The following is a 55,859-nucleotide window of genomic DNA, read 5'->3' as shown; positions in this document are numbered from 1 at the left end:
GACTACATCTGCAAGCCCTACAGCCCGCGGGAGGTGGTGGCCCGCTGCAAGGCCGTGCTGCGCCGCAACCGGCGCACCCCGCCCCCCGAGCGGGCGCCGCTGCAGATCGACGAAGCCGGCTGGCGCGCCAGCTTTCACGGCATCGAGCTGGATCTCACCCCGGTCGAGTTCCGCCTGTTGCGCACCCTGTCGGCGGCGCCGGGGCGGGTCTTCTCCCGCGAGCAGCTCCTCGACGGCCTCTACGACGACCACCGGGTGGTGACGGACCGCACCGTGGACAGCCACATCAAGAACCTGCGCCGCAAGCTGGAGCAGATCGCCCCGGAGGCACCGCTGATCCGCTCGATTTACGGGGTGGGTTACCGCTTCGAAGGAGAGTGAGGCTGGAGGTTCGGGTGAGGTGCCAGGCGTGTCTCAGTCATCGATCTCGCGCTTGCCGTGGCGGGCCCGGCAGGCGGGGTCGGAGCACACGCCGTAAAGGGACAGGGCATGGTCCCGCAGCTGGAACCCCCGTCGCTCCGCCACCAGGTGCTGCAGGCGCTCGATCTCCGGATCGCAGAACTCCTCTACGCGGCCGCATAGCACGCACACGAGATGGTCATGGTGGTGGCCCTCGTTCAGTTCATACACGGCCTTGCCGGATTCGAAATGCAGGCGCGACAGCAGCCGGGCCTGCTCGAACTGGGTGAGGACGCGGTAGATGGTGGCCAGGCCGATCTCCTCACCGTCGGCCAGAAGGGTGCGGTAGACGTCCTCGGCGCTCAGGTGGTGCTGGGTGGCTTCCTGAAACAGGCGGAGGATGCGGATTCGCGGCCAGGTGGCCTTGAGACCGCTGGAGTGGATGTCGCTGGCGTTGTCTGAGGCGGGTCGGGTCATGGGGCCGCTCGATGGAGTGGAAGAATTGGGCGTGAGCGCCCAGTGGTTCCGAAGGAAGTGGAGCCGCGGGCGTGGACCGCTCGCCCCCTGAAGTGCAAGGCGGGGCGCCTGGCAGGCTGCATCCGATCAGGCACCCACGAAGCTTCCTGATAGTAATGATAATACTTATCATTAATTGACTCCAGCCCCGAGCCGGCTTTCAGACCTCATTGACCTCTTTCTCGCAGCCATGGCAGGACACGACGATCTCGATGTGCTCGTTCCCGATGGCGAGGCCGTTGTCGATCGCGAGCCTTGAGAGCGGGGCCGCAATGGCGCTGTCGTGCAGTGGAATGCGCTTGCCGCACTGTCGGCACACCAGGCAGGTGACCATTCCGGGGATATGGATGGGGGGCATGCCAGCCGCCGCCCAGGGCCTTGTAAAGATCGAGGCTGGCCTGAAGGCGGGCCTGCACGAGTTGCAGGGCCGTGTCCCGTGCTGCGAACTCGTTTCTTTGGGCATCCAGCAGGACGATGAGGCTGTCCGCTCCGGCCCGATAGCGTGCTTCGGAGAGGACGGTCGCGCGCCGGGCCGCAGCGAGCTCTTGCGCCTGGGCCAGACGCTGCCGTTCGATGCCGGCGAGCGCTGCGAGGCTGCGCTCCACGTCCCCCAGGGCAGCGATCACCGTTCTGCGGTAGCTCGCCAGCAGTGCCGCCTGATCGGCGACCGCGGCATCCCGTCCGGCGGCGAGGCGGCCCCCGTTGAACACCGGGGCAAGGAGGGTTCCGGCGAGCCCGTATAGCGGTGCGTCGAAGAGACGGGAGGGGTTCTCGAAAGCCGATGTCAGGCTTGCCGTGAGTGAGAGCCCGGGCTGTAGCGGCAGCCGACGCGTTGCCGATGCGTCGCCACAGGTCCAACTCGTAGCTGGTCTGGAGCCCCAGGGCGTGGAGGCTGCGGGATTCGCTTTCCCCATTGCTCAGGATGCTGCGGCTGCGTGATAGGCCCAGGCTGGCATCGACACTTGGCAACAAGGCGGAGCGGGTCTGCCGTGCCAGGGCTTCAGCCTGTTGCAGGCGGGCCACGGCTGCATCCATCTCGGGGTTGTCATGAAGGGTCAGGTGCACGACCCGAGTGAGTTCCGGGCTGCCAAATTGCGCCCACCAGCCTGCCGTCGGCCAATCCTGCGTGGTGGACGACGGGGCGTTGTGCCAGACGGATGAGGGTGGGGCGGGAGGCTGGATCGAAGAGGGCGGGGCAGTGGTACAGGCGCTGCAGGCCAGACTGAGCAATGCTGTCAGGACGGCGTGCGGCGGGAAGGTGAAAGTGGCTGGGCGGGACATGTGAGGGCTGGATGACGGTTCCGGGTTACATATCGGGAGCCGTTTCAGCACCACCGGAAGTGCACTTCCAGGGTGTCGCAGTGTTTTTCCCCCGGGGGCGGGGAGGCTGAATCCCAGTCAGATCCTGCCTTCCGGCCGGAATCGCAGTTGAGATTCACTCACAATCGACGTGCCTGAGCTTGATCCCGGCGACAAGTGATGCCAGCCTTGAAGCCTGAGTCATTTGGAGAAGCCCCATGAAAGGCGATAAAAAGATCATTGGTATCCTCAACACCCTCCTTGCAGGCGAGCTGACCGCGGTGGACCAGTACCTGATCCATGGAGAGATGTATTCGGACATGGGCTTTGGCCGCCTGGCCGAGAAGGCCCTGCACGAGTCCGAGCATGAACGTGAGCATGCCCGCGCCCTGATCCAGCGCATCCAGTTCCTGGAGGGCGTGGCGGTCGTGGACAAGCGCAACCCGCTGCATGTGGGCGATACGGTGCCGGCCATGCTCAAGTCCGACCTGAACCTGGAATACCACGTGGTGGGCGAGCTCAAAAAGGCCATTGCCGCCTGTGAGAAGGCCGGAGACTATGTGAGCCGCGACATGCTGCTGGTCCAGCTCGAAGACACCGAGATGGATCACGCCTACTACCTGGAAAAACAGCTGCGCCTGATCGATGCGGTCGGCCTGCCCAACTACCTCCAGAGCCAGATGGGCTCCGGGGCTGCTGCGGCTTGAGAGGGAGATAGACCATGAAGGGCGACAAGAAGGTCATCGGCATCCTCAACAAGGTGCTGTTCAACGAGCTGACTTCGATCAACCAGTATTTCCTGCATGCCAGGATGTTCCGCAACTGGGGTTTCGAGCGGCTCAACGACTACAACTACAAGCAGTCCATCCGCGTCATGAAGGAAGCGGACGAGATCATCGAGCGGGTGCTGTTCCTGGAGGGCCTGCCCAACCTGCAGAACCTGGGCAAGCTGATGATCGGCGAGAACGTGGCTGAATGCCTGCAGTACGACCTCCAGTACGAACGGGATGTGCAACGCCCCTTGTTGGTCGAGGCGGTGGCCCTGGCGGAAAGCGAGTCCGATTTTGTCAGCCGCGACCTGCTCCAGGAATTGCTGGAGGCTTGCGAAGAAGCCATCGACTGGCTGGAAACGCAGCGCTCGCTGATCGACGTGGTGACGCTGCCCAACTATCTGCAGTCGCAGATCGACGACTGAGCCCGCGGAGCAGGCAGGCCGGTTTCAGTCCGGCCGGCTGACCCAGATGTGGCGCGCCACACTGTGCTCCAGGGCCAGCTCCACTTCATCAGCGAGGATCACGGTCATCGGGCGCTGCTGCAGGACCCGGATCGGTCGGTTCTCGGCCAGGCCGTAGGCGGTGAGCTGCTCCCGCTGGTGAGGGGCAATCCCTTCGCCCAGGGCGGCCAGGCGTACCTCGGTGCCCGGGGCAATGAAGGCCAGCGGTACGAGGGCCAGGTGGGCAGGCAACGGGGCGGGCGGGGCGGATGTGTGGCTCATGCTCTCACCAGAGGGCGCGCAGGGCGATATTGAACAGCCCGCCCACCAGGAAGGCGAAAGGCACGATCAGCGCCACCATCGTGGCGGCCGTCTTTAGGCCCTGTTCCTTGACCATCATCATCAGGCTGGCGAAGCAGGGAATGAACAGGGTGATGGTGATCATTCCCACCACCGCTTGTATCGGACTGAGGCTGTCAGCCATGGCGAACAGGCCGGTGGCGCCGAAGTCGCGGCGCAGGAAGCCCATCACGAAGGCTGCACTGGCCTCCGGCGGCAGGCCCAGCCAGCCCGACACCAGCGGTTCGCCGGCGCGGATGATGGCCGGCAGCACGCCGAGCTTGTCCAGGCTGAACATCAGGAAGGTACCCACCAGGAACAGGGGGATCACCTCCACCAGATACCACTTGAGGCGTCCGGCGGTCTTTTTCAGCACATTGCCGAAGATGGGCAGGCGCATGGGCGGCAGCTCGGTGACCAGCGGGATGCGCCGTCCGGGGATCAGCCGCGAGGCCAGGAAGCCGGTGAGCATCAGGATGCCGACCATGGCCAGGGCCCACACCAGCACGGCCTTGAAGGACAGGCTGCCGAGCATGCCCAGCACCACGCCCAGCTGCGCCGAGCAGGGGATGGCCAGAGCCAGCAGGAAGGTGGTGATCAGGCGCTCCCGCGGGCTGTGCAGGATGCGCGTGGTGAGGGTGGCCATGGTGACGCAGCCCAGGCCCAGCACCATCGGCAGCACCGCCCGGCCGTTGAGGCCGATGAGGGCGAACAGGCGGTTGGCGATGACCGACAGGCGTGGCAGGTAGCCCGAATCCTCAAGCACGCCGAAGGCCAGGAAGAAGGTGGTGACAATGGGCAGGATCAGGGCCAGGGCGTAGGTCATGCCCATGGTCCATAGGCCGTACTGGCCGACCAGCAGCTCGGTCACCCAGCTGGCCGGGGCGACGGCCTCAATGAACTGGGTCACCGCAGGGTTGAGCACGCCTTCAAAGAGGTCTTCCTCCAGCAGGCCGACCAGCGTAGTGGCACCAAAGACACCAACAAACTCGTAGATCAGGTAAAGCACGGCCAGCAGGATGGGCAGGCCCCACACGGGGTGCACCACCGCCTGGCCGACCCGCTGGCTGAGTAGCGGGCTGCTTTTCACGCTGCGGCTGACCACGCTGGCGGCCAGCACATCGGCGGCCTCGGTGCGCTCCCTGGCCAGCAGGGTGGGCAGGTCGCCCTCCACCCGGGCCCGGGCTTCCTGGCGCAGGGCCAGGATGTGGGAGAAGTTCGGACCGGCCTTGTCGCGCATCCAGGCGGCCACCTCATCGTCGCCACCGAGAAAGAGGATGGCCAGACCGCGGGCGGCCAGCACGGGGTGGGGGCAGTGCTGGGTGATGGCGGCGGCGACCCGTTCGATGTCCGCGTCGATGGCCTTGTCGTAGTGCAGGATGCACCGCGGCGGCCGGGCGTCGGCCAGGTGCCGGGTGAGGGCGCCGATGCCTTTGCCGTCGGTGGCCACGGTGGCCTCGACGGGTACGCCGAGCGCTTTGGCCAGCGCCTCCATGTCGATGGTCACGCCCCGGGCGGCGGCCTCGTCGTGCATGTTGAGGGCCAGCACCAGGGGCACATTCAGCTCGGCCAGCAAGGCTGTCAGGGTGAGGGTGCGACGCAGGTTCTTGGCGTCGCCCACCTGCAGCAGGGCCCGGGTCGGTTCGTTGAGCAGGGCCCTTACGGTGGTGCGTTCATCGTCACTGCGGGAAGGCAGGGACAGCACGCCCGGCGTGTCCAGGAGGGCCGCGTCCCGGTCGAAGCGGGCGCTGGCCCGGGTGACTTCGACGGTGGTGCCCGGGTAATTCGACACATTGACGTAGGCGCCGGTCAGGCGATGGAACAGGACCGACTTGCCCACGTTGGGGTGGCCGACCAGCAGGAAGGTGCCGGGAATGCTGAGGGTTCCGCTCATGCTCTGCAGGGAAGGGGTGAAATCGTGGCTCGGGAGGCACGATCATACCTCAATTTGCAAACGAAAATCATTCGCGTTATTGCGTAATAGCAAACAGTGGACAGCATGGCCCTGCTGCAGGGCGTAGGTTTGACGCTCATCATGGAATTAAAGATAATGAGAACCATTATCAAAAATTAGCCAGCCATGCCCGTCTGCGGCTAGCCAGCGAGCCCGTTGCCTGGAGGCTCCCGTGAGTACCGTTACACAAACCGAAGCTGTCACCGAGCTTTACCGTGTGCACCATGGCTGGCTGAATGGCTGGCTGCGACGCAAGCTGGGCAACGCCAGTGATGCGGCCGATCTGGCCCAGGACGCCTTTGTGCGGGTGATTCGTGCGCGTAACGCCGATCTGATCGCCGAGCCGCGTCATTACCTGGTCACCATTGCCAAGGGGCTGGTCGTCGATCTGTTCCGGCGGCGCAGCCTGGAGAGCCAGTATCTTGAGCTGCTGGCGCAGCAGCCGGAGCAGGAATGGCCCTCTCCCGAGACGCGTGCGCTGGTGATCGAGGCCTTGATGGACATCGACCGGATGCTCGACGGGCTCGGCCCCCGGGTGAAGCAAGCCTTTCTGCTGGCCCAGTGCGATGGCTTGACCTACCCGGAGATCGCCGCCCGGCTTGAGATCTCCCTGCGTACGGTGAACAACTACATGGCCCGTGCCATGGAGCATTGTTGCCTCTACCAGCTGCAGCAGGTGCGCGAATGACGCCGCAGGCCCCGACCCTGGCCCGCGACGACAGGGAGGCCATCCGCGCCGCAGCCGAATGGTATGCGCGCCTGGGCTCCGGTGCCGCCGGGGATGGCGTGAACGAGGCCTGGCAAGGCTGGCTGGCCGCGTCAGAGCTGCATCGGCGGGCCTGGATGCAGGTGGAGCATGTCTGTGGGCAGTTCAGCCGTGTTCCCGGCCCCCTTGCCGGGCACGCCCTGCGTGGTGGTGGAAGTCATCGACGGGCTGTGCTGTGCAGTCTGCTCCTTGCCGGGGCCGCGATGCCCCTGGCCTGGCAGCTGGGGCACAGTACACCATGGCGGGCCTGGCAGGCCTCCCGCCAGACCCGGGTCGGCGAGCGCCGTCCCTTTACCCTGGATGACGGCAGCCTGCTGGTGATGGATACCGACAGTGCCCTCGACGTCGTCTTCGATGCCCGTCAGCGCCTGATCCATCTCCATCGGGGGCGTGTCCTGATTGCCACCGCCCGGGATGCCGGTGCGGCGGCAGGTGGGGTGGGGCGTCCATTCCGGGTCCGTACCGGGCATGGGCTGGTGGAGGCCCTGGGCACCCGCTTCACGGTGCGTACCCATGCCGATCTGAGTCAGGTGGCTGTGATCGAGGACAGGGTGCGGGTCATGCAGAACGGGACGGCGGGTGACGGAACCCTCGTTGGCGCCGGGCAGCGGCTGGATTTCGGATTGCCCGCCGGCGCCGGCGCCGGCCCTGAGCCCTCGGGGCCGGCCACGGCCGCGTGGGTGACGGGCAGCCTGGTTGCCGTCGACATGCCCCTCGGTGAGTGGGTTGCCGAACTCGGGCGCTACCGCAGAGGTGTCCTGCGCTGCGATCCGGCGGTTGCCGGGTTGCGGGTCTCGGGCGCGTTCCCCCTCGACGATACGGATCGTGCGCTGCAACTGCTGGCGGACACCTTTCCCGTCCGCCACGTCTGGCGCACCCGCTACTGGGTGTCTGTCGAAGCCGCCTGATTTTTTTCACCGGCAGGTGCACTGTTGCGGGGTCTGTTTCGGCCCCCGGGTAGAACCACCCAATCTACTCAAGTGAAACCCATGCCGAATCGCCTTCAAGCCCAACCCCGCGCGGCGTCCCGCGCCTCCCGCCGTGTCCCCGCCAGGGTACTGCGTGGCACCGTACTTGGCCTGATGGCCATCGGATTCGTTCCTGCTCCCCAGGCCTTTGCAGCAGAGGGCCAGGTGCCGGTGGTCAAAGGGCAGCCCCGGGAGTTCGACATTCCTGCAGGCTCCCTGAGCGCCGTGCTGGCGCGCTTCGCCGCCGACGCGGGTGTCGCCCTGTCCTTCGATGCCGCCGGTCTGCGCCAACGTCAATCCCCCGGGCTCAAGGGGCGCCATACCGTCCAGCAAGGCTTCGACAAGCTGCTTGCCGAGTCCGGCCTGCATGCTGTCAGCCAAGGGAGTGGCGACTACCGGCTTGAAGCGCTGCCCAGGCCAGTCACCGACGGCACCACCCTCCAGCCTGTCACCGTGCGGGCAAATGCGCTGGCCGATGCGGTGACCGAGGGCAGCGGCTCCTACACCAGCAGCGGTCCGATGCAGACGGCCACCCGGCTCCCCCTGTCGATCCGCGAAACGCCCCAGTCGGTGTCGGTGATCACCCGCCAGCAGATGGACGACCAGGGGCTGATCCAGCTCGCCGACGTGGTGCGCCAGACGGCGGGCCTGACCCTCAGCCAGGCCGGCAACCTGGGCTCCGACTCCAGCCCCATCTACTCCCGTGGCTTCGAGGTGGAGAACTACCTGGTGGATGGCATCGGCCACCTGAACAGCAACTACAGCAGCATCTACCAGAGCAATGACATGGTGCTGTACGACCGGGTTGAAGTGGTACGCGGGGCCACCGGGCTGATGAACGGTATCGGCCTGCCCAGTGCCACCATCAACCTGATCCGCAAGCGTCCCACCCGGGAGATGCAGGGCAGCGTGCGGGTCGAGGCCGGTTCGTGGGAGCATCGCCGCGCCGAGGCGGACGTTTCGCTGCCCATCGAAGAGGGTGGGCGCCTGCGCAGCCGCTTTGTCGCCGCGATGCAGGAAAACGGCTCCCACATCGATCGGCTGCAGGAGCGAAAGAAGATCCTGTATGGCGTCTTCGAGGCGGATCTGACGCCCACCACGCTGGCGGCCTTCGGGCTGACCTACCAGGAGCACGAGGCCACCGGCCACACCCGGGGCGGGCTGCCACTGTTTTACTCCGACGGTACGCGGACCCGCTGGAAACGCTCCGATTCGGCCGCCGCCGACTGGGCCTATTCCAGCCGCGAGAGCGTGGCCCTGTTCGCCTCCCTGGAGCATCGTCTCGATAACGAGTGGGTGCTCAAGGGTGTCTACTCCCACGACCGCACCCGCTTCGATGAGCAGCTCGGCTATGCGGCTGGCGGCTCCCCCGACAAGATCACCGGAGTGGGCATCAACCTCTATGGCGGGCGCTGGGCTGGTCAGCCCAACCAGAACAGCCTCGATCTGAGTGCCCGTGGCCCCTTCACTGCGTTCGGGCGCAAGCACGACGTGGCACTGGGGGCCACCGTGTCCCACACCCTGCAGGATTCCGAGTCCTATCACCTGTGGTACATCCTGCCGATTGGAGACATCCGCCGCTGGAATGGCAGTACCCCGGGCCGGCCCGACAACTCCGTCAAGGGCGATTTCAACTACAGCGAATACACCCGCAGCGCCTATGCCACTGCGCGCCTGCGCATCACCGACCCCCTGTCCCTGATCATCGGCGGGCGCACCACCAGCTGGGGCGACAAGAAGTTCAACAGCAACTACGCCACGGGGGTGAGTTCCACCGAGCGGCGCGAATGGGGTGACCGCTTTACACCCTACGCGGCACTGGTCCATGAGATTGACCGCCAATGGTCGGTCTATGGCAGCTTCACCAACATCTTCAAGCCCCAGAGCAACAAGACCGTCACCGGTGCGTCCCTGGATCCGCTGCTGGGCGATGCCTACGAACTGGGGATGAAGGGGGAGCTCCAGGGTGGCCGGCTCAATGTGGCCGCTGCGGTGTACAAGATCCAGCAGGACAATTTTGCCGTGGCACTGCCCGGTGTGCTGGCGCCGGACGGCTCCCAGGCTTACCGGGCGGCGTCCGGTACCCGCACGCGCGGCTTCGAGGTGGAGGCCAACGGCCAGATTGCCCGTAACTGGCAGGCCGCCTTCGGCTTCTCGCGCAACATGACCCAGGATCGCAATGGCGCCCTGCTCAACACCAACGTGCCCCAGAACACCCTGAAACTGTTCACCACCTACCGCATGCCCAGCGTCGGCAACGGCCTGCGTGTCGGCGGCGGGGTGCGCTGGCAGAACCGGACCTGGTCCGACTTCAGCTGGGTGCCGGGTTCGCCCCGGGTGATCCAGGGCAGCTACGCGCTGGTGGACCTGACGGCCCACTACACCATCGCGAAACAGCTCACTGCGTCGATCAATCTCTACAACCTGTTCGACAAGACCTACCAGACCACGTCCTCGTCGTCCTACTACGGTGAACCGCGCAGCCTGCGGGTCGGCCTGACCTACCTGTTCTGACCCGGGAGTGCCCATGAATTCCTCTTCTCCTGCCCCCCGGGCCGAGCCGGCCGTGCTGTCGCGGGTCTTGGCGGCGATCTTCGGAGGCTATCTGATGGCCTCCACGGCGGTCGTCCTGCTCAGCCACCTGCTGCCTTCATCGGTGCCGGAGGCGGTGCTCGGGGCGACCCTGTTCGGCTTCGCCTTCCATGTGGCCGCCGTGATCGGCGTATTTGCCGCCGCCAGCGCCCGGCGGGCCTGGGCCCTCCTGCTGGGTTCGAGTGCCTTGATGGGCGCGCTGGCGGGGCTTTTCGAACTGCTGGGAGCGCAGCCATGAAGGCCGGTTTCCGCCAGTCCATGGCCTGGCTGCACACCTGGGGAGGCCTGTGGTTCACCTGGATCCTGTTCGCCATTTTCCTGACCGGTACCCTGGGCGTGTTCGACGACGCCATCTCCCACTGGATGCGTGACAAGGGGCGGGCCGAGGCCGTGGCGCCACTCAGTGCCGAGGCGCGTGCACAGGCCGTGCGCACCGCCCAGGCCTTCCTGGCCGGCAAGGCGCCCCGAGCCGACTTCTGGAGCATCGGCCTGCCCGCCGAAGATGACCCGGCGCTGCGCGTGTCCTGGCGTGAGCATGACGACGGGCCGGTGCAGCGTCATCGCCTTGACCCGGCCAGCGGCGAGCTGATGCCGGCATCCCAGGTGCGCGAGACGGAGGGCGGGCATCACTTCGTGCACATGCACTTCGAGTTTCATGCGGGGACGGCGGGCATCTGGGTGGTCGGCATCGCCACCCTGGCCATGCTGGTGGCCCTGGTTTCGGGCATCGTCGTGCACAAGAAGATCTTCACCGACTTCTTCACCTTCCGGCCCGGCAAGGGCCAGCGCTCCTGGCTGGATGGGCACAACGCCCTGGGGGTGCTGACCTTGCCATTCCTGTTCATGATCACCTACACCGGCCTGACCATCTTCTGGGCAACCTACATGCCGGCCGGCATCCTGGCCCGCTATGACGGCGACCAGGAAGCCTTCTTCAGCGCCCTCACCGAAGGGCCGGCGCCGCGCCCCGAACTGCATGTGGCCGCTGATGTGGCCCCCATGGCGCCCTTGCTCGCCAAGGCCGAGCAGGCCCTGGCCCGGGAAGCGGCTTTCGTCACTGTCAGTCACCCTGGCGATCGCAGCGCGGCCGTGCGGGTGTTCGGGCGTTTTGATCCTGATGCCGACACTGATCGCCTGGTGGGCCGCAGCAGTGGCCGGGTGCAGTTTGATGCCGTCACCGGCGAGGTGCTGGACGTGCAGCGTCCCAACACCACCCGGGGCGGTCAGGTGCTGGCGGTTCAGCGCACCATGAACGCCCTGCACTTCGTGCGCTTCGGCGGCGACCCGATGAAGTGGCTGTATTTCATCAGCGGCATGGCCGGCTCGGCAATGCTGGCCACGGGCGCGATCCTCTTCATGGTCAAGCGCCGGCGCCACAGTGGCGACGCGTTCGGCACCGCCACGCCGCGGGTCCTGCAGATCATCGAGGCCCTCAACGTGGCCGGCATCGTCGGCCTGGGCCTGAGCTGCGTGGCCTATCTGTGGATCAACCGCCTGCTGCCCCTCGGGATCGAGGCGCGGGCCGCCTGGGAGATCCGCCTGTTCTTCGCCGTGTGGCTCCTCACCCTGGTCCATGCCAGCCTGCGCCCACCGATGCGGGCCTGGCGCGAGCAACTGGCAGCCGCCGCAGTGCTCTGCCTCGGGCTGCCCCTGGTGAACGCCCTGAGTACGGGAGACCACCTGCTTGCGGCCCTGTTGCGGGGCGATGGGGAGAGTGCCGGCGTCGAGCTGACGAGCCTCGCCTTCGGCGCCATGTTTGCCCTGGCGTGGATGCGTCTCGGCGCAAGGCTGCGTACCAACGCCGGTGCCGCTGGCCGGCAGGCCCCCGGTCACGCGGTGGAGGGGCTCTGACATGGTGAGCGGTGTTTCCATCGTGACGAGCCTGTTGCTGTGTCATGCCGCCCTGACCGGGCTGTGCCTGGCCATGGATCGGCATCACGCCCAGGCTCTCGGCCGCAGGCCTGGAGCCCCGCTATCCGGCACGCTGCGTGCTGCCGGCTGGGGGCTGCTCGGTCTGGCCCTGTGGTACTGCGGGCGCAGCTGGGGCTGGGCCATCGGGCCGGTGGCCTGGTTCGGGCTGCTTTCCGTGGCGGCGCTGATCCTGGTGTTCTCGCTGCCCTATGCGCCCCGCGCCCAGGCCCGGCTGGCCCTGTTCAGTCTGACGGGCGCCGTGGTGCTGATGTTGTCCTGACCTGGAACGATTTCCAAATGATCTTATTCAAGCATGCGGCACGGGTCGCGGCGGCTACGCTCGCCCTCCTGGCAGCGTCCGGCGCCCGGGCCGACTACGTGTGGATCGAGCCCGCCGGTGCGGGCGTGCGGATCCTCGCCGGCGAGATCGGGGCGCCCCGGCCGCTTTCCCTGTATGGCGCCAAGATCCTGGCCGCATCCGGCAAGCCGGTGGACGCACCCGCCCAGGGCGTGCGCTGGGATCTTCCCGTCGTCCCGCCCGGTGATCTGCGCTTCTCAGCCCGGGCTGAAACCGCCGCGGGCACCCTCGAGTTCCTTCACGCCCGCAGTGGCCGTCACGAAACCCGCGCCGGAAGCGATCTGGAACTGGTGCCCACCCAAAGTGGAGGCTCGACCTTCCGCCTGTTCTGGAAAGGCGAGGCCGTCAGCGCCTCCCAGGTCCGGGTGAGTACCGCCACCGGTTGGCACAAGACACTGCGCCCCGCCGGGGATGGCAGCGTGACCCTGGATACGCCCATCCCCGGGTTGTATGTGCTGGTGGTCTCCGCCCGGATGGACGGCGGGGCTGCCGTGGTGGATGGCAAGCGCTACAACGAGGTCCGGCATACCGCGACCCTGAGCTTCCGGGAGGGCGAATGACAGGCGCCAAGGTGCGCAGGCACCTGCCATCGCGCCGGCTGGTGGGCATGGTTGCCGTGCTTGCGGCGCTGGCGGCAGGCGTATGGTGGGCGTCGCGTCCGGAGGTGGGGTACGAGACCATGGGCGTGACTCGGGGCGACATCGAAGCCACGGTCACCGCCATCGGCACCCTCGAACCCCGCCGCTACGTGGATATCGGTGCCCAGGTGTCGGGGCGGATCACCCGCTTGCACGTACAGCCCGGCAGTGCGGTGGGCAAGGGCGATCTGCTGGTCGAGATCGACCCCAGCGTGCAACGGGCCACCGTCGAGGCGGGTCGGGCGGCGCTGGCCGGTCTGCACGCCCAGCTGGCCGAGCAGCAGGCCCAGCTGCAACTGGCGACCCGGCAGCAGGCACGCCAGCAGCAACTCGTCCGCGATGAGGCGACCCGCCAGGAGGATGTGGACAACGCAGATGCCAGCCTGGCGATGGCGCGGGCGCGGGTAGACAGCCTGAGGGCGCAGATCCGCCAGACCCAGGCCACCCTGCAGGCCGACGAAGCCCGCCTGGGCTACACCCGCATCGATGCCCCCATGGCCGGCACGGTGGTGAGCATCGAGGCCCGGGAGGGGCAGACCCTCAACGCCACTTACCAGACGCCCCACATCCTGCGCATCGCCGACCTGTCTGGCATGACCGTATGGACCGAGGTGTCGGAGGCGGACGTGCGTCAGGTCAAGCCCGGGCAGGCGGTCTATTTCACCACCCTGGGGGGGCACGGCGCCGCGCAGCCCCGGCGCTGGAGCGGCTCGGTGCGTCAGATCCTGCCGGCGCCACGTCCCGCCGCGGTGACGCAGGGGGCGTCGGCCCAGCCGGCGGCCAGCAAGGCGGTGGCCTACACCGTGCTGTTCGATGTGGACAACGCCGATGGCGAGCTGATGCCCCAGATGACCGCCCAGGTCAGCATCGTGACGGCCGCCGCCAGGGGCCGCCTGCATGCGCCCCTGGCCGCCCTGGAGCCGGTGCCTGGGGTGGCCGACCGATTCACGGCCCGGGTCCGCCTGCCCGGCGGCACGATCGAGCGGCGTGAAGTGGTGGCCGGCGTGCGCAATCGCCATCAGGTCGAGGTGCGCACAGGGCTTGCCGAAGGGGAGGCCCTGGTGCTTGCCGAGCGTCGGCGCGACGGTGGCGTGCGGAGATTCACCTGGTGAGCGCTGTGCCTATTCCCCTGATCACCCTGAGTGGCCTGTGCAAGACCTACGGCGGCGGCGAGCAGCCCCTGGTGGACGTGCTCCGCGGCATCTCGCTGGACATCCACGCCGGGGAGTTCGTCGCCATCGTCGGCGCCTCGGGCTCGGGCAAATCCACGCTGATGCACATCCTGGGCTGCCTGGACCGGCCCACCTCCGGCCGCTATCTCTTCTCCGGGCAGGACGTGGACGGCTTCGATGCCGATCGCCTGGCCTGGCTGCGCCGTGAGGCCTTCGGCTTCGTCTTCCAGGGTTACCACCTGATTCCCAGCGAGACCGCCCGGGAGAACGTCGAAGTCCCCGCCGTCTATGCTGGCATGAGTGAAGCTGAGCGGTCGGCGCGGGCCACCGCCCTGCTCGAACGCCTCGGCCTCGGCGAGCGCCTGGACAACCGTCCCCGGCAGTTGTCCGGCGGCCAGCAGCAGCGGGTGTCGATTGCCCGGGCCCTGGTCAATGGCGGGCGCATCATCCTGGCCGATGAGCCCACCGGCGCCCTCGACTCCCGCAGCGGCGCCGAGGTCATGACCCTGCTGGCCGAACTGGCGGAGGCCGGGCACACCGTCATCCTCATCACCCACGATCACCGGGTGGCGGCCCAGGCCCGCCGGGTGATCGAGATCCAGGATGGACGGATCGTTGCCGATTCGGGCGTACCGGCACCATCTGCCCGGGGCCATGCCCCGGCAGGGCTGCCCGACACGCCGCCGGGCAGGGCGGGCGCCGGGGTCTGGCGTGCCGAACTGCGCGAGGCCGCCCGCAGCGCCTGGCGTGGCATGCGCATGAACCGCGGGCGCACCGGGCTGACCCTGCTCGGTATCGTCATCGGTGTGGCATCGGTGATCGCCATGCTGGCCATCGGCGAAGGGGCACGGCAAAAGGTGGCCACCCAGATGGGCAGCATGGGCGCCACCATCATGTACATGGGCAGCCGGCCTCCGCCTGCCGGCGGCCCTGGCGGGGTCGTCACCGAGGAGGACCTCGCTGCCCTTGCGGCCCTGCCCGAGGTGGCCAGGGTGATGCCGGTGATCGGTGATCCGATCTCGGTCCGCCGTGGCAACGTGGAGCGCAATCTGTACGTCTTTGCCGGCACCGAAGCCATGCCTCGCATGCACCGCTGGCCCGTCGCCGTCGGGCGTTTCTTCAATGCCCAGGAAGACCGCGATCTGGCGCCCCTGGTGGTGCTTGGCCACAAGGCGCGGGAGAACTTCTTCCCCGATGGGGCCTACCCCACCGGCCAGCACTTGCTGATCGGTACAGCCCCCTTCGAGGTGATAGGCGTGATGGCCGAGCGCGGTGCCGAATCCGGCAGCCAGGACTACGACGACATGGTCTTCATCCCCTATCGCGCCGGTCGTGCCCGGGTCTATCGGGCCCAGACCCAGCCTGACTACACGGTCATCGAGGCGGCTGGGGCAGAGCAGGTGATGGCGGCCGAGCAGGCCATCCGCCGGCTCATGCTGGAGCGGCACGGGCGGGAGGACTTCGGCATCGGCAACGCCGCGGCCAAGCTGCAGGCGGAGATGGAGACCCGCGAGGCGATGACCATGATGCTGGGCCTGATCGCCGCCGTGTCCCTGGTGGTGGGTGGCATCGGCGTGATGAACGTGATGCTGATGACGGTGCGTGAGCGGACTCGCGAGATCGGGATCCGGATGGCCACGGGGGCTCGCCAGCGCGACATCCTGCGCCAGTTTCTGACCGAGTCGGTACTGCTGACGGTGGTGGGTGGGGCGCTGGGGGTGGCGGCGGGTTTGAGCGTCGGAGCACTCCTCATCCTCTGGCAGGTGCCAGTGATCTTTTCGGTGACTGCAATGCTCGGCGCGTTTGCCTGCGCAGTTGCCACCGGCTTGTTGTTCGGCTATCTCCCAGCCCGCCAGGCTGCTCGCCTGGACCCGGTGGTGGCGCTGGCGGGCGAGTAGCGCATGTTGGGTCGGGGGCAAGTGGCGCGCGCGCGGGCCTATCCGTGGAGGCAGACCTCAGTTCAGCCGGAAGCGCCCGATATCCTGTTCCAGGCGCACCGCCAGGTCCTTGAGTTGCTGGGCGGTGCGGGCCGAGGCCTGGGAGCTGGCGCTGTTGTTCTCGGCCATCTGGGCGATCCCTTCCACCTGTCGGGCGATTTCGGTGCTGGCGGCGCTCTGTTCGCCGAGGGCGTCGCTGATTTCGTTGATGGCATTGACGGTGCGCCCGGCGCCGGCACGGATGTGGGCGATGGCGGTGCCGGCCTGGCCGGCCCGGTCCACGCCCTCGCTGACCCGCTCGACCCCTTCTTCCATGGCCCGCACGGCATGCTGGGCGCCTTCCTGGATGCCACCGATCATGCCGGCGATCTCCTGGGTGGACTGGGTGGTGCGCTCGGCCAGCTTGCGTACCTCGTCGGCCACCACCGCAAAGCCACGCCCCTGCTCGCCGGCACGGGCGGCTTCGATGGCGGCGTTGAGGGCCAGCAGGTTGGTCTGGTCGGCGATCTCCTTGATGGTGCCGACGATGGCCGAGATCTGCGAGGACTGGTCGCCGAGCTTGCGGATGATGCCGGCGGAGCGCTTCACCACTTCGGAGATGCGGCCGATGTCATCCACGGTCTGGCGCACCACTTCGCTGCCTTCGGTGGATAGCTGCCCGGCGTGGGTGGCTTCGCTCTGGGCGTCGCGGGCGTTGGAGGCGATGTGGTTGATGCCGACGGTCATCTCTTCGACCGCCGCCGCCATGGCGCTGGCCGCGTCGCTCTGGTGGGCCGAGCCGCGGGCCACGTCGCTGGAGGAGCTGGCCAGGTGATCGGCCGCGGCAGACAGGTCGTCAGCCGTCTTGTGCGCCCCCTGGAGCAGCTGGGCAATGGATTCGCCCATGCGGTTGAAGGCGCTGGCGACGCGCTGCAGTTCATCCCGGGTGGCGAGCTCGACGTGCACGGTCAGGTCGCCGTCGGCCACCTTCTCGGCATTGCCGGCCAGGCTGGCCACGGCGCCGCCGATGGCCGAGGCGACGGCGGCGAGGAGGTAGGTCACCAGCAGGGCGATGCCGATGGCCGCCGTTGCTGACAGGGTGAAGGTGCGCATCAGGCGGGACTCGCGATCGGCGAGCAGGCCTTGGAGTTCGGGGATGAAATGCTCGAAGGCGCTCTCGTAGAGGGCGTCGATGGCCGCGGTGGAGCGCTGCACCCACTCAGCCGCCGGGGTCTCGTAGCGCCCGGGGATGATGTCGCTGCGGGCCACCCCGGTCAGCTAGGCCAGGTGGGGGCCGGTCCCGGATTCCAGGGCTGCGATGCTGGTGACGATCTCCGGGTGGCCCTCGCTGGCGCGGCGGAGCTTCTGGATGACTTTCCGGTACTCGGCTTCGGCCGTGGCCATCAGCACGGTCAGGTCTTCCCGTTCCTGATCGCTGCCGGTTTTCCTGCTGAGCAGCAGGTTGCCGGTGGCGCGCATTTTGCCGATCCGTTCGATGAGCTCGGGCAGGGCATCGAGGGTCGCGTCGATCATGTAGAAAGAACCGGCTTCGGTGTCCAGCAGCAGGCCGGATGCGCTGATCACCGCTTTCGCGTGGGCCAGCAGGGCTTCGATCACCTTGCGGTGGGCAATCCGGCTGGCGGCGGCATCCAGGCTTCCGCCGGAGATGACCAGATCCTTCCAGTCCTTGCGCACGGCGGTCCATCCGGTTGCGGTGCCGCTGAGGGTGGGGGAGGCAGCCAGGGCCGCGTCGGCCTTGTCCAGCCAGCGGTCGGCCTGGGCGGCGGTCTCGTCGGCCCGGGGCTTCAACTCGGGCTTGCCGGACAGCACGCTGACCATCTGGCCCCGGTGCTGCTGGATCATCTGCACCGCGTGCAGGGTGGGCACCAGGGTGGCGACACCGGCCTGCTCGTTGCGGGTGTGGCGGACTTCACCCCACAGGGCGGCCCCCAGGGAGCCGCCGAGGCCGGCCAGGGCGATGAGCACACAGAGGATGATGATGGTGAACTTGCCGCGGAAACTCAGGCGGTTGAGCAATGCCACGGCGGGGGCAAGGAGCGTGTGCATGGGGGTACCTGCTGGGGAGGGGGCGAGGGCGCTGCGGGCCGCTATCCGTGTCGGGTCTTGTCCCGCAATGGGCCGCAGCGGCGAAGCCGATTGTCGGCGCGTCTCCTGTGCGGGGTCGTTAACCGGCGATAAGAAGCTCGGCCGGTCGTGGGGGCTCAGGCGGCGGGGGGCGCGGCCCGGAGCAGGGCTTCGGCCTCGTGGTGGGGCAGGGGGCGGGAGAAGAAGAAGCCCTGGGTCAGGGGGCAGCCCATGTCGCGGAGCATGTCCACCTGGGCGACGCTCTCGGCGCCCTCGGCGATCACTTCCAGGTGCAGAGCCTTGCCCAGGTTGAGGATGGCCCGCACGATCTCGGCACCCTCGATGGTGTGGGCCATGGCGCCGATGAAGGACTGGTCGATCTTCAGGGTGTCGATGGGGAAGCGCTGCAGGTAGCTGAGGGACGAGTAGCCGGTGCCGAAGTCGTCCATGCTGATGCCGATGCCCATGGCCCGCAGCTGTGCCAGTCGTGTCAGGGCCAGCTGTGCGTTGACCATCAGCACGCTCTCGGTGATCTCGAGTTTGAGGCAGGCGGGGGCCAGCCCCGTTTCCTCGAGTACGTCAGCCACCTGGCCCACCAGGCCTTCATCGGAGAACTGGCGGGCGGACAGGTTGACGCTGATGCTGAGACTGGAAAGGCGCCCGTCGGCGTCCTGCCAGCAGCGCAGCTGGCGGCAGGCCTCGCGCAGGGCCCAGCGGCCGATGGGCAGGATCAGGCTGGTTTCTTCGGCGAGGGGGACGAACTCGGCCGGCGAGATGAGGCCGCGGCTTTCGTGGGGCCAGCGGATCAGGGCTTCGAAAGCGGCGATGCGGCCGCTGCTGAGCTCGATCACCGGCTGGTAGTGGAGCACGAAGCCGTTCCGGTCGATGGCCCGGCGCAGGCTGCTCTCCATGTCCAGGGCCGCCACCGCCCGGTGGTGCATGTCGGCGTCGAAGAGGGCGTAGCATGCCTTGCCGTCGGCCTTGGCCCGGTACATGGCGGTGTCGGCGTCGCGCAGCAGCTCGTCCGGGTGGTGGTATTCGGGGGCCGACAGGGCGATGCCGATGCTGCAGTTCATGAACAGCTCGTAGCCGTCGATCACGAAGGGGGTGGCGAAGTGGCGCTGGATGCGGTCGGCCACGCGGATGGCGTCGGTGGCGTCGTCGATGTCCTCCAGCAGCAGCACGAACTCGTCGCCCCCCAGCCGGGCCAGGGTGTCGTGGGGCCGGCAGCACAGGCCCAGGCGGCGCCCGCATTCGATCAGCAGCTTGTCGCCGGTGGTGTGGCCGAGGCTGTCGTTCACGTTCTTGAAGCGGTCCAGGTCGAGGAACAGCACCGCAAAGCGCCGCTCCGGCTGGCGCTGCATGTGCTCGATGGCCTGGTGCAGGCGGTGGGTCACCAGGTTGCGGTTGGACAGGCCGGTGAGGCCGTCGCGCAGGGAGTCGCGCAGCAGGCGCTCCTCGGCCAGCTTGCGGGCGTGGATGTCGGTCTGGGAGCCCGCCATGCGCAGGGGCTGGCCGTCCCGGTCGCGCACAGCCATGCCCCGGCACAGCATCCAGCGGTAGTCGCCGCCCCGGGTGCGGATGCGGTATTCGACATTGAGGGGCGCGCCGGAGAGGGTCTGTGGGTTGGCGAGCTGGGCGCGCACGGCGGCGATGTCGTCGGCGTGGATCAGGGCCAGCCAGGCCTCCGGGTCGTCGCCGATCTCGTCGTCGGCAAAGCCCAGCATGGACTTCCAGCGTGGCGAGAAGTAGGCCCGGCCGCGCTGCAGGTGCCAGTCCCACAGGCCGTCGTTGGCCCCGGCGGCGGCCAGGGCGTAGCGCTCCTCGCTTTCCCGCAGGGCCCGCTCGACCTCCTTGCGCTCCATGGCATAGCGCATGGCGCGCAGCAGCAGGTTGCTGTTCACCTCGCCCTTGATCAGGTAGTCCTGGGCACCGGTCTTGACCGCGTGCAGGGCCATCACCTCGTCGTCGGTGCCGGTGAGCACGATGATGGGCACCTGAGGGGCGTGGGCAAACATGGTGCAGAAGGTCTCGATGCCCAGGCTGTCGGGCAGCGACAGGTCCAGCAGCACCACGCCAATGTCGCCGCTGGAGAGCATGTCCAGCCCGGCCGACAGGCGGTCGGCCCGCCATAGCCGGAAGCTGTCCCCGTCCCCGTCGGCCAGCATCTCCTGGATCAGGCGGGCATCGCCGGGGTTGTCTTCGACGAGCAGCACATTGGAGTGCGCACTGCTCATGAGCGCGCGCCGCAGGGCAGGGTGACGACGCTCAGCCAGAAGGCGTCGATGAGCTTAACCGCCTGGATGAAGCATTCGAAATCCACCGGCTTGGTGATGAAGCAGGCGGCCTGCAGCAGGTAGGCGCGCTGGACGTCCTGCTCCGCCCGGGAGGTGGTGAGCACCACTACCGGGATGTGCATCAGGGCCGGGTCGGCCTTGATGGCCGCCAGCACCTCGCCGCCGTCCATGCGCGGCAGGTTGAGGTCGAGGAGAATCAGGTCGGGCAGTGGCTTGCCGGCGTGGATACCCTCCTGGCGCAGGTAGGCCAGGGCCTCGACGCCGTCCCGGGCGACATCAAGGGGGGTGTCCACACGGTTGTCCTTGAAGGCTTCGATGGTCAGGCGCACGTCCCCGGGGTTGTCCTCCACGAGGAGGATCCGGATGGGGCGTTGGCGGTCACGCATGGGGGGTCTCCTCCCGATCAGGCAGTGTGAAACTGAAGCTCGTCCCCTCGCCAGGGGTTGATTGCACGCCGATCTGCCCGCCGTGGCGCTCAACGATCTTCTTGCAGATGGCCAGGCCGATGCCGGTGCCCGGGTATTCGGCGGCGGTGTGCAGGCGCTGGAAGATCACGAAGATCCGCTCGGCGTAGCGGGCGTCGATGCCGATGCCGTCATCCTGCACCTCGATGCGCCAGGCCGCGTCCTCGCGCCGGGCGTCGATGTGCACGCGGGGCGCCGGGCCCTTGCGGAACTTGATGGCGTTGCCGATCAGGTTCTGCAGCAGCTGCTCCATCTGGGTGGCGTCGGCGTTGACTACCGGCAGCGTGCCGGTGCTGATCCGGGCGCCACTCTCGTCGATGGCGGCGCGCAAGTTGATGCGCACCTGGGCCACGCTGGTCGCCAGATCCACCGGCTGGAAGCCCTTGCCGCGGCTGCCCACCCGGGAGAAGGTGAGCAGGTCGTTGATGAGGCGCTGCATGCGCAGGGCCCCATCGACGATGAAGCCCATGAACTCGTCGGCGTCTCCGTCGAGGCGGTTGCGGTAGCGCTTGCCCAGGAGCTGGGTGTAGCTGGCCACCATGCGCAGGGGCTCCTGCAGGTCGTGGGAGGCGACGGAGGCAAACTGTTCCAGGTCTGCGTTGGAGCGGGCCAGCTCACGGGCCTGCTCGGCCAGCAGCTTCTCGGCGCGGCGGCGCTCATGGATTTCCTGCTGCAGCTGGGCGTTGCGCTCTTCGAGCTCGGCGGTGCGTTCGCGCACGCGCCTGTCCAGCTCGTCATGGGCGCCGCGCAGGATCAGCTCGGCGGCGCGCCTTTCAGTGATGTCGCGCAGGATCACCGTGAACACCAGCCCATCCGGCCCCCGGAACTTGGAGATCGAGGCTTCGGCCGGAAACTCGCTGCCATCGCGCCGGCGTCCGTAGATCTCGCCGCGCTGAGCCATCATCCGCGAGGCCTCCGGGGCCGCCGAAAAATCCCGCACCTGGCCGCCATGGCGGGCGACGAAGCGTTCGGGAATCAGCCGATCCAGGGGCTGGCCGATGATGTCGGCGGCGCTGTAGCCGAAGATGCGCTCGGCACCCCGGTTGAACAGGGTGATGACGTGGGATTCGTCGATGGAGATGATCGCGTCGTTGGCGCTGGCGAGAATCTCGTCGAAGCGCGGGTCGGCGACACGCATGCTCCGTGACCCGGCGGTGGTGCTGGGTGGGGCATGGGGTGAGGCGATGCGGGTCGTGCTCTTCGCGCTCACGGGACACTCCGGAGAGGGGGTGTTTCAAGTCTGGTCGCTTGGCGCGGTGACTTCAACCCTGTGCTGAGTAGGGTTTCCGCAGCCCTGGTGGCCGGCGTCAGCCTGGCCGCGACGCCAGGTGGCGCGTTGCTCCTGCTTGCCTCTGCTGTCGCTCTGAAACCGGGGCGAGCGCCAATGGCGGCGCGCTGTTGTGGGGTCGAATTCATTCGACCGTGGACTTCCGGCCACCGACTTGCCTGTGAATCAACGCGCGGAGGTCGTATGAATTCGAACCCACAGGATTGGGGGCACGGACTGTATTCCGGTGGCTGGAAATCAACACCTGGCAGGTCATTGGTGATGATTGCCCAGCAAAAGGCTTTTTTAGTTATTTCAATAGCTTGGATGAATTCATGGAATGCCGTCTATTTCATTCCGGCATGGAATGCATATCGGAACAATTTGGTTTGGTGCGCTGCATCGGGCCCACACACTGCACTCCGTCAGCGCTATCGGCGCATTCATGAAATGGAGCTTCCCCATGCAGGCCGTCATCGTCGGCGCGGATCGCATCGAGGGCATCCGCAGCGAGATCCTCAGGGTGGCCGACCAGTTCGGCATCAAGGACATCGACCACTGGACCGGTCGAAAGGCGTCCGAAAACCGCCGTCAGCTGTCGCGGCGCACCGGGCTGGTGGTGTTCATGTGCGACCGGGCCAATCACATGCTGATGCGCAATGTGCGCAAGCAGGCCGAGGATCTGGGTATTCCCATGGTGTTCTGCCGCCACTCGGCCACCGAAGTGCGGGAGCGCCTGGATGAACTGGGTTGCAGCCGCTGTGCCAGCAGCGGCCGGGCCGAACTGAGGCACAAGTCCTGAGCTGGTGCGGCTTCCCGGGCAGCAATTGCCCTTACGTCACCTGAAAAGCATTGCAGCGGGAGCCTGCAAAGCAACGAAAAATTGATTGGTTTGGGGGGTGGTGGGCCGGCGCTACAGTCGGTGCATCGCTGTTTTTGCTGCAAGGCATCATGTCCCAGACCGCTTCCTCCCCCTTGTCCCCGACCCCCGCCATCGAACTGCGCGGCGTTTCACGCCGCTTTGCCGATCCCGGTGGCCGTCTGGTGGGCGTGCAGCCCACCAGCCTGAGCATTCCCACCGGCGAGATCCACGGCATCATCGGTTTTTCCGGTGCCGGCAAGTCCACCCTGCTGCGCATCGTCAATCTGCTGGAGCGCCCCGATGCCGGCGAGGTCATCGTCCATGGTCAGGACCTGACCCGCCTGTCCGCCGCTGGGCTGCGTCAGGCCCGGCACCGCATCGGCATGATCTTCCAGCACTTCAACCTGCTGCATAACCAGACCGTCGCCGACAACGTGGCCCTGCCCATGCGCATCGCCGGTGAAGACCCGGCGCGCATCCGCGAGCGGGTGAAGGTGTGCCTGGATTTCGTGGGCTTGGCCGAGAAGGCCGACGTCTATCCCGGGCGCCTCTCCGGCGGCCAGAAGCAGCGCGTCGCCATTGCCCGCGCCCTGGCCCCAGAGCCCCACGTGCTGCTGGCCGACGAGCCCACCTCGGCCCTCGACCCGCGCACCACCCTGGATCTGCTCGGCGTGCTGGCCGATGCCAACCGGAAGTTCGGCGTCAGCATCCTGCTGGTCAGCCACGAGATGGAGGTCATCCGCCGCCTGTGCCACCGGGTGTCGGTGATGGAGGGCGGGCGCATCGTCGAGCAGCTCGACATCGCCGACGGGCGCATCCCCGAAGGTTCGCGCCTGGCCCGCTGGCTCAGCGACTTCGGCGCCGGCCCGGCGGCCAGCCCGTCCCCCGCTGCCCGGCCCGATGCCGGCACCGGACACCACCTTGCCCTGGAGGCCGCCCATGCCTGAAACCACGTCCCTGCTCGACACCCTCAACGAGCTGTTGCCCGAGATCCTCAAGGCCACCGGCGAGACCCTGCTGATGATGGCCATCTGCCTGTCGGCGGCCATCGTCATCGGCGGTGCGCTGGGCCTGCTGGTCTTCCTCACCAGCCGGGGCCAGTCGCTGGCGCGCTTCCGCAGCTTCAACCTGGTGGCCAACGGGGTCATCAACGTGGTGCGGAGCTTCCCCTTCATCATCCTGCTGGTGGCCATCTCGCCCTTCACCCGGGTCATCGCCGGCACCTCCATCGGCCCTCTGGCGGCCAGCGTGCCCCTGTCCATCGCCGCCATCTTCTATTTCGCCCGGCTCATCGAGCAGACCCTGCGCGACGTGCCCCGGGGCGTCATCGAGGCCGCCGAGGCCATGGGCGCCTCGCCCCTGCAGATCGTCCGCCATGTGCTGCTGGTGGAGGCCCGCTCCGGCCTGGTGCTGGCCGTCACTGTGCTGGCGGTGAGCTTCCTGTCCTACTCGGCGGTGGCCGGGGTGGTGGGCGGCGGCGGCATTGGCGACCTGGCCATCCGCTACGGCTACTACCGCTTCCAGACCGACGTCATGCTCATCACCATCGTGCTGCTGGTGGTGCTGGTGCAGAGCATTCAGTTTCTTGGCCAGTGGGCTGCCCGCCACGTGGACAAGCGTTGAACCCCTTACAACAAGACCACAACCCGAATCGTTCCAGGAGAACATCACCATGAATACCCGTCGCCATTTCGCCCTGCGTCTGCTCTCCGTGGCCGGCCTCGTCGCCGCCATCGGCCTGGGTGCCGCCACCGCCCAGGCCCAGGAAAAGAAGACCCTGACCATCGGCGCCACCGCCGGCTCCAACTTCGATCAGCTCAAGCTCGGCATCAAGCCCGTGCTCGAAAAGAAGGGCTACACCGTCAAGCTCGTCGAGTTCAACGATTACGTGCAGCCCAACCTGGCCCTGGCCCAGGGCTCTCTCGACGCCAACCTGTTCCAGCACATCATCTATCTGAAGAAGTTCAGTGCCGACAAGGGGCTGAACCTGGTGGACATCACCAAGGCGCCCATCGCCCCTCTGGGCCTGTACTCCAAGAAGCGCAAGAGCCTCAACGAGGTGAAGGACGGCGACCGCATCACCCTGCCGAATGACCCCAGCAACCTGGCCCGCGCCCTGGTCTTCCTGGAGCAGCTCAAGCTCCTCAAGGTGAAGGCCGGCGTCGTCCCCCTGAAGGCCACCGAGAAGGACGTGGCCGAGAACCCGCGCAAGCTGGTGCTCACCCCCATCGAGGCCGCCCAGCTGCCGCGCACCCTGGACGACGCCGAGTTCGCCCTCATCAACGGCAACTTCGCCATCTCCTCCGGCCTCAAGCTCACCGAAGCCGTGGCCCTGGAGAAGACCCCCGACCACTACCTGAACGTGGTCGCGGTGAAGGCCGACGACAAGGACAAGCCCTGGGCCAAGGACATCGCCGCCGCATTCCACACCCCGGAATACCGCGCCGCCCTGGACAAGCACTTTGCCGGTTACGCCCGCCCGGCCTTCCTGCAGTGATCTTTGCAGGGCTATAGGGGCGACATGTAGGGGCGACTTCAGTCGCCCATCGAGCGTCGATCAGCGGCATGCCGTTGGTCGGAGTCCGCGGGCGACTGAAGTCGCCCCTACACGCTCCGCCATTTGCCCGCACCAAAGGAATCCCCCAATGACCACCGCCCACCGCCCCTACTGGGACGAAGCCCTGGAAACCCAGCCCCGCGCCGACTGGGACGCCCTCAAGCTGCAGCTGCTGCAAAAGCACCTGCTGCACGCGTATACCCATTCACCCTATTACCGGGCCAGCTTTGATGCGGCCGGGGTGCATCCGGAAGAGGTGCGCAGCCTGGACGACATCCGGCGCTTCCCCTTCATCAACAAGCAGACCCTGCGCGACCGCCAGCTGGCCGTGCCGCCCTTTGGCGACCTGGTGGCGGTGCCCGAGCGGGACATCGTCTACATCTCCGCCTCCAGCGGCTCCACCGGCGTGCCCACCGCCTCGCCCTTCTCGTCCACCGACTTCGACGAGTGGATCGACTACGAGGCGCGCCAGTTCTGGAGCTCCGGCCTGCGCCCGGAAGACCGCTACGCCCACTCGCTGAATTTCTCCCTGTTCGTCGGCGGCCCTTGCGTGCTGGGGGCCCAGAAGCTTGGCGCCCTGTCCATCCACGCCGGCACCGTGCCCTCGGAGCGCCTGCTGGCCATCCTGCGCCAGTTCCAGGTCACTGCCATCTGGACCACCCCGTCCTACGCCTGGTACCTGGGCGAGACAGCCATCAAGGAAGGCATCGATCTGCGCAAGGATCTGGCCGTGCGCCGCATCTTCGTGGCCGGCGAGCCTGGCGGCTCCATCCCCGAGACCCGCCAGCGCATCGAGGACCTGTGGGGCGCCTCGGTGTATGACTACTACGGCCTGTCGGACATCTTCGGCTCCTGCGCCGGCATGTGCGAGGAGAAGGATGGCCTGCACTGGGCCGAGGACCACATCCTGGTCGAGGTGCTGCACCCCGACACCAACGAACCGGTGGAGGAGGGCAGTCGCGGCGAGCTGGTGCTGACCACCCTCAGGAAGACCGCCCGGCCCATGGTGCGCTTCCGCACCGGCGACATTGTCTCCTTCACCGCCGAGCCCTGCGGCTGCGGACGCACCTCCATCCGCCTGCAGGGCGTGCACGGGCGCCTGGACGACATGCTCATCATCAAGGGCGCCAACCTCTTCCCCAGCGACGTGGAAGCCATCGCCCGGCGCGATCACGACTTCACCGGCGAATATCGCCTGATCGTCGAGCGCGAGAACCACCTGGACCGCCTCACCGTGGAGCTGGAGCGAAGCCCGGCCTATGCCGGCAGCGACGAGGAGCTGGCCCACCGCTTCGGCCGCCAGCTCAAGTCCATTACCGGCGTGAGTGCCGAAGTGAAGATCCTTCCCGCCGACACCCTGCCCCGCGCCACCCACAAGGCCAAGCGTGTGGAAGACCGGCGCAGCGGCGTGTGGGGCTGAGACATCCCTGAAACCCGCGAGCAGCTTGAAGCCGCCCCAACATAAAAAAGGAGCATCGCCATGACCGACCGCAAAGCCGCCTACCGCTTCGAAACCCTGCAGGTCCATGCCGGCCAGCAGCCGGCCCCCGGCACCAACGCCCGTGCCGTGCCGATCTACCAGACTACCTCCTACACCTTCAACGACGCCGACCACGGCGCGCGCCTGTTTGCGCTGAAGGAGTTCGGCAACATCTACACCCGCATCATGAACCCCACCACCGACGTCTTCGAGCAGCGCATCGCCGCGCTCGAAGGCGGGGTGGCGGCGGTGGCCACCAGCTCCGGCCAGGCTGCCCAGTTCCTGGCCATCACCACCATCGCCCAGGCCGGCGACAACATCGTGTCCACCAGCTATGTGTATGGCGGCACCTACAACCAGTTCAAGGTCACCCTGCCGCGCCTGGGCATCAACGTGAAGTTTGTCGAGGGCGACGACCCGGAGGATTTCCGCCAGGCCATCGATGCCAACACCAAGGCCATCTATGTGGAGACCATCGGCAACCCGCGCTTCAACATCCCCGATTTTGAAGCCCTGGCCAGGGTGGCCCACGAGGCCGGCATTCCGCTGATCGTGGACAACACCTTCGGCGCCGGCGGTTATATCGCCCGGCCCATCGACCACGGCGCCGACATCGTCGTCGAGTCGGCCACCAAGTGGATCGGCGGCCACGGCACCTCCATCGGCGGCGTCATCATCGACTCCGGCCGGTTCGACTGGGGCAACGGCAAGTTCCCCCTGTTCACCGATCCGGCGCCGGGCTACCACGGCCTCAACTTCTGGGAGGTGTTCGGCAGCGGCGGACCCTTCGGCAACATCGCCTTCGCCATCCGCGCCCGGGTTGAAGGCCTGCGCGACATCGGCCCCAGCCTGTCGCCCTTCAACGCCTTCCAGCTGCTGCAGGGCGTCGAGACCCTGTCCCTGCGTGTTCAGCGCCACCTGGACAACACCCTCGAGCTGGCCCGCTGGCTGAAGGCCCATCCGCAGGTGGCGTGGGTCGAGTACAACGGCCTCGAAGACAGCCCCTATCACGCGCTGGCAAAGAAGTACCTGCGCAACGGCTTCGGTGCGGTGCTCAACTTCGGCATCAAGGGTGGCGCCAACGCAGCCCGCACCTTCATCGACAACGTGGAGCTGGCCAGCCACCTGGCCAACGTGGGCGATGCCAAGACCCTGGTCATCAACCCGGCCTCCACCACCCACCAGCAGCTCTCCGAAGCGGAACAGAAGAGCGCCGGCGTGCGCCCCGACCTGATCCGCGTGTCGGTGGGCATCGAGCACATCGACGACATCAAGGCCGACTTCGACCACGCCCTGCGTCGGGCCGGCCTCGACGTGGCCGCCTGAGGCGACTGGTGTTGCCATGAGCCTTTCCCGCCGTCTGTCCGGGCAGACCCGCCTCTTCACCGCCGGGCAGCCCCTGGCCCTGGAGTCCGGGGGCAGCCTGCCCGGGCTGCAGCTCGCCTTCCGCACTTGGGGCCGTCTCAATGCCCGGGGCGATAACGTCGTCATCGTGTGCCATGCCCTTACTGGCACTGCCGACGCCGATGCCTGGTGGGCGCCCCTTTTCGGGCCGGGCCGGGCCCTCGATCCGGAGCAGCACTTCATCGTCTGCAGCAACGCTCTGGGGAGCTGCTACGGCAGCACCGGCCCCACCTCGCCCGCGCCGGACGGACGCCCGTGGGGGGCGCGCTTTCCCGCCATCACCATCCGCGACCAGGTGCAGGCCCAGATCAGCCTGGCCGACGCCCTGGGCATCCGCCGCATCCGTTTCGTGATCGGCGGTTCCATGGGCGGGCTGCAGGCGCTGGAGTGGGCTCTGCTCGATCCCGACCGGGTGGATGCGGTGGCGTGCATCGCCGCCTCGGGCAAGCACTCGCCCTGGTGCATGGCCTGGAGCGAGGCCCAGCGCCTGGCCCTGGCCGGTGACCCGCGCTACCGGGACGGCGACTACGACCCCGCCGACCCACCCCTGGCCGGGCTGGCTGCGGCCCGGGCCATGGCCATGGTCAGCTACCGCAGCCCCGCCTCCCTGGGCCGGCGTTTCGGACGCAGCCTGGGCGACGAGGTCTTTGGCGCCGCGGCCGCCACCCCGGGCGACTACGCCGTGCGGGGCTGGCTGCGCCACCATGGGGATGCGCTGACCCGGCGCTTCGACCCCCACAGCTACCGCGTGCTGCTGGATGCCATGGACAGCCACGACCTGGGGCGAGGGCGTGGGGGCTGCGCCACGGCCCTGGGGCGCATCCATCAGCCCGTGCTGGTGGGCTCCATCCCCTCGGACGCCCTGTATGTCCCGGAAGACCAGCTCTACCTGGCCAGCCAGCTGCTGCGGGCGCAGCTCATTGCCATCGATTCGGAGCACGGCCACGACGGCTTCCTGATTGATGCGGAGCGTTTCGAGCCGGCCCTGCGCCGTTTCCTGGCCGAGTTCGCGTCTGCTCCCCAGGCGGCGGCGACAGCGCCCGGCCGCCGGCCGGTCTACCACTGAGGCCCAGGCCATGAGCGGACCACGCCCAACCCCGGCAAAGCCACGCCGGCGCCGACGTCCCACCCTGGGGGCGGCGGTGCTGTGCGGGGCCCTGCTGGGCAACCTGCTCGACGATGGCGCCAGCCTGCTCGGCGATCTGTCCGGCGGTGATCCGCAGGCGCTGTTTGCCACCCGCGGCAACCTGGAGCGGGCGCTTGAGCGCCTGGCCTGCATGCGCGAGAGTGCCCTCGCCATGCCTGCCGAGCAGCGCAGTGCCCTGCCCGGCATCGACTGGCAGGCCTGGGAGAGCCTGCCCCTGCAGTCGGCCAGCGGCCCCACCCGGGAATGGCGGGAGCGGCTGTGGCGGCTCGTCGTCGAGCTGGTGCCGGCCACGGTCGAGGAAGCCCGGCGCTACCAGGCACCGACAGAGCGCTGAGGCAGAGGGCCCGGAGCGCTGCCGCAATCAGGGCAGCCGGTGCTGGAAAAACAGCAGGCCCTGCTGGTCCATCAGCAGCGCACCCGCCACCGGCCTCGCCCCGCAAACCCGCGTCTGCGCTCAATTTTGCCCTGAAATCAGGGCCTTCCCGGCGTGGCGTGACGGCCGTCCGGCGCGGGTACGCTTATTGCCCCTCCTGCCCCCAGTGCCCTTCCGGCCGCCCGTTCATCCACAAGGGGGTTCCATGTCTTTCCCGCTTCGTCCCGTTCTTGGCGCCACCGCCATCCTTTCGCTGCTGGCCGCGCTTCCCGCCCAGGCCCAGACCCTGCAATCTGCCGTGCGTGCATTGGATGCCGCCGGCACCCGCAGCATCCAGCTCACCGGCAGCGGCAGCTGGTTCCAGTTCGGTCAGGCGCCCGACCCCAGCCTGCCCTGGCCGCGCTTCGACGTGAGCCGCTATGTGGCCGACATCGATTACGAGAAGGGCAGCGCGCGGGTCCAGATCAACCGCATCCAGGCCCTGGAGGCCGGCCGTGAGCGCCCGGTACCGGTGGAGCAGAAGGTCGATCAGTACGTCAGCGGCCCGGTGGCCTGGAACCTGCCGGTGATTGCCCCGGGGGGAACGCTGGCGGCACCGGTACCGCAGTTTGCGGCGGTCGCCGAGCGCACCGCCGAGATCCTGTCCACACCCCAGGGTTTCCTGCGCGCGGCCCTGGCCAACAAGGCCCGCTCGCGTCCGCTGAAGGGCGGGGGCAGCGAGGTGGCCTTCACCGTCGGCGGCAAGCACCGCTTCGTCGGACACATCAATGCCCGCAATGAAGTAGCCGTGGTGCGCACCTGGGTGGACAACCCGGTGCTGGGCGACACCCTGGTGGAGACGCGCTTCTCCGACTACCGCGATTTCGGGGGCATTCCCTTCCCCAGCCACATCGCGCGCAGCCAGGGGGGCTACCCGGTGCTGGACCTGAAGGTGAACGATGTCCGGATCAATGGCGCCGCGAGCATTGCCGTGCCGCCCGAGGTGGCCAGCGCCACCCCGGTTGCACCGGTGGTCAAGGCCGACAAGCTCGCCGAGGGGGTTTACTACCTCACCGGCGGCACCCACCACAGCGTGCTGATCGAACAGGCCGACCACCTGGTGGTGGTGGAGGCGCCCCTCAACGAGGAGCGCTCCCTGGCGGTGATCGCCAAGGCCAAGGAGACGGTGCCGGGCAAGCCCATCAAGTACCTGATCAACACCCACGCCCACTTCGACCACTCCGGCGGTTTGCGCACCTTTGCCCGGGAGGGGGCCGTGATCGTCACGCCCAAGGCCAACGTGCCCTACTACCGCAAGGTGTGGGCCGCGCCGCGCACCCTCAACCCGGACAGCCTGGCGCGCTCGCGCAAGGGGGCCGTGTTTGCCGAGGTGGATGGCAAGCGGGTGCTGAGTGATGGCAAGCGCAGCATTGAGGTGCACAGCATTGTCGGCAGCGGCCATAGCGACGCCTTTGCCCTGGTCTATCTGCCGGGCGAAAAAATCCTCGTCGAGGGCGACGCCTACACCCCGGCAGCGGCCAATGCGCCTGCGCCGTCCCGCCCCAACCCCTACGCCGTAAACCTCCACGACAACATCCGCCGGCTGGGGCTGGATGTGGCGCAGATCGCCGCGCTGCACGGCCCCCGCGTGGTCACGCTGGCCGACCTGCGCCTTGCCATTGGCGAGCAGAGCGCCTCCCGCTGAACGCGTGTGAATGAATCCATTGCGCGGTCCGGTTTCGCCCGGGCCATCCATTCATGCATAGGTATTCATGCCTCCGCGAATAAGCATAAAAGTTTTTCTTGGTTCGCCATTCCGGCAGCCCTCTCTAGACTCGGTTTCACTTACTTTTAGCCCATAGGAAGTCGTCTCATGAAATCTCGCTTCGCCCGCCGCTCCGTCCTGTCCTTGGCTCTGGTGCTCGGCCTGTCCAGCCTGGCCCATGCCGACGTGACCCTGCTCAACGTCTCCTACGACCCGACCCGTGAGCTCTACCAGGAATACAACGCGGCCTTCGCCAAGTACTGGAAGACCAAGAACAACGAAACCGTCACCATCAAGCAGTCCCATGGTGGCTCTGGCAAGCAGGCCCGCTCGGTGATCGACGGCCTCGAAGCCGACGTGGTGACCCTGGCCCTGGCGGCCGACGTGGATGCGCTGCACGACAACGGCAAGTGGATCCCGGCCGACTGGCAGAAGCGTCTGCCCCACAACGCCTCGCCCTACACCTCCACCATCGTGTTCCTGGTGCGGAAGGGCAACCCGAAGAAGATCAAGGACTGGAATGACCTGGCCAAGCCGGGCATCGAGGTCATCACCCCGAACCCGAAGACCTCCGGCGGGGCCCGCTGGAACTATCTGGCCGCCTGGGGTTACGCCCTCAAGCTGCCGGGCGGCACCGAAGTCACCGCCAAGGATCTGGTCAAGAAGATCTACGGCAACGTGAAGGTGCTCGACTCCGGCGCCCGCGGCTCCCTGACCACCTTCACCGAGCGCGGTATCGGCGACGTGCTGATCTCCTGGGAAAACGAAGCCTACCTGGCCACCAAGGAACTGGGCCCGGACAAGTTCGACATCATCACCCCGTCCCTGTCCATCCTGGCCGAGCCGCCTGTCTCCGTGGTGGACAAGGTGGTGGACAAGCGCGGTACCCGCAAGGTCGCCGAGGAGTACCTGAAGTACCTGTACTCGCCGGAAGGTCAGGACATCGCCGGCAAGAACTACTACCGCCCGATCGATCCGAAGGTGGCTGCCAAGTACGCCAAGACCTTCGCCCCGGTCAAGCTGTTCACCATCGACGAGCTCTTCGGCGGCTGGACCAAGGCCCAGAAGACCCACTTCGCCGACGGCGGCGTGTTCGACCAGATCACCACCGTCAAGTAAGTCCGGCGTGCTCCCGCCCCCGCCCTCGGCGGGAGCGTCCTTTCACACAATGCGCCAGGCTACCGGTCTGGCGCATTTTTCATTGGCATCTTTTGATTGGGGGCGTTCAGGTGCAGCAAACCACCTTGATCGTGCCGGGGCTCAACGACAGCGGCCCCGGGCACTGGCAGAGCTGGCTGGAAACCCGGCTGGCCGATGCCCGCCGGGTTCGTCAGATCGACTGGACCGCGCCGGTGCTGGCGCGCTGGGCCACCGAGGTCCGGCGCGAAATCGACGAGGCGGCCGGCGTGGTGTGGCTGGTGGCCCACAGCTACGGCTGTCTGGCCTCGGTGGTGGCCGCCGCCGACCGCCCCGAACGGGTGGCCGGCCTGCTGCTGGTGGCACCGCCCGACCCCGACCGCTTCAGTGCCTTCGGCCTGCGCGACACCAGCTACGTATCCGACCGGGGCGGGCTGTCCTCATGGATTCCTTCTACTCCCATCGGCGTACCGAGTATGGTCGTGGCCAGCCGCAACGACCCCTGGGCCAGCCTGGAGGGCACGGCCCGCTGGGCGGACTGTTGGGGCAGTCTGTTCATCGACATCGGTGAGGCCGGACACATCAACGTGGACTCCGGGCATGGCCCGTGGCCCCAGGGTCTGGCCCTGCTCAATGCCCTGCGCGACTCCTACACCGGCCTGCCCCTGGGCAGCATCGACGACGCCCGCCTGACCCACAAGGGCAAGCGCGGCGCCCTGGCCCGGCTGCGCCACCGCACCCGGTTCAACTGGGAGGTGTTTACCGAAGTGTCGTCCTGAGGGCGTGGGAATCAAGCTGCGTGCGTCAGCTTGATGTCGTCTGACCGCGCGCGTGCTTCCGTGGGGTCGAGTTCATCCTGTTTTCCTTGGTTGTCCTCCCCGAACCAGACGCAAACCCAATGCTGACGCGGGTTTGCCCTCCACTGGCCGGATCACCCGATGGATGAAGCTGAAGGGGTTTATGGGACGCGCTGAAGGCGGCTGGAGGGACTGTGGGGGCGACTTCAGTCGCCCGCGGACTGAGATCAAGGGCATGCCTGTGATAGACGCGTGGGTGGGCGACTGAAGTCGCCCCTACAAGTCGCCCTTACAAGTCGCCCCTACAGGAGATGTCGGGCGACACCAGGAATTGACCCGAAGGGCTTTCAATTTGCCTATCCGCGATTCCGGGAAAGCTTATCGCTCCGGCATTGGTAACCAATCAAATATATGTTGGTTCGCTGCCCGGCGGGGGGCCGGTATCGTGAGTTCCTGACCTGTCCGTCCATTCGTTTTCAACTCGAGTCCGTCGATTCGACCCCTTGAAGGAGATCTCCATGTCCAGATGGTATGAGGACAACGCATTTTCCATCGGCCACACCCCGCTGGTCCGGCTCAACCGCATCACCGATGGCGCCGGCGCCACCGTGCTGGCCAAGATCGAGGGGCGCAACCCGGCCTATTCGGTGAAGTGCCGCATCGGCGCGGCCCTGGTGTGGGACGCCGAGAAGCGCGGGCTGCTCGGGCCGGGCAAGGAACTGGTCGAACCGACCAGTGGCAACACCGGTATCGCCCTGGCCTTCGTGGCTGCGGCCAAGGGCATTCCCCTGACCCTCACCATGCCCGAGACCATGAGCATCGAACGGCGCAAGTTGCTCCTCGCCTATGGCGCCAGGCTGGTCCTCACCGAGGGCCCCAAGGGCATGAGTGGTGCCGTGGCCAAGGCCGAGGAGATTGCCGCCTCCGATCCGGACAAGTACGTGCTGCTGCAGCAGTTCAAGAACCCCGCCAATCCCCTGATCCACGAAACCACCACCGGCCCGGAGATCTGGGATGACACCGATGGCAAGGTGGATATCTTCGTTTCGGGCGTGGGCACTGGCGGCACCATCACCGGCGTGTCTCGCTACTTCAAGCAGGGCCGCGGCAAGGCCATCCAGTCGGTGGCAGTGGAGCCGGCGGCCAGCCCCATCCTCACCCAGACCCGCGCCGGCGAGCCCCTCAAGCCCGGCCCCCACAAGATCCAGGGTATTGGCGCCGGCTTCGTGCCCGGCGTGCTCGATCTGACCCTGGTGGATGCGGTGGAGCAGGTCACCAACGAGGAGGCCGTCGAGTTCGCCCGTCGCCTGGCCCGGGAGGAGGGCATCCTGTCCGGCATCTCCTGCGGGGCGGCAGCGGCCGTTGCCGTGCGCCTGGCCAAGCTGCCGGAGAACGCCGGCAAGACCATCGTGGTGGTGCTGCCCGACTCCGGCGAGCGTTATCTCAGTTCGGTCCTCTTTGAGGGGGTGTTCGACGCGGCGGGGCTGCCGGCGTGAGCACCGCAGATCCGCTTCAGGGCATCCGCCCGGCGGTGCGCGGGGAGCAGGGCGGGCCCACCGCCTCGCCGGCCCCGGCGCCGGTTGCCGATACAAGTTCCGAACACTGGGACCTGCACGCCGTCGTCGCCGGCCTGCATGCCGTACGCAGCCGCTGGCGGGACGCCCAGGGGCGCAGCCGAGAGACCGGGGGGCGCGAGTTTCCGTCCCGCGAGGCCCTGGCGCGGGTGGTCGAGCAGCTTTGCGCGGCGCTCTTTCCCATGCGTCTGGGGCCTGCCGACCTGCGCCAGGAGTGCGAGGATTTCTACGTCGGCCACACCCTGGATGCGGCCCTGCACCTGCTCCTGGAGCAAGTGCGCCTGGAACTGGGCTATCAGGCCCGGCATGCCGGTGAGAACGAAGAACAGGCAGGCAGCCGGGCCGCGGGCCTGGTGCGCGCCTTCGCTGCCACCCTGCCGGATACCCGGGCTGTGCTCGACACCGATGTGGAAGCCGCCTTCCGCGGCGATCCGGCCGCGCGCAGCGTGGACGAGATCGTGCTGTGCTACCCGGGCATCCACGCGGTGATCTACTACCGCATCGCCCACCGCCTGTATGAGCTGGGCGTGCCCCTGCTGGCGCGCATTGTCTCGGAGCTGGCCCACTCGGCCACCGGAATCGACATTCATCCGGGGGCACGCATCGGCAACAGCTTCTTCATCGATCATGGCACCGGTGTGGTGATCGGCGAGACTGCGGTGATCGGCAACCGGGTGCGCCTGTACCAGGCTGTCACCCTCGGCGCCAAGCGCTTCGAGGTGGGTGAGGGCGGTGGCCTGGCGAAGGGGCTGCCGCGCCATCCGGTGCTGGAGGATGACGTGGTGGTGTATGCCGGTGCCACCATCCTCGGGCGCATTGTCATCGGTGCGGGTTCGAGCATCGGTGGCAACGTGTGGCTCACCCACAGTGTGCCGCCGGGCAGCCACATCTCCCAGGCCTCCCTGCAGCATGCCGAACCGGGCAAGGTGAGGCCTGCCCAATGATCGAGCTGCACAAGCGTTTCGGCGAAGTCATCCGCCGCCGCCGGATCGCCGCAGGCTGGTCCCAGGAGGAGTTTGCCGACCGGGCCGGCCTGAGCCGTTCTTACAGTGGCGAGGTCGAACGGGGCTATTCCATTCCGTCCCTCGCCACATCGCTGAAGATTGCCGCCGCGTTTGGCGTGCCGCTGTCGGAGCTGGTCGAGGAGGCCGAGGATACGCCGGGCAGTGGTCCACGGCCTGGCTTGAGCGCACGCCCATGAGCTCCGATACCGATCGTCTGGCCCACTGGCTTGTCAGCGGGCTGGAGCTGGATACCACGGTCTTTCACGTGGGCCAGTATTGCGGTCCGTGGCGCGCCTCCACGGCCGGCCGGGAGCGAGCCAGCTTTCACCTGGTGCTGCGCGGCGAGTCCTGGCTGCACCTGGAGGGGCAGGCGCCCATCCGCCTGCAGGCGCGGGAAGGGGTCTTCCTGCTCCGCGACATTCCCCACAGCCTGATGCCCGCCGCCGAGGCCGGGCCGGATTTCCAGCCCTGCCCGATGCTGCCCATGAGCCCGCCGGTGGCCGGCGCCTGCGGACTGGCCTGCGGTTTCTTCCAGTTCCGCGGCCTGCTGGGCGAGTTGTTGCGTGGGGCCTTTCCCGACCATGTGCTGATCCGTGCCGGCTCCGGCGCCCTGCACGCGGTGGCACCGCTGTTCGACCTGATCCTCGCCGAGGCGGCCCGGGACGAGGCCGGCGCCTCGCCGCTGATCGAACGTCTCACCGAGCTGCTGTTCTTCTACGTGATCCGCGACGTGGCCCTGCGCAATGACGTGGCCTCGGGGCTGCTGGCCGTGGCCCGGCGGCCCGAGTTTGCGACGCTGCTCGACGACCTGCTGCGGGCCCCCGGCAAGCCCTGGTCCATCGACGACATGGCCCGGGTGGCGTGCATGTCCCGGGCCAGCTTCTGCCGCCATTTCGTCGAGGCCAGCGGTCAGCCGCCAGCGCGCTTCCTGCTGCAGGTGCGCATGAAGATCGCCGCCCGCCGCCTGCAGTGTGGCGACAGCGTGCTGCGGGCGGCCGAGCACGTGGGCTACAACTCCCAGGCGGCGTTTACCCGGGCCTTCAAGAAGGTCATCGGCGAGCAGCCCGGCGCCTTCCAGCGCGCCCGCCGTCCCGGCGCCCCGTCCTTCGCGCACTGAACCCGGCCTCCAGACCGGGGCATCCCTGGCCCCGGGAAAGACGAACGAGCAAAAACCTGCGATGCCCGTGCATAGAGGGCCGCGCGCGCGATGGGGAGAATGAACTCCATTGCCGATACCCGTGGAGAAGCCCATGACCCGCCTGACCGTTCATACCCCCGCCAGCGCCCCCGAGGGCAGCCGCGCTTTCATTGACACCGTGATCACCAACAATGGCTTCCTGCCCAACCTGATCGGCGTGCTGGCCAACGCCCCGGTGGCCCTGGAAACCTACCTCACCGTCTCGGGCATCAATGCCCGCGCCAGCCTCAGCCTGGCCGAGCGGGAGGTGGTGCAGATCACCGCGGCCAGCGTGCATGGCTGCGATTTCTGCGTTGCCGGGCATACCGCCATCGCCTTGAAGAAGGCCGGGCTCGAGCGTGACCTGGTGCGCGCCCTGCAGGAGCGCGCCAGCACCGGCAACGCCCGCTTCGACGCCCTGGTGGCCTTCACCCGGGCGGTCATCCTGAGCCGCGGCAAGGTGGGCACGGGCGAGCTGGCCGATTTTCTGGCGGCGGGTTTCCAGGAGCAGCAGGTGCTGGAGGTGCTGCTGGGCGTGAGCCTGGCGACCCTGTGCAACTTCGCCAACAATCTGGCCGGCTCCGCCATCAATCCCGAACTGCAGCCCTTCGCGCCCGGAGCCCTGGAATCATGAGTACCGCCATCCGCAGCCAGGACGACGCCCTGGCCTGGGCATCGGCCCATGCAGCCTCCCTCAACGAGGGCGCCGCCCACGCCGACGAGGCCATCTCCGTGCTCGGCGCGGCAGGCTTCTTCCGTATTGGCGTGCCGTCTGCGCTGGGTGGCAGCGGCGGCAGCACGGCCGATGCGGTGGATGCCATTGCCCGGGTGGCCCGGCGCTCCCTGACCGCGGCCTTTGTCTTCTGGGGGCAGCGCACTTTCATCGAGTACCTGCTCCAGAGCGACAACGCAGCTTTGCGCGCCCGCCATCTGCCTGCCCTGCTGTCCGGCGAGCTGGCCGGGGCCACCGGCCTGTCGAATGCCATGAAGTTCCTGTCGGGCATCGAGAGCCTGTCCATCGCCGCATCGCCGGCGGGGGAGGGCTGGCGCCTGGATGGTAGCTTGCCGTGGGTCACCAACCTGCGTCGCGCGGGCTTTGCCGTCGCGGCGGCCGTCGAGCCCACTGACGGCCAGCCGCCGGCGGTGGTGGCCTTCCTGTCCGGTACGCCGGGCATCACCCGCACTGACGACCTGGAACTGCTGGCCCTGCGAGGCAGCAATACCGCCGCCATCCGCATCGAGGGGGTGGTCTCCGGGGCGGCCGAGCTGATCCATGCCGATGCCCGCAGCTTCCTGCCCCGGGTGCGGCCGGCCTTCCTGAGTCTGCAGTGCGGCATGTCCATTGGCCTGGCGCGGGCCTGCCTGGCCGCGGCAGGTGCGTCGGGCAGCGCGGTGCGTGCCGGCCTGCAGTCGCGAATCGACGCGCTGGAGGCCAGCCTCGCCCACGAGATCGAGCAACTGCAGGCCGGTCTGGCCAGCGGCAGCTTTGCCACCCAGGCGGCGCCCCTGTTCCGCATCCGCATCCGCCTGGCGGCCATCGTGCGCGAGGCCATGGATCTGGAGCTCGACGCCACCGGCGGCCGGGCCTATCTGGTGGCCACCACCGGCGACTTTGCCCGGCGCTGGCTTGAGGCGGCCTTCGTTCCGGTGGTCACCCCCAGCCTGACCCAACTCCACGGAGAGCTGGAGCGCCATGCCGCCCTGAGGGCCGCATGAACAACCCGGTCGTCGAGCGGGACGTGGTGGCTTCGGCTGCCGCCGGGCCGGCGGTGCTGGAGGCCCACGGCCTGTCCTATGCCCATGCCGGTGTCGGCACGGTCTTCGAGGGGGTGTCCCTGTCCATCCGTCGGCGCGAGATCGTTGCCCTGCTGGGCAGCAGCGGCTGCGGCAAGTCCACCCTGCTGCGGGTACTGGCCGGGCTGGCCCAGCCGGCCAGCGGCGAGGTGCGCTTCCTGGGGGAGCCGCTGGCCGAGCCGCACCCGCGCAGCGCGCTGGTGTTCCAGCAGGCGAGCCTGCTGCCCTGGCTGAAGCTCGCCGACAACGTGGGCTTCGGCCTCGATTTTGCCCACCAGCCCAAGGCCGCCAGGGCCGCCCTCCAGGGGCGCGTGGCCGCCGCCATCGAGGCCGTCGGCCTGGCCGGCCGGGAGGCGGCCTGGCCGGCCCAGCTTTCCGGCGGCATGGCCCAGCGCGCCGCCCTGGCCCGGGCCCTGGCACGGGAACCGGAGCTGCTCTTCGCCGACGAGCCCTTCTCGGCCCTGGACGCCATCACCCGCGCCGAAATGCAGGCCCTGCTGGTGGACGTGGTGCATCGCTGGCATTCGGCGGTGCTGCTCGTCACTCATGACATCGACGAGGCCATCCTGGTGGCCGACCGCATCGTGCTGATGGGCGGTCGCCCCGGCCACCTGGTGCAGGCGTGGGCGGTGGACATTCCCCACCCGCGGGAGGACTTCCCCGAAGCCGTCACCGCCCTGCGTCTCTCCATCCTCGGCGCCCTGCGCCACGCCAGTTAACTGAACCTGCCCCGGAGACCGACTCCCATGGACTACGCCAAACCGTCCCGCTCCCTCCATATCTGCCAGTCGTCCGATTGCGATTGCGGCATGACCCGTCGCGACTTTCTGCGCCTGTCGGCGCTGACCGCCGCCAGTGTGGCCGCCCCCCTGCTGTCTGCCGGCGATGCCCTGGCCCAGGGCAGCGGCAGCGATGTGCCGGTGAAGATCGGCTACCTGCCCATCACCGACGCCACGCCGCTGCTCATCGCCCACGCCCGCAAGCTGTTCGAGGCCGAAGGCCTGCACACCGAAAAGCCGCGCCTGTTCCGCACTTGGGCGCAGATCGTCGAGGCCTTCGTGTCGGGCCAGGTGAACGTGATCCATCTGCTCTCGCCCGCCACCCTGTGGGTGCGCTACGGCACCCGCTTCCCGGCCAAGGTGGTGGCCTGGAACCACGTCAATGGCTCGGCCCTGACCGTGGCGCCAAACATCAACAGCGTGGCCGATCTGGGCGGCAGGACCGTGGCCATCCCGTTCTGGTATTCGATCCACAACGTGATCCTGCAGCAGCTCCTGCAGGCCAACGGGCTCACCGCGGTGACCCGCGCCCGGGATGCCGGCGTGGCCCGCAACGAGGTGAACCTGGTGGTGCTGCCGCCGGCCGAGATGGTGTCGGCCCTGGCCGGCAGATCCATCGCCGGCTTCATCGTGGCCGAGCCCTTCAACGCCGCCGCCGAGACGGCTGGCATCGGCAAGGTGCTGCGCCTGTCGGGCGACGTGTGGAAGAACCACGCCTGCTGCGTCACCTTCCTGGCCGAGCGGGACATCGCCGAGCGCCCCGAGTGGGCCCAGCGCGTCACCAACGCCATCGTCAAGGCCCAGCTGTGGACCCGCAGCAACCAGCTGGAGGCCGCCAAGCTGCTGTCCAGTGCCGACGACAACCGCTACACGCCCCACAGCCCGCAGGTGCTGGCCAAGGTGCTGGCCACCACCGACTACGCCAGCTACGAGGCCAGCGGTGCCGCCCGCAACAAGGGCTGGTACCAGCGCCGCGTCGACTTCCAGCCCTATCCCTTTGCCTCTTACACCGAGGAGCTGGTGCGGGTGCTGCAGAAGACGAAGGTGGAGGGCGACAACGCCTTCCTGAACAAGCTCGATCCGCGCTTTGCCGCCCGCGACCTGGTGGATGACCGCTTCGTGCGCAAGGCCATCAACGCGGTGGGCGGCCCGTCGGCCTTCGGCTTGCCCGCCGATCTGCTGCGCAAGGAAGTGCTGGCGATCTGATGGCGCTGAATCTTCTGCTTCCCTTTATCGGTTTGCTGGCGGCGGCCCTGCTATGGGCTGCCGGCGCCGGCTGGCTGACGGGGGTAACCCCGGTGGCGACCGCCTTCGCACCGCTGGCCACCGGCGAAGCCCTGCTGCAGCTGGTGCAGGGCCGCGACCTGTGGGAGCACGTGCTGATGAGCCTGCAGCGGGTGGCCGTGGGGCTGGTGATTGCCTTGGTGCTGGGCATCCCCCTGGGGGTGCTCACCGGCCTGTCGCCCCTGTTCTCCAGAACCACCACGCCCCTGTTCCAGTTTGCGCGGATGATCTCGCCGCTCTCGTGGATGCCGATTGCGGTGATGGTGCTGGGGGTGGGCGATGCGCCGGTGTACTTCCTGCTGGCCTTTGCGGCGGTGTGGCCGATCCTGCTCAACACGGCGTCCGGGGTGGCCCAGCTCGACCGCAACTGGCTGCTGCTGGCCCGCAGCCTGTCGGCCACCCGGCGCGAGACCATCGTCCACGTGATCCTGCCCGGCATCACCGCCCATATCCTCACCGGGGTGCGCCTGGCCATCGGCATCATCTGGATCGTGCTGGTGCCGGCCGAAATGCTCGGGGTATCAGCGGGGCTGGGCTACTTCATCCTCGATTCCCGCGACCGGCTGGCCTACTCGGATCTGATGGCAGCGATCCTGGTGATCGGCTTCCTTGGCTATCTGCTCGATCACCTTGCGCGCAGCCTGCACCGACGCTGGCTGCACGCCTGAGCGCGTTCAGGGGGAGGGCGTGCTCGACACGCCCTCCTGGCGGCTGCTGATGGCGGCCGATGGGTGCCCGAAGGCGTAACCCTGCAACAGGGATTGACCAATCTGGTGGTCGGCCGAAGGGGTCTCGAGGTGGGTGACAATCAGGGTTGCATCCTCGCGCAGGGCATTCAGCCACTTCAGGCGCTCCTGCGCCTCGTGTCCGTGGCCCAGCTTGCGGCTGTCGATCTTCACGAAATGGGGATGGACGGTGCTGGCAATACTCTGCCACTGGGCTGCGGAGTCCACGTTGACCGCCACCCGGAAGCCGTTGTTGCGGTAATTTCGCAGCACGAAGGCCAGCAGGTCGGGTTGGGCGCTGGCCTCCACCGGGGTTTCAATGACGATGCTGTCCGGGCGCACGCCCAGGGCATCCACCACGCGCCGGAAGGCCCGCCCATGGTCGTCCCCTACGGCCGCCAGCAGGCGCCCATGCACATTCAGGAAGAGCAGCCCGGTATTACCGCCGACCAGGGCGTTGAGCAGGTGCAGGGTGCGGGCCAGGCGGTCCAGGGCAATCAGGCGGGCATCGTCGGTGGCCGCCGCGAACAGGGTCCAGGGCGAAAGCCCCTGGTCGTCGGCGCTGGCGCTGCGCAGAAAGGCCTCGCGCCCGATGATCTGGCCTGCTGCATCGACGATGGGCTGGAAGGCGCTCGACAACTCAAGACCGACCCAGTCCCCCACGACCCGTCCGTCGTCCTGACGGTGTAGCTGCTTGCCCGCTGTCTTGTGGCGCGGTAGGCGCTCCAGGAAGGCAAGGGCCAGGGGATGAAGGGAAAGATCAGCGTCGGCCATGGGGCGCTCCTCGAATGGATGGAAATCACGCCAACCGGCCATCGTGCCGGCGCGCCACCAATCTATTGCCTCGGGCCGGCCGGGGGAACCAAGAAATTCTGGAAACCTTATGCGCCGGGCGGCGTGAGCTCTGCCGGGTCTCGCCCCGGCAGACGCGGCATCTCAGCAGGGGCGACTTGTAGGGGCGACTTCAGTCGCCCATCTGCACGTCGACCACCGGCATGCCCTTGATCCCAGTCCGCGGGCGACTGAAGTCGCCCCCACCGTCCCTCCCGCCGCCCTCAGCGCCTCCAATAGACCCCTTCAGCTTGAACCGGCCGTTGGAAGCGTCTCAGTCGGCGTACTTGATGGAGCAGCCGTAGGGCTTGGTGCTGGCGTGGGCCACCTTGCGGCCAGCGGCGAGGTCGGAGAAGGCGAGTTTGACGTAGTTGTCGGCCTTGGCGATGTCGCCTTTGTTGGCTGACGGGATGCTGTCGATGCCGCCCTTGTAAACCAGGACTCCGGTGGGGTCGACGATGTACAGGTGGGGGGTGGTCTGGGCGCCGTAGGCCTTGCCGACTTTGCCGTCCGGGTCGAGGACCACGGCGGTGGGCACAGCGTTGCGGAAGCCGTTGATCTTGATGGCCGAGGCGCCGTCCACGTGGCCCTGCTTTTCCGGTGCGGACGAGATGACCTGCAGCCACACCGCGCCCTTGGCGGTGAACTCTTTTTGTAGCGCCGGAATGTTGCCGCTTTCGTAGTGCTTCACGACGAAGGGGCATTCGTGGTTGGTCCATTCCAACACCACCGTCTTGCCCTTGAAGGCAGCCAGGCTGACGGGCTTGCCATCGGCGCCCTGGGCGGTGAAGGCGGGGGCCGGCTGGCCGATCTCGGCGGCGGCGTGGGCCGTGAGGGACAGGCCGAAGGCGGCGAGGCCGATGAGGCTGCGGCGGAGGAGGGGAACGGTGAGCATGGTGCTTACTCCTGAAGGGTCGCGATGGAAGAAGGGGTGGCGATGGCGGCCCGGACGATGGCCGGGGTCAGCAGCTGGGGGAGGACCTTGGGCGTGCTGGCGGTGCCGCCCGGGTAGAACAGGTAGAGGGGCACGCCACTGCGCCCGAACTCGGCCAGATGGGCCGAGATCTCCGGGTCCTGGTGGGTCCAGTCGCCTTTCAGATAGGTGATGCCGGCCTGCCGGAAGGCGTCCTGCACCGTGTCGCTGGAGAGGGCCACCTTTTCGTTGGCCAGGCAGGTGATGCACCAGGCGGCGGTGAAGTTGACGAAGACGGGCTTGCCCTCGGCCCGCAGGGCGTCGAGGCGGGCCTTCGAGTAGGGCTCCCAGCTCTGCCCGGCGTGGGCGGCGGCGGTGTTACCGGTGGCGGCGCGGGCGCTGTCGCTGCCGATCCCGGCATAGCCGCCGGCCAGGGCCAGGGCCACGGCGGCGGCGGCCAGCCCCCGGCTGCCGTGGCGGGCCAGGGGGCGTGCGCTGTGGCTGTGCTGATAGAGCCAGGCCGCAAAGGCGATGGCCAGCATGCCGCCCAGGGCGATGGCGATGGCGTCGGGCCCGGCCTGCCGGGCCAGCACCCACACCAGCCACACGGCGGCGCCGTACATGGGGAAGGCCAGGATCTCCTTGAGGCGTTCCATCCACGGACCGGGCCGGGGCAGGCGGCGCTGCAGCGCCGGCCAGAAGGACAGCAGCAGGTAGGGCAGGGCCAGGCCCAGCCCCAGGCTCAGGAAGACCGCGAACAGGGCGGGCGCCGGCTGGCCCAGGGCAAAGCCGAGGGCCGCACCCATGAAGGGCGCGGTGCACGGGGTGGCGACCACGGTGGCCAGCACGCCGGTGAAGAAGCTGCCGGCGTGGCCCGGCCTGTCGGCCAGGGACGCGCCGACGCCGGCGGCCGAGGCGCCCAGGTGGAGGGCCCCCGACAGGCTCAGGCCGACGGTGAACATCAGGTAGGCCACGGCCAGCACGAAAACCGGTGACTGGAACTGGAAGCCCCAGCCCACTTCGGCCCCGCCGGCCTTCAGGGCCACCAGCACGCCGGCCAGCACGGCGAAGCTGCTCAGGACGCCGGCCGTATAGGCCAGCCCCTGCAGTCGCGCCTGCCAGGGCGACTGGCCGCCGTGACGGAGCAGTGACAGGGCCTTGATGGACAGCACCGGGAACACGCAGGGCATCAGGTTGAGGATGAGCCCGCCGAGCAGGGCGAGGACCAGCGCGCCGCCCAGCTGGATGTCGTCGGCTGCCTCCGGCGCGCCGCGGCTGGCGGGTGCAGCCACGGAGATGGGCGCGCTTGCCGCCTGAAGGGGGGCGCTGACGGTGTAGGCCTTGACGCTGCCGTCGGCGGCCTGCAGGGCGAGCACCCCGTCGAGCGGGGTGCCGGTGGCGCCGGGTGCCTCGCCGGCCTTCAGGCGCAGTTCCAGGGTGTCGCCCTGGATGTGCAGCTGCTGGGGGCCGTCGTGGGTGGTCCTGCCCCATTCGCGGGCGTAGAACCAGGCTTCGGCGGGCTTCAGGCCGGCAATGCCGGCCCCGCTGGCGCGAAGCAGGATGGCCTTGCCGTCGCTCTCGACGGTGGTCTGCCAGGGGGCGGCCACGGGCAGGCGGCTCCGGGCGGCCTGGATGACGGAGTTGCCGGTTTCGCGCGGGCTGCCGGGGGCGAGCACCGGCAGGTCGAGATCCAGGCTGACCTGCTCCGGGATGCACACTTCCTTGCACACCAGCCAGCTCACTTCGGCCTTCACCGGGAAACGCTGACCCGGCTGCAGCCCCGCCGGCACGCGCAGGGTGCTGAGCAGGGTGACTTCGTTCTCGTAGCCATAGTTGGCCACCGGGCCGGTCTTGAAGCGTTTGGGGGCGGGCCACTGGATGTCGCCGGCGCTGGCGCCGTCGGGCAGGGTCCAGGCAATGGTGGTGGCGAGGCCGGAATCCCCGGGGTTGACCCAGTAGGTGTGCCAGTGGGGAATGATCTTCTGTTGCAGGCCCAGTTCGATCTGTTCGCCGGGGTACACGGCGCTCACCGAGGCCAGGAGCTCGGCCCTGACCTGGGGGGTGGCGGCCCGGGAGGCCGCCTGGGCGGTGGCGCCGTGCACGACGCTTGCCGTGGCGAGGACGAGGCTGAAGGTGCGGATCATAGGGTGTCTCGGTGTAAGGGCTGGAGCACGGCGTCCCGTGGGCGGGGGCCGTGTTCCTGTAGATGCCCGGACCGTGCGTCGGTTCGCGGCGAAGCAGTAAAAGCGGCCGGCGCCAGCGAATTGCCCGGGCCGGCCTTTGCCCGCTCAGAGCTTGCCGGTGAACACCACCCCGACCCAGCGCGGTGCGGCAGGAACGTAGGTGTTCCAGGTCTTGGCCAGCGGTGTGGTGTCGTTGAAGGCGTTCTTGACGATCAGATTCACATCGAAGGTCTTGTCCACCTTGCCCAGGCCGATGGCGATGTCGGTGCGGGCAGTGCCATCAATCCAGCCATAGCTGGACAGGTTGTTGTCGGAGTTGAACTTGCTGGCGTAGTAGGTGTTGAAGCTGGTGTGGAACTCCTTGTCGCCCAGCACCTGTTTGCGATACTCGGCGCCCAGGCTGAAGCTGAACTTGGAGGCGCCCGGCAGGGTCTTGCCGCTCATGTCCAGGTACTTGGCGGTCAGGTTGTTGAGCTCCACGGGCTTGGCGGCGTTGGGGTAGTCCTCGTAGCGGGCGTCGTTGTAGGCACCCGAGAAGCGGACCAGCACATTGCGGAAGCCCGAGTAGCTGGCATCCACTTCCAGGCCCTGGGCCTTGACCTTGGGCACGTTACCGGTGGCGCTGGTGTATTGGTCGCCGTTGGCCGGGTTGAGCTCGGTGGTGTACTTGTCGAAGACCTGCACCGCCTGCTGATAGTCGCGGATCTTGGTGTGGTAGAGGTTGGCGTTCAGGACCAGCGACTTGTTGAGCAGGGTGGACTTGAAGCCGACCTCGAAGGAGGACGTGCGCTCAGGTTTGGCGTTGTTGTGCTCGCCGTTGGTGATCTGGGCGATACCTGCTTTCTCGCCGTACTGGGCCGAGAAGTAGGTGGTCAGGTCATCGTTGACCTTGTAGCGGGGGCTCAGCAGCAGGGTCGGATGGACCTTCTTGATCGACTCGGCTTCGGTCTCGTTCCACAGCACGCCGATGTTGCTCCGGCGCAGGGCCTTGGCGTTGGCGATCTGGCGTAGCTGGTCGGCCGACAGGGCCGAGTAGGAAGCGACACCGAAGTAGCGGCTGGCGGTGAGGTCGGCCAGGGCCAGCTGCGCGGCCGAGTTGCCGGCGAGCAGGGCGCCGCTGGTTGCGTTCGAATTGAAGCCGCCCAGCTGCACCCCATTGATCGACACCGGGTTGAGGCTGGCGCCGTAGCCGTCCTGGATGATCAGACGACTGGTGGTGTTGCGTCGGTCTTCCCGGGTCAGGCGGGCGCCGGTGGTGATGGTGAGGGGGTCGGTGACGTGCCAGTTGGCCTGGCCGAAGACCGCCAGGCTCTTGCTCTCGATCTTCTGCAGGGGCGACACCACCAGTTCGTTGAGGGCATTCTCCATCAGGTAGCGGCCGGTGCCGCTGGCGTCGAGCAGGTTGTACTGGCTGGCGCTGGCAAACCAGGCGCCGGCATCGCTGCCGAAGCCGGCGTTGGAGTCATAGCGGTTGCTGATCGACTGGAAGTGCAGACCACCCAGGTAGTCCACCAGCCCGCCCACCTTGGAGGCGATGCGCAGTTCCTGGCTGAACTGGGAGAACTTGTCCACGTGACCGCCGCCGCGCTTGGTGATGTCGAAGGGCGTGCCTTCGTCGTTGCGCACCTGGAAGCGGAAGTCCTTGTAGGCGGTCAGCGAGGTCAGGGTGTGGTCGGCCACATTCCAGTTCATCTCCAGCAGGCCGCCCTTGGTGTCGGTGTAGGTCGGGGTCTGGTGATCCAGGTTCACGGTATTGCGCGAGCCGCCGCCGTAGAGGTAGCTGCCCGCATAGGAATAGCCGGGCAGCTGGCCGAACCAGCGCCGGCCCAGCCGGGTGGAGGCGTCGGTGTTGAGGTTGTTCGGGCTTCCGTCGGCATAGGTGAGCGGGGTGGGGGTGTAGATGGTCTTGCCGTTGAAGGCCTCGCCGGTGGTCGGCGTCATTTCCAGGCTCAGGCGGGCATTGAAGTCGGCGTTCGGCGTCAGCAGGAACTGCACCCGGCCGGCCACCCGGTCACTGTTGCCGAAGGTACTTTCCAGGTAGCCCTTTTCCACGTTCTTCACGTAGCCGGCGCCCCGGTCCACCCGGAAGGAGCCGCGCCAGGCCAGCACGTCATCGACGATGGCGCCGCCCACCGCGCCCTGGGCCGTGAGGCGCTGCCCCTGGCCGAAGCCAACCGAATACTCGGCCTCGGGGTTGAAGGTCGGGCGCTTGTTGGTGATCTTCAGCACCCCGAGGTTGGCATTGCGACCGAACAGGGTGCCTTGGGGGCCGCGCAGCACTTCCACGGTGTCCACGTCAAAGAGGTCGAAGCTGGACAGGGGGTTGTAGCCGTAGGCGATGCCGTCCACGTTGAGACCCACGCTGGGGTCCATGGCATCAGTCTGGGACTGCTTGCCCAGGCCGCGGATCGACAGGCTGCTGGTACGTGCGTTGCCCGGGTTCCAGGCGAAGTTGGAGATGCGCTTGGTCACCCCGTCCAGATCGGCGGTGGCTTCCCGGGTCAGCTCGGCACCGGTGACGACGGCCACGGAGATGGGGACGTCCTTGAGGCGCTCCAGGCGGTGGCGGCTGCGCACCACCACCGTATCCAGCGCCTTGGCACCTTCGGTGGCGGCGGGCTCGGCGGCCGGGGCTTGGGGCGTGCCAGTGCCGGTACGCGCCTTGGCGGCGATCTCCTGCTGCAGGCGGGCGATCTCGGCTTCGAGTTCGGCGACCGAGCGGCTGTCGGCTGCGCCGGCCGAGGCTGACGCGAGCAGGGCAAGCGCGGTGACGATGCCTGCCAGGGGGGCGCGGCGGAACGGGAATGAATCGGAAGCGCTTGCCGGGTGTGCGCGGCGGCTGGGCACGTGGGTGCTCATCGGAAAATCTCCATGAAATGAAACGAAATAGTCGGAACCTATTGGCAATAGCCGTGCCATCAATCTCGTTTCGGATTTTCCTATTGCCCCATCCCGGGTCTTTGTTGCTGAAAATGCCTTTCTGAGCTTTCTATTCAAGGGCTTGCGATGCACTCGGGCATGCCCCGTTTGCTTATCTGTATTCCTGCGAAGCTAATCAGGATTGTCTGAGTGTTGGCGTTGCAGCATTCCGGGTGGCAGGTCTGCTGTTTTGCAAGCAATTGCCCGGTCTTTTCTTACGGAGGGTTTTGCGCTTCTGGTCTTTTCCCTGTCTGTGCTGCTTTTCAGGGTTGGTCTTATTGCTGCTGAAAAGCAAGCAACCCGGTTCCGTGTGCTGTTGCCGGGGAAGCACATTGCCCGGCTGCGTGTCTCCCATGGCATGCAGGCAGCGGGCAGGGCTATTTCATTTCGAATGCCGGATTGTTTTCATAGGGAATTGATCGAAAAGAGATTATTCATTCGTGCCGGTGCTTCGTTTGCTGCGTTTCGATGGGGTGGCATGACTGGTGCTAATAGAGGGTGTGGGGCCGCCATTGCCTGACGCCAGGCCCGCTATGTATTTCCTGAGCCAATGCGTAATCCGATGAAGCAATCTGGAGTGAATCGATGAAGAAACTCGTGTATCTCGCCGTCGTGTCGTGCTTTTCAGCCACGCTGCCCGCCGGCGCGGAAGATAAGGTGGAGGCCCCCGCTGCCTCATCCCGTGCTGCCCGCGCGTCCCAGTGGTCGCCCTACAAGGTGGTTCAGGCGCCGGCGCTGCCGGCTGTGAAGCAGGCCAAATGGGTGCGCAAGCCGGTGGATGCCTTTGTGCTGGCCCAGCTTGAAGGCAAGAACATCAAGCCCTCGGCCGACGTGGACCGGGAAACCTTCATCCGGCGGGCGACCCTCGACGTATGGGGCCTGATTCCCACTCCGGAAGAGGTCAAGGCCTTTGTCGAAGACCGCTCCCCCGATGCCTACGAGAAGCTGGTGGACCGTCTGCTGGCCTCGACCCGCTACGGCGAGCGCCAGGCCCGTCGCTGGCTGGATCTGGCCCGCTACTCCGACAGCGCCGGCTTCACCAATGACGAGACCCGCGCCAACATGTGGCGCTATCGGGACTACGTGATCAACTCCTTCAATCAGGACAAGCCCTACGACCTGTTCGTGAAGGAGCAGATTGCCGGCGACGAACTGTGGCCGGGCAAGCAGGATGCGCTGGTGGCCACCGGCTTCCTGCGCGCCTACGCAGACGACAGCAACTCCCGCAACATCGTGCAGAAGAAGTACCAGAACACCACCGACATGGTCGATACGGTGGGCACGGTGTTCCTCGGGTCTTCGGTGGAGTGCGCCCGCTGCCACAACCACAAGATCGACAAGGTCTCCCAGAAGGAGTACTTCCAGCTGCAGGCTTTCTTCGCCAATGCCTCCGCCAACGACACCTTGCCCTTGAAGGAAAAGGGGGAGGCCGACCTGAAGTACTCGGAAGCCCAGGCCAAGTACCAGGCCGCCACCAAGGACGTGCGTGACCGGATCAAGGCGCTGCTGGCGCCGATCCGCAAGGTGGGCGAGGAATACCACATCGGTCGTTTCACGCCGGAAACCCGCGAGGCCCTGGCCAAGCGCGACAAGCTTGAAACCGCGACGCCGAAGGAGCGTTGGGTCATCAACCGTTATCTGACCACCAATTACAACGATCAGGCGGTCACTTCGTCCTATCTCAATTACGAGGAAAGCGCCAAGGGCATCAAGGAGCAGTTGGCCAAGCTGACGGAAGAGCTGCGCAAGTACGACGATCTGCGCCCCAGCAAGGGATCGGAACGTATCTCCGGTGTTGTGGATCTGGGTAAGGATCCGGCTCAGACGCACCTTCTTTTCGTGGGCGACTGGGACCGGCCGCTGGAGGAGGTGCAGCCTGGCGTCCCCGCGCTCTTCAACCCGACCAACGAGAAGATCCAGATCACCCCGCTGGAGAACTCCACCGGTCGACGTGCCGCGCTGGCCGGCTGGCTGTCGAGCCCGAACAACCCGCTCACCGCACGTGTCTTCGTGAACCGGGTGTGGGGTCAGTACTTCGGCCGGGGTGTGATTGAAACGGTCAGCGACTTCGGCCGCGCCGGCACCAAGCCGACCCATCCGGAGCTCCTCGACTATCTGGCTGACAAGTTCGTCAAGGAAGGCTGGAGCACCAAGAAGCTGCAACGCGAAATCCTGCTGTCCAGCACCTATCGTCAGTCCTCTGCCCCCCGCGAGGATGTCGCCAAGATCGATCCGGACAACAAGCTGCTGGCCGTCTTCCCGCGCCAACGCCTGGATGCCGAGCAGATCCGCGATTCCCTGCTGGCCGCTTCCGGTGAACTGGTGGACAAGGTGGGTGGCCCGGCCGTTTTCCCGCCGGTGCCCTCCACCCTGAAGGCCCCCGGCCGCTTCTGGACGGTGGATAAGGATCCCAGCGAGTACAACCGCCGCAGTATCTACATCTTCAATCGTCGCAGTGTGCCCTACCCGATGCTCGAGACCTTCGACATGGCTTCGCCCCAGAAGGTGCACAGCAAGCGCTCCATCACCACGTCTCCGCTGCAGGCGCTGGCCCTGATCAACAACGAGCAGGTCTTCAAGTCGTCCCAGGCGCTTGCCGGTCGGGTGGTGCGTGAGGCCGGTCCCGATCCGGTGAAGCAGATCGAGCGCCTCTTCCAGATTGTCTATTCGCGCAATCCGGACAAGTTCGAGAAGAACACCCTGGTGTCCTTCCTCGACCGCCAGGAAGGCCTCTTCCGGGAGCAGGCGATTGCCAGTGGCCGGGTCTCGATGGCGGTGCCCGTGGGCCTCAACACCAGCCAGGCCCGCAATGCCGAGCCGGTCCGCCTCGCCGCCTTTGTCGACCTGACCCACACGATCCTGAATTCCAACGAATTCGTGTATCGCTATTAATCATTGAATCCGGAAGGACACAGAATCATGAAATCACGTCGCGAATTCCTGCATAAGGCCGGTCTGGGCCTTGGCGCCCTCGGCGTCTCGTCCCTGGCGCTGCCCGGCGGCGGCCTGCTCTCCTACGCCAACGCGGCCGACCTGGCCGCCGGCATCGACGATCCGCTGGCCCCCAAGAAGCCGCATTTTCCGGGCAAGGCCAAGTCGGTGATCTGGCTGCACATGGACGGGGCCCCCAGCCACCTGGATCTCTTCGACTACAAACCGGAGCTGATCCGCTTGGCTGGCACCCCGACGCCGGACTCCTTCACTCAGGGCATTCAGCTTGCCACCCGGGGCGGCGACTCCAACAAGCTCTTCATCTCCAAGCGGGAATGGAAGCAGCATGGGCAGAGCGGGGCGTGGTTCTCCGACCTGCTCCCCAACCTGGCCCAGCGTGCCGACGACATCGCCTTCATCAAGTCCAGCGTGACGGTGGGCGCTACCCACAACATCTCCATCCTCAAGCTGAACACCGGGGATCTGGTGCCGGGGCGTCCGTCCCTCGGGGCGTGGGTGCAGTACGCCCTGGGCTCGGCCAACCGCGACCTGCCGTCTTACGTGGTGCTCTACAACGGCAAGAATGAACCCCAGGGCGGTTCGGTGAACTGGAGCTCCGGCTTCCTGCCGGCGGTGTATCAGGGCACGGCCTTCCTGCCGGGCGACCAACCGATCCACAACCTGAGTCGCCCGGAGCTGATTGCTGCCGCGGCCCAGCGTTCGGAGCTTGATCTGCTCAAGCAGCTCAATCAGCACCACGCCACACGCTACAAGGGCGACTCCGAACTGAAGGCGCGCATTGAGGCCTATGAGCTGGCCTACCGCATGCAGAGCACGGCCCCGGAGGCGGTGGACGTGAACAAGGAAACCGCCGCCACCCGCGCCCTGTACGGAATTGGTGACAAGGACACCAACGACTACGGCACCGTTCTGCTGCGTGCCCGTCGCCTGGTGGAGCGCGGTGTGCGCTTCGTGCAGGTGGTGTCCGGCCCGGCCAACGAGGAAGTCCGCAACTGGGACGGCCATAGCGACCTCGAGAAGAACCACGGCGCCATGGCCAGGATGGTGGACAAGCCTGTTGCGGGCCTGCTCGCCGACCTGAAGTCCCGCGGCTTGCTGGAGTCCACCCTGGTGGTGTGGACCTCCGAGTTCGGCCGCACCTCCTTCGGCGAGTCGGGCGATGGCCGTGACCACAACCCCTGGGGCTACACCCAGTGGATGGCCGGCGGCGGCGTGAAGGCCGGCCTGACCTACGGCGAGACCGACGCCATCGGCCTGCAGGTAGCCGACAAGGAGAAGGCCGTGGATACCTATGACCTCCACGCCACCGTGCTGGCCCTGCTGGGCCTGGATCACCTCAAGGTCACCTACCTCAATGCCGGCCGCTCCGAGCGCCCGACGGTGGTGTACGGCAAGGTGGTTAAGGAACTCATCGCCTGATGCCCACGTGGGGCCGCCCGGCGACGGGCGGCCCCGTCACTCTCATTCTCTCTCACGCGGCCGGTCGGAGCACCGGCCCGGCAGGTTGAACAGCAATGCGCAAGATCAGTCTGATAGCCGGAATCCTCATCCTCTTCGCAGGCAGCGTTTGGGCCGCAGTGGCGGAACTCGACTCCGACCTGATGCAGGCCGTCGAAGACGTCAACAAGAGCATGGCCTCCAATATCGCCCTGAAGGACAAGAAGGGCAGCCTCTCCGATGCAACCGAACTTGGCGGCATGTTCGCCGAGATCGAGCACTTTTACGTGAGCAAGGGTGACGCCGACGACGCCGTGAAGCTGTCCAGGAAAAGCCGGGAGCTGGTTGCCGATATTCTCAAGTCCGTGAACGGTGGTGATTTTGACCACGCCACCAATCTGGCCACCGACCTGTCCAGAACCTGCAAGAGCTGCCATAACTTCTATAAGAAATCCTGACGGATACCGACCCCGATGAAGACATCTCTCCCGGGCTTCGCCCTTATTGGCGCGCTGCTCGCCACTCTCACGCTGCCGGCTGGCGCAGCCCTGACGGAAGGCGCCGCGGCCCCCGACTTTGAAGCCCGCGCCTCCCTGGCCGGCAAGGCATTCAACTACTCCCTGAAGACAGCCCTCAGGAAGGGCCCGGTGGTGGTGTATTTCTATCCTTCCGCCTACACCAATGGCTGCAATCTTCAGGCCCACACCTTTGCCGAACAGCACGACAAGTTTGCCGCCGCAGGCGCCAGCGTCATCGGCGTGTCCCTGGACAGCATCGCCCGGCTCAACGAGTTTTCTGCCGACCCGGATTACTGCGCTGGCAAGCTCGCCGTGGCTTCCGATGCCGACGGCCGCATTGCCCGGGCCTATGACCTGACCGTGCGCGAGCGGGCCGCCGGCCGCAAGGACACCCGCGGCGCGGACATCGACCACGCCTCGGTGGAGCGCGTTACCTATGTGCTCACCCCCGACGGCAAGGTGGCCGCCACCATCGGCGGCGTGGCGCCGGTTGCCAACGTCGAAAAGGCCCTCGAAACGGTGCAGCGGCTCGCCGCCGGCCGTTCCGCCCGATAAGTCGATACCACCGGGGCGCCTCGCCGAGCATCCCCGGTGGCCCTTCCGAGTGCCTTTCATGTTTCGAATCCCGGGGAGCAGGGCTCCCTTTTTTGTGCTCGCCGCCCTTGTCCTCGGCGCCTCTGCGGTGGTGTCCGTGGCCGACGACAGTGCCGACGCGGTCAAGCTGCGCATCGGCAAGGGTGATCCGGTGCTGGGCCGCGAGATCGCCGTCACCGAGCTGTGCCAGGAGTGCCACGCCCTGGACGGCAACAGCACCGCCCCGGCCACACCCAAGCTGGCCGGCCAGTATTCCCAGTACCTTATCAAACAACTTGCCGACCTGAAGAAGGGGGCCCGCAAGCACCAGACCATGAACATCATCGCCGCCAGCCTGGACGACGCCGATGCGGCGGACGTGGCGGCTTACTTTGCCAGCCTGAAGAAGATGAAGGGCGACGCCCCCCGGAACCTGCCGAAAGCCAGGGCCCTCTTCGAGAACGGCGACCCGGCCCGCGGTGTGCCCTCCTGCGTGAGCTGCCACGGCCCGGACGGAAAGGGGCTCGTCGTCGGCACCACCTTCAACCCGGTGATCGGCGGCCAGCAGCACACCTACCTGCGCGGCCAGCTTGCCAGCTGGAAGCTTGGCGAACGCAGCAACAGTGCTGACGGTGTGATGAATCGCTTCGTACAGCCGCTGAGTGATGCGGAGATAGACGAGCTGGCGGAGTACATTTCCGGCCTCTAGGGCATGCGCGACGGCTGGTCCACAAGGAGTACTCCCTCGGGAGGAGAGCCATCCGCCCCTTTCAGGCGTTAAGCTCGCCCCATCCCGACTCCGTGCCGTCGCCATGCACTACCTCTACCTGGCCCTGGCCATCGTTTTCGAGATCTTCGCCACCTCGGCCCTGAAGGCCGCCGACGGCTTCACCCGCCTCGTGCCCAGCCTGCTGGTGGTGGTGGGCTATGGCGCGGCTTTCTTCTTCCTGTCCCTGGCCCTGCGTCACCTGTCCATCGGCATCGCCTACGCCATCTGGTCCGGCGCCGGCATCGTGCTGATCAGCGTGGCGGCCTACTTCGTCTACGGTCAGAAGCTCGACGCCGCGGCCCTCATCGGCATGGGGCTGATTGTCGCCGGGGTGGTGATCATCCAGGTCTTCTCCCAGTCGCAGCCCCACTGACGGCTTCAGCAGGGGCGTTGCTGAGGCGAGAAAGGCTGGCCGGATCACCTGAAGCGGCTTCCGGGAGACCCTGACGGCTGCTGGAGGAACTGTGGTGGCGACTTCAGTCGCCCACCCCGCGTCGATCACCGGCATGCCCTTAATCGAAGCCCGCGGGCGACTGAAGTCGCCCCTACACATCGGCTCGATCCCCGGAGAAAGAGCCACCACCGGCCAGTCACCGGGCCGATGCTTGAACCGCCGGGATGCGCCGGGCGTGCGGGAAGGCCCTGTAGGGGCGACTTCAGTCGCCCACCCCACGTCGATCACCGGCATGCCCTTAGTCGAAGTCCGCGGGCGACTGAAGAGGGTGTCGCGAAACCCTCTCCCCGCCGTTGAGCTAGGATTCTGGCCGGAGTC

General features: G+C 67.3%; 51 protein-coding genes and 2 pseudogenes (1 of these 53 running past the window's edge). 38 read left to right on the top strand and 15 right to left on the bottom strand.

Features of this window, described 5'->3' with window-relative positions; genetic code table 11:
- On the top strand, window positions 1–381 hold the 3' portion of the coding sequence (locus tag ACIQ09_RS03165) for a response regulator (protein WP_398305977.1). 300 nt of this gene lie to the left of the window's left edge; 381 of the gene's 681 nt are visible here — the last part of the coding sequence; the start codon falls outside the window, past its left edge; its stop codon occupies window positions 379–381.
- A 33-nt stretch (window positions 382–414) separates the two neighbouring features.
- Here the strand turns inward: ACIQ09_RS03165 and fur are convergent, their stop codons facing one another.
- The 4 genes and pseudogenes from fur to ACIQ09_RS03145 all read right to left on the bottom strand — a co-directional run.
- On the bottom strand, window positions 415–876 hold the full coding sequence (gene fur, locus ACIQ09_RS03160; RefSeq protein ID WP_398305974.1) for a ferric iron uptake transcriptional regulator: 462 nt from the start codon (window positions 874–876) through the stop codon (window positions 415–417).
- A gap of 199 nt (window positions 877–1,075) precedes the next feature.
- Window positions 1,076–1,273, bottom strand: coding sequence for a hypothetical protein (locus ACIQ09_RS03155; RefSeq protein ID WP_398306011.1), 198 nt, complete (start codon window positions 1,271–1,273; stop codon window positions 1,076–1,078).
- 70 nt (window positions 1,274–1,343) lie between these two features.
- Window positions 1,344–1,829: pseudogene (locus tag ACIQ09_RS03150) on the bottom strand (TolC family protein); the annotation flags it as partial.
- Window positions 1,830–1,899: 70 nt separating this feature from the next.
- A pseudogene (locus ACIQ09_RS03145) lies at window positions 1,900–2,196 on the bottom strand (hypothetical protein); the annotation flags it as partial.
- A 236-nt stretch (window positions 2,197–2,432) separates the two neighbouring features.
- Here ACIQ09_RS03145 and bfr (ACIQ09_RS03140) point away from each other — a divergent pair.
- Both bfr (ACIQ09_RS03140) and bfr (ACIQ09_RS03135) read left to right on the top strand, forming a co-directional pair.
- A complete protein-coding gene (gene bfr, locus ACIQ09_RS03140; protein ID WP_398305971.1) occupies window positions 2,433–2,921 on the top strand; it encodes a bacterioferritin in 489 nt (162 codons plus the stop codon).
- 14 nt (window positions 2,922–2,935) lie between these two features.
- On the top strand, window positions 2,936–3,409 hold the full coding sequence (gene bfr / locus ACIQ09_RS03135; protein WP_398305968.1) for a bacterioferritin: 474 nt from the start codon (window positions 2,936–2,938) through the stop codon (window positions 3,407–3,409).
- Window positions 3,410–3,433: 24 nt separating this feature from the next.
- On the opposite strand, the gene ACIQ09_RS03130 is transcribed toward bfr (ACIQ09_RS03135), so the two are convergent.
- Window positions 3,434–3,709 carry a ferrous iron transport protein A gene (locus ACIQ09_RS03130; protein ID WP_398305965.1) on the bottom strand — a complete coding sequence of 92 codons (276 nt, stop codon included), beginning with the start codon at window positions 3,707–3,709 and terminating at the stop codon, window positions 3,434–3,436.
- Between the two features lie 4 nt (window positions 3,710–3,713).
- On the bottom strand, window positions 3,714–5,660 hold the full coding sequence (feoB, locus tag ACIQ09_RS03125; RefSeq protein ID WP_398305962.1) for a ferrous iron transport protein B: 1,947 nt from the start codon (window positions 5,658–5,660) through the stop codon (window positions 3,714–3,716).
- A 232-nt stretch (window positions 5,661–5,892) separates the two neighbouring features.
- On the opposite strand from feoB, the gene ACIQ09_RS03120 reads away from it, so the two are divergent.
- The 9 genes from ACIQ09_RS03120 to ACIQ09_RS03080 all read left to right on the top strand — a co-directional run bounded on the left by ACIQ09_RS03120 (window position 5,893) and on the right by ACIQ09_RS03080 (window position 16,023).
- Window positions 5,893–6,408 carry a sigma-70 family RNA polymerase sigma factor gene (locus tag ACIQ09_RS03120; RefSeq protein ID WP_398305959.1) on the top strand — a complete coding sequence of 172 codons (516 nt, stop codon included), beginning with the start codon at window positions 5,893–5,895 and terminating at the stop codon, window positions 6,406–6,408.
- Complete coding sequence (locus ACIQ09_RS03115; protein ID WP_398305957.1) at window positions 6,405–7,394, top strand: FecR domain-containing protein; 990 nt, start codon at window positions 6,405–6,407, stop codon at window positions 7,392–7,394. Before ACIQ09_RS03120 ends, ACIQ09_RS03115 begins: the two co-directional genes overlap by 4 nt.
- An 81-nt stretch (window positions 7,395–7,475) precedes the next feature.
- A complete protein-coding gene (locus ACIQ09_RS03110; RefSeq protein ID WP_398305954.1) occupies window positions 7,476–9,968 on the top strand; it encodes a TonB-dependent siderophore receptor in 2,493 nt (830 codons plus the stop codon).
- Between the two features lie 13 nt (window positions 9,969–9,981).
- On the top strand, window positions 9,982–10,284 hold the full coding sequence (locus ACIQ09_RS03105) for an iron transporter (protein WP_398305951.1): 303 nt from the start codon (window positions 9,982–9,984) through the stop codon (window positions 10,282–10,284).
- Window positions 10,281–11,897, top strand: coding sequence for a PepSY domain-containing protein (locus tag ACIQ09_RS03100; RefSeq protein WP_398305948.1), 1,617 nt, complete (start codon window positions 10,281–10,283; stop codon window positions 11,895–11,897). The genes ACIQ09_RS03105 and ACIQ09_RS03100 overlap by 4 nt, the downstream gene beginning before the upstream one ends.
- 1 nt (window position 11,898) lies before the next feature.
- Complete coding sequence (locus ACIQ09_RS03095; RefSeq protein ID WP_398305945.1) at window positions 11,899–12,237, top strand: DUF3325 domain-containing protein; 339 nt, start codon at window positions 11,899–11,901, stop codon at window positions 12,235–12,237.
- Window positions 12,238–12,254: 17 nt separating this feature from the next.
- Window positions 12,255–12,875: a hypothetical protein gene (locus tag ACIQ09_RS03090; protein ID WP_398305942.1), complete on the top strand. Its 621-nt coding sequence runs from the start codon at window positions 12,255–12,257 to the stop codon at window positions 12,873–12,875.
- Complete coding sequence (locus ACIQ09_RS03085; protein WP_398305939.1) at window positions 12,872–14,065, top strand: efflux RND transporter periplasmic adaptor subunit; 1,194 nt, start codon at window positions 12,872–12,874, stop codon at window positions 14,063–14,065. The genes ACIQ09_RS03090 and ACIQ09_RS03085 overlap by 4 nt, the downstream gene beginning before the upstream one ends.
- On the top strand, window positions 14,062–16,023 hold the full coding sequence (locus ACIQ09_RS03080; RefSeq protein ID WP_398305936.1) for a MacB family efflux pump subunit: 1,962 nt from the start codon (window positions 14,062–14,064) through the stop codon (window positions 16,021–16,023). Before ACIQ09_RS03085 ends, ACIQ09_RS03080 begins: the two co-directional genes overlap by 4 nt.
- A 57-nt stretch (window positions 16,024–16,080) precedes the next feature.
- Here ACIQ09_RS03080 and ACIQ09_RS03075 read toward each other — a convergent pair whose 3' ends face one another.
- From ACIQ09_RS03075 to ACIQ09_RS03055, 5 genes are all read right to left on the bottom strand, one after another.
- Window positions 16,081–17,310 (bottom strand): methyl-accepting chemotaxis protein, encoded by a 1,230-nt coding sequence (locus ACIQ09_RS03075; protein WP_398305933.1) that lies wholly within the window; start codon window positions 17,308–17,310, stop codon window positions 16,081–16,083.
- 9 nt (window positions 17,311–17,319) lie between these two features.
- On the bottom strand, window positions 17,320–18,108 hold the full coding sequence (locus ACIQ09_RS03070; protein WP_398305930.1) for a hypothetical protein: 789 nt from the start codon (window positions 18,106–18,108) through the stop codon (window positions 17,320–17,322).
- A gap of 155 nt (window positions 18,109–18,263) precedes the next feature.
- The gene (locus ACIQ09_RS03065; protein WP_398305927.1) at window positions 18,264–20,363 is read right to left on the bottom strand and encodes a putative bifunctional diguanylate cyclase/phosphodiesterase; all 2,100 of its coding nucleotides are present in this window, start codon (window positions 20,361–20,363) and stop codon (window positions 18,264–18,266) included.
- Complete coding sequence (locus tag ACIQ09_RS03060; RefSeq protein ID WP_398305924.1) at window positions 20,360–20,809, bottom strand: response regulator; 450 nt, start codon at window positions 20,807–20,809, stop codon at window positions 20,360–20,362. Before ACIQ09_RS03060 ends, ACIQ09_RS03065 begins: the two co-directional genes overlap by 4 nt.
- Complete coding sequence (locus ACIQ09_RS03055) at window positions 20,802–22,097, bottom strand: ATP-binding protein (protein ID WP_398305921.1); 1,296 nt, start codon at window positions 22,095–22,097, stop codon at window positions 20,802–20,804. The genes ACIQ09_RS03060 and ACIQ09_RS03055 overlap by 8 nt, the downstream gene beginning before the upstream one ends.
- Before the next feature lie 502 nt (window positions 22,098–22,599).
- Between ACIQ09_RS03055 and ACIQ09_RS03050 the strand changes: the two genes are divergently transcribed.
- From ACIQ09_RS03050 to ACIQ09_RS02955, 20 genes are all read left to right on the top strand, one after another.
- Entirely contained in the window at window positions 22,600–22,956 is a 357-nt protein-coding gene (locus ACIQ09_RS03050) for a DUF2325 domain-containing protein (protein WP_398305918.1), read from the top strand.
- A 149-nt stretch (window positions 22,957–23,105) separates the two neighbouring features.
- Window positions 23,106–23,963, top strand: a complete 858-nt coding sequence (locus ACIQ09_RS03045) for a methionine ABC transporter ATP-binding protein (RefSeq protein WP_398305915.1) — start codon at window positions 23,106–23,108, stop codon at window positions 23,961–23,963.
- Window positions 23,956–24,639 carry a methionine ABC transporter permease gene (locus tag ACIQ09_RS03040; protein ID WP_398305912.1) on the top strand — a complete coding sequence of 228 codons (684 nt, stop codon included), beginning with the start codon at window positions 23,956–23,958 and terminating at the stop codon, window positions 24,637–24,639. Before ACIQ09_RS03045 ends, ACIQ09_RS03040 begins: the two co-directional genes overlap by 8 nt.
- A 49-nt stretch (window positions 24,640–24,688) precedes the next feature.
- Window positions 24,689–25,513: a MetQ/NlpA family ABC transporter substrate-binding protein gene (locus ACIQ09_RS03035; RefSeq protein WP_398305909.1), complete on the top strand. Its 825-nt coding sequence runs from the start codon at window positions 24,689–24,691 to the stop codon at window positions 25,511–25,513.
- Between the two features lie 148 nt (window positions 25,514–25,661).
- Entirely contained in the window at window positions 25,662–26,993 is a 1,332-nt protein-coding gene (locus ACIQ09_RS03030; RefSeq protein WP_398305907.1) for a phenylacetate--CoA ligase family protein, read from the top strand.
- A gap of 60 nt (window positions 26,994–27,053) precedes the next feature.
- Window positions 27,054–28,379 carry an O-acetylhomoserine aminocarboxypropyltransferase/cysteine synthase family protein gene (locus ACIQ09_RS03025; protein ID WP_398305903.1) on the top strand — a complete coding sequence of 442 codons (1,326 nt, stop codon included), beginning with the start codon at window positions 27,054–27,056 and terminating at the stop codon, window positions 28,377–28,379.
- 16 nt (window positions 28,380–28,395) lie between these two features.
- Window positions 28,396–29,523 carry a homoserine O-acetyltransferase gene (metX, locus tag ACIQ09_RS03020; RefSeq protein ID WP_398305900.1) on the top strand — a complete coding sequence of 376 codons (1,128 nt, stop codon included), beginning with the start codon at window positions 28,396–28,398 and terminating at the stop codon, window positions 29,521–29,523.
- Between the two features lie 10 nt (window positions 29,524–29,533).
- The gene (locus ACIQ09_RS03015; RefSeq protein WP_398305897.1) at window positions 29,534–29,938 is read left to right on the top strand and encodes a hypothetical protein; all 405 of its coding nucleotides are present in this window, start codon (window positions 29,534–29,536) and stop codon (window positions 29,936–29,938) included.
- Window positions 29,939–30,182: 244 nt separating this feature from the next.
- A complete protein-coding gene (locus ACIQ09_RS03010; RefSeq protein WP_398305894.1) occupies window positions 30,183–31,661 on the top strand; it encodes an MBL fold metallo-hydrolase in 1,479 nt (492 codons plus the stop codon).
- 168 nt (window positions 31,662–31,829) lie between these two features.
- Window positions 31,830–32,840, top strand: a complete 1,011-nt coding sequence (locus ACIQ09_RS03005) for a sulfate ABC transporter substrate-binding protein (protein WP_398305891.1) — start codon at window positions 31,830–31,832, stop codon at window positions 32,838–32,840.
- Window positions 32,841–32,950: 110 nt separating this feature from the next.
- Window positions 32,951–33,637 (top strand): RBBP9/YdeN family alpha/beta hydrolase, encoded by a 687-nt coding sequence (locus ACIQ09_RS03000; RefSeq protein ID WP_398305888.1) that lies wholly within the window; start codon window positions 32,951–32,953, stop codon window positions 33,635–33,637.
- A 536-nt stretch (window positions 33,638–34,173) separates the two neighbouring features.
- The gene (gene cysK / locus ACIQ09_RS02995) at window positions 34,174–35,151 is read left to right on the top strand and encodes a cysteine synthase A (protein WP_398305885.1); all 978 of its coding nucleotides are present in this window, start codon (window positions 34,174–34,176) and stop codon (window positions 35,149–35,151) included.
- Window positions 35,152–35,264: 113 nt separating this feature from the next.
- Window positions 35,265–36,173 (top strand): serine O-acetyltransferase EpsC, encoded by a 909-nt coding sequence (gene epsC / locus ACIQ09_RS02990; RefSeq protein WP_398306008.1) that lies wholly within the window; start codon window positions 35,265–35,267, stop codon window positions 36,171–36,173.
- Window positions 36,170–36,430, top strand: a complete 261-nt coding sequence (locus ACIQ09_RS02985; RefSeq protein WP_398305882.1) for a helix-turn-helix domain-containing protein — start codon at window positions 36,170–36,172, stop codon at window positions 36,428–36,430. Before epsC ends, ACIQ09_RS02985 begins: the two co-directional genes overlap by 4 nt.
- Entirely contained in the window at window positions 36,427–37,350 is a 924-nt protein-coding gene (locus tag ACIQ09_RS02980; RefSeq protein WP_398305879.1) for an AraC family transcriptional regulator, read from the top strand. Before ACIQ09_RS02985 ends, ACIQ09_RS02980 begins: the two co-directional genes overlap by 4 nt.
- Window positions 37,351–37,483: 133 nt before the next feature.
- Window positions 37,484–38,044 (top strand): carboxymuconolactone decarboxylase family protein, encoded by a 561-nt coding sequence (locus ACIQ09_RS02975; protein ID WP_398305876.1) that lies wholly within the window; start codon window positions 37,484–37,486, stop codon window positions 38,042–38,044.
- Window positions 38,041–39,126 (top strand): acyl-CoA dehydrogenase family protein, encoded by a 1,086-nt coding sequence (locus ACIQ09_RS02970; RefSeq protein WP_398305873.1) that lies wholly within the window; start codon window positions 38,041–38,043, stop codon window positions 39,124–39,126. Before ACIQ09_RS02975 ends, ACIQ09_RS02970 begins: the two co-directional genes overlap by 4 nt.
- Window positions 39,123–39,923 (top strand): ABC transporter ATP-binding protein, encoded by an 801-nt coding sequence (locus tag ACIQ09_RS02965; RefSeq protein WP_398305870.1) that lies wholly within the window; start codon window positions 39,123–39,125, stop codon window positions 39,921–39,923. Before ACIQ09_RS02970 ends, ACIQ09_RS02965 begins: the two co-directional genes overlap by 4 nt.
- A gap of 27 nt (window positions 39,924–39,950) precedes the next feature.
- Window positions 39,951–41,189, top strand: coding sequence for an ABC transporter substrate-binding protein (locus ACIQ09_RS02960; protein ID WP_398305867.1), 1,239 nt, complete (start codon window positions 39,951–39,953; stop codon window positions 41,187–41,189).
- Window positions 41,189–41,935, top strand: coding sequence for an ABC transporter permease (locus ACIQ09_RS02955; protein WP_398305864.1), 747 nt, complete (start codon window positions 41,189–41,191; stop codon window positions 41,933–41,935). The genes ACIQ09_RS02960 and ACIQ09_RS02955 overlap by 1 nt, the downstream gene beginning before the upstream one ends.
- A gap of 6 nt (window positions 41,936–41,941) precedes the next feature.
- Here the strand turns inward: ACIQ09_RS02955 and ACIQ09_RS02950 are convergent, their stop codons facing one another.
- The 4 genes from ACIQ09_RS02950 to ACIQ09_RS02935 form a co-directional block, all read right to left on the bottom strand.
- Window positions 41,942–42,766: an EAL domain-containing protein gene (locus ACIQ09_RS02950; RefSeq protein ID WP_398305861.1), complete on the bottom strand. Its 825-nt coding sequence runs from the start codon at window positions 42,764–42,766 to the stop codon at window positions 41,942–41,944.
- A 331-nt stretch (window positions 42,767–43,097) separates the two neighbouring features.
- On the bottom strand, window positions 43,098–43,718 hold the full coding sequence (locus ACIQ09_RS02945; RefSeq protein WP_398305858.1) for a redoxin domain-containing protein: 621 nt from the start codon (window positions 43,716–43,718) through the stop codon (window positions 43,098–43,100).
- Window positions 43,719–43,723: 5 nt separating this feature from the next.
- On the bottom strand, window positions 43,724–45,880 hold the full coding sequence (locus ACIQ09_RS02940; protein WP_398305855.1) for a protein-disulfide reductase DsbD family protein: 2,157 nt from the start codon (window positions 45,878–45,880) through the stop codon (window positions 43,724–43,726).
- 144 nt (window positions 45,881–46,024) lie between these two features.
- The gene (locus ACIQ09_RS02935) at window positions 46,025–48,778 is read right to left on the bottom strand and encodes a TonB-dependent receptor (protein WP_398305852.1); all 2,754 of its coding nucleotides are present in this window, start codon (window positions 48,776–48,778) and stop codon (window positions 46,025–46,027) included.
- 645 nt (window positions 48,779–49,423) lie between these two features.
- Between ACIQ09_RS02935 and ACIQ09_RS02930 the strand changes: the two genes are divergently transcribed.
- The 6 genes from ACIQ09_RS02930 to ACIQ09_RS02905 all read left to right on the top strand — a co-directional run bounded on the left by ACIQ09_RS02930 (window position 49,424) and on the right by ACIQ09_RS02905 (window position 55,460).
- The gene (locus tag ACIQ09_RS02930; protein WP_398305849.1) at window positions 49,424–51,730 is read left to right on the top strand and encodes a DUF1549 and DUF1553 domain-containing protein; all 2,307 of its coding nucleotides are present in this window, start codon (window positions 49,424–49,426) and stop codon (window positions 51,728–51,730) included.
- A gap of 27 nt (window positions 51,731–51,757) precedes the next feature.
- Window positions 51,758–53,209, top strand: a complete 1,452-nt coding sequence (locus ACIQ09_RS02925; RefSeq protein ID WP_398305846.1) for a DUF1501 domain-containing protein — start codon at window positions 51,758–51,760, stop codon at window positions 53,207–53,209.
- A 95-nt stretch (window positions 53,210–53,304) separates the two neighbouring features.
- Window positions 53,305–53,685 carry a hypothetical protein gene (locus ACIQ09_RS02920; protein ID WP_398305843.1) on the top strand — a complete coding sequence of 127 codons (381 nt, stop codon included), beginning with the start codon at window positions 53,305–53,307 and terminating at the stop codon, window positions 53,683–53,685.
- 15 nt (window positions 53,686–53,700) lie between these two features.
- Window positions 53,701–54,300 carry a peroxiredoxin gene (locus ACIQ09_RS02915; RefSeq protein WP_398305840.1) on the top strand — a complete coding sequence of 200 codons (600 nt, stop codon included), beginning with the start codon at window positions 53,701–53,703 and terminating at the stop codon, window positions 54,298–54,300.
- Between the two features lie 58 nt (window positions 54,301–54,358).
- Window positions 54,359–55,027, top strand: coding sequence for a c-type cytochrome (locus ACIQ09_RS02910; protein ID WP_398305837.1), 669 nt, complete (start codon window positions 54,359–54,361; stop codon window positions 55,025–55,027).
- A gap of 103 nt (window positions 55,028–55,130) precedes the next feature.
- A complete protein-coding gene (locus ACIQ09_RS02905; protein ID WP_398305834.1) occupies window positions 55,131–55,460 on the top strand; it encodes a DMT family transporter in 330 nt (109 codons plus the stop codon).
- Window positions 55,461–55,859 lie beyond the last annotated feature (399 nt).

It is taken from the genome of Zoogloea sp. (assembly GCF_044344315.1).
Lineage (GTDB): Bacteria > Pseudomonadota > Gammaproteobacteria > Burkholderiales > Rhodocyclaceae > Zoogloea.
This window is presented reverse-complemented; position numbering and strand designations above follow the sequence as displayed.

Excerpts from the sequence above, each read along its gene's own strand:
- ACIQ09_RS02955 (WP_398305864.1), top strand. The coding sequence starts at position 41,189 with ATGGCGCTGAATCTTCTGCTTCCCTTTATCGGTTTGCTGGCGGCGGCC.
- ACIQ09_RS02940 (WP_398305855.1), bottom strand. The coding sequence starts at position 45,880 with ATGATCCGCACCTTCAGCCTCGTCCTCGCCACGGCAAGCGTCGTGCAC.
- ACIQ09_RS02915 (WP_398305840.1), top strand. The coding sequence starts at position 53,701 with ATGAAGACATCTCTCCCGGGCTTCGCCCTTATTGGCGCGCTGCTCGCC.
- feoB (WP_398305962.1), bottom strand. The coding sequence starts at position 5,660 with ATGAGCGGAACCCTCAGCATTCCCGGCACCTTCCTGCTGGTCGGCCAC.
- ACIQ09_RS03070 (WP_398305930.1), bottom strand. The coding sequence starts at position 18,108 with ATGCACACGCTCCTTGCCCCCGCCGTGGCATTGCTCAACCGCCTGAGT.
- ACIQ09_RS03090 (WP_398305942.1), top strand. The coding sequence starts at position 12,255 with ATGATCTTATTCAAGCATGCGGCACGGGTCGCGGCGGCTACGCTCGCC.
- ACIQ09_RS02985 (WP_398305882.1), top strand. The coding sequence starts at position 36,170 with ATGATCGAGCTGCACAAGCGTTTCGGCGAAGTCATCCGCCGCCGCCGG.
- ACIQ09_RS03110 (WP_398305954.1), top strand. The coding sequence starts at position 7,476 with ATGCCGAATCGCCTTCAAGCCCAACCCCGCGCGGCGTCCCGCGCCTCC.
- bfr (WP_398305971.1), top strand. The coding sequence starts at position 2,433 with ATGAAAGGCGATAAAAAGATCATTGGTATCCTCAACACCCTCCTTGCA.
- ACIQ09_RS03155 (WP_398306011.1), bottom strand. The coding sequence starts at position 1,273 with ATGCCCCCCATCCATATCCCCGGAATGGTCACCTGCCTGGTGTGCCGA.
- metX (WP_398305900.1), top strand. The coding sequence starts at position 28,396 with ATGAGCCTTTCCCGCCGTCTGTCCGGGCAGACCCGCCTCTTCACCGCC.
- ACIQ09_RS02945 (WP_398305858.1), bottom strand. The coding sequence starts at position 43,718 with ATGCTCACCGTTCCCCTCCTCCGCCGCAGCCTCATCGGCCTCGCCGCC.
- ACIQ09_RS03030 (WP_398305907.1), top strand. The coding sequence starts at position 25,662 with ATGACCACCGCCCACCGCCCCTACTGGGACGAAGCCCTGGAAACCCAG.
- ACIQ09_RS02930 (WP_398305849.1), top strand. The coding sequence starts at position 49,424 with ATGAAGAAACTCGTGTATCTCGCCGTCGTGTCGTGCTTTTCAGCCACG.
- ACIQ09_RS03025 (WP_398305903.1), top strand. The coding sequence starts at position 27,054 with ATGACCGACCGCAAAGCCGCCTACCGCTTCGAAACCCTGCAGGTCCAT.
- cysK (WP_398305885.1), top strand. The coding sequence starts at position 34,174 with ATGTCCAGATGGTATGAGGACAACGCATTTTCCATCGGCCACACCCCG.
- ACIQ09_RS02965 (WP_398305870.1), top strand. The coding sequence starts at position 39,123 with ATGAACAACCCGGTCGTCGAGCGGGACGTGGTGGCTTCGGCTGCCGCC.
- ACIQ09_RS03115 (WP_398305957.1), top strand. The coding sequence starts at position 6,405 with ATGACGCCGCAGGCCCCGACCCTGGCCCGCGACGACAGGGAGGCCATC.
- ACIQ09_RS03060 (WP_398305924.1), bottom strand. The coding sequence starts at position 20,809 with ATGCGTGACCGCCAACGCCCCATCCGGATCCTCCTCGTGGAGGACAAC.
- ACIQ09_RS03085 (WP_398305939.1), top strand. The coding sequence starts at position 12,872 with ATGACAGGCGCCAAGGTGCGCAGGCACCTGCCATCGCGCCGGCTGGTG.
- ACIQ09_RS03105 (WP_398305951.1), top strand. The coding sequence starts at position 9,982 with ATGAATTCCTCTTCTCCTGCCCCCCGGGCCGAGCCGGCCGTGCTGTCG.
- ACIQ09_RS02975 (WP_398305876.1), top strand. The coding sequence starts at position 37,484 with ATGACCCGCCTGACCGTTCATACCCCCGCCAGCGCCCCCGAGGGCAGC.
- ACIQ09_RS02970 (WP_398305873.1), top strand. The coding sequence starts at position 38,041 with ATGAGTACCGCCATCCGCAGCCAGGACGACGCCCTGGCCTGGGCATCG.
- ACIQ09_RS02950 (WP_398305861.1), bottom strand. The coding sequence starts at position 42,766 with ATGGCCGACGCTGATCTTTCCCTTCATCCCCTGGCCCTTGCCTTCCTG.
- ACIQ09_RS02980 (WP_398305879.1), top strand. The coding sequence starts at position 36,427 with ATGAGCTCCGATACCGATCGTCTGGCCCACTGGCTTGTCAGCGGGCTG.
- ACIQ09_RS02960 (WP_398305867.1), top strand. The coding sequence starts at position 39,951 with ATGGACTACGCCAAACCGTCCCGCTCCCTCCATATCTGCCAGTCGTCC.
- ACIQ09_RS02920 (WP_398305843.1), top strand. The coding sequence starts at position 53,305 with ATGCGCAAGATCAGTCTGATAGCCGGAATCCTCATCCTCTTCGCAGGC.
- ACIQ09_RS03100 (WP_398305948.1), top strand. The coding sequence starts at position 10,281 with ATGAAGGCCGGTTTCCGCCAGTCCATGGCCTGGCTGCACACCTGGGGA.
- fur (WP_398305974.1), bottom strand. The coding sequence starts at position 876 with ATGACCCGACCCGCCTCAGACAACGCCAGCGACATCCACTCCAGCGGT.
- ACIQ09_RS03045 (WP_398305915.1), top strand. The coding sequence starts at position 23,106 with ATGTCCCAGACCGCTTCCTCCCCCTTGTCCCCGACCCCCGCCATCGAA.
- ACIQ09_RS02935 (WP_398305852.1), bottom strand. The coding sequence starts at position 48,778 with ATGAGCACCCACGTGCCCAGCCGCCGCGCACACCCGGCAAGCGCTTCC.
- ACIQ09_RS02925 (WP_398305846.1), top strand. The coding sequence starts at position 51,758 with ATGAAATCACGTCGCGAATTCCTGCATAAGGCCGGTCTGGGCCTTGGC.
- ACIQ09_RS03005 (WP_398305891.1), top strand. The coding sequence starts at position 31,830 with ATGAAATCTCGCTTCGCCCGCCGCTCCGTCCTGTCCTTGGCTCTGGTG.
- ACIQ09_RS02910 (WP_398305837.1), top strand. The coding sequence starts at position 54,359 with ATGTTTCGAATCCCGGGGAGCAGGGCTCCCTTTTTTGTGCTCGCCGCC.
- ACIQ09_RS03130 (WP_398305965.1), bottom strand. The coding sequence starts at position 3,709 with ATGAGCCACACATCCGCCCCGCCCGCCCCGTTGCCTGCCCACCTGGCC.
- ACIQ09_RS03040 (WP_398305912.1), top strand. The coding sequence starts at position 23,956 with ATGCCTGAAACCACGTCCCTGCTCGACACCCTCAACGAGCTGTTGCCC.
- ACIQ09_RS03050 (WP_398305918.1), top strand. The coding sequence starts at position 22,600 with ATGAAATGGAGCTTCCCCATGCAGGCCGTCATCGTCGGCGCGGATCGC.
- bfr (WP_398305968.1), top strand. The coding sequence starts at position 2,936 with ATGAAGGGCGACAAGAAGGTCATCGGCATCCTCAACAAGGTGCTGTTC.
- ACIQ09_RS03010 (WP_398305894.1), top strand. The coding sequence starts at position 30,183 with ATGTCTTTCCCGCTTCGTCCCGTTCTTGGCGCCACCGCCATCCTTTCG.
- ACIQ09_RS03065 (WP_398305927.1), bottom strand. The coding sequence starts at position 20,363 with ATGAGCAGTGCGCACTCCAATGTGCTGCTCGTCGAAGACAACCCCGGC.
- ACIQ09_RS03015 (WP_398305897.1), top strand. The coding sequence starts at position 29,534 with ATGAGCGGACCACGCCCAACCCCGGCAAAGCCACGCCGGCGCCGACGT.
- ACIQ09_RS02905 (WP_398305834.1), top strand. The coding sequence starts at position 55,131 with ATGCACTACCTCTACCTGGCCCTGGCCATCGTTTTCGAGATCTTCGCC.
- ACIQ09_RS03035 (WP_398305909.1), top strand. The coding sequence starts at position 24,689 with ATGAATACCCGTCGCCATTTCGCCCTGCGTCTGCTCTCCGTGGCCGGC.
- ACIQ09_RS03095 (WP_398305945.1), top strand. The coding sequence starts at position 11,899 with ATGGTGAGCGGTGTTTCCATCGTGACGAGCCTGTTGCTGTGTCATGCC.